This is a genomic window from Streptomyces sp. NPDC058880, assembly GCF_042742535.1.
Lineage (GTDB): Bacteria > Actinomycetota > Actinomycetes > Streptomycetales > Streptomycetaceae > Streptomyces.
On the sequence record NZ_JBHYMC010000014.1, the window covers coordinates 87,675 to 138,007 of the forward strand.

A 50,333-nucleotide genomic window follows, 5' to 3' on the forward strand; every position below is an offset into this window, starting at 1 on the left:
CGGCGCGATCGGTCCGATCGCACTCGACGCGGGGATCAGGCGGTGCCGGGCGCGGCCCATCAGTTCCTCGCGCTCGTCCTCGGTGAGGCCGCCCCACACCCCGTAGGGCTCACGGACGGCGAGTGCGTGCGCGGCGCATTCCGAACGAACCGGGCATCGCATGCAGACCTCTTTAGCCGAGGCCTCGCGCGCGCTCCTGGCCGCGCCCCGCTCGCCCTCCGGGTGGAAGAAGAGGGAGCTGTCGACCCCGCGGCAGGCGGCTAGCAGCTGCCAGTCCCAGAGGTCGGCGTTCGGTCCGGGGAGGCGGGAGAAATCTGCCATTGGTAGTCCTCTTGGTGCCGGTACTGAGGCGGATACGGTCCATGTCTCCAAGGGTCTCCACACCTACTGTCGGAGTAGATGTAAATATGACTCATTGGGAATCTAGCCTCAGACACGTGCCAAACGGAAGGAAAGCCGCCAAATAGGGCATAGCTCCAGATGGAGGACAGGCGGCTTGCGCCTCCACCACGGTGTTCGCTTCCTCACGTAGAGTGCCGAAGGTGTCCGTCCGACCCGTAACTCTTTCGAGTGACCATCGTTGAGAGTGCGAAGGCGGTTGAACCCACAAGTTCTCGGACAGGTGTCCGGGAGCATCGACCGCACAGGTGACGATACGTACCAGCCTGGAGGCTCAAGGTGACGCGCATCAGCAGCTGCGGAGGGCGGTCATGACATCCGTCCTCGTCTGCGACGACTCCCCGCTTGCCCGAGAGGCGCTCCGTCGCGCGGTTGCCACCGTGCCCGGCGTCGAGCGTGTGACGACGGCTGCCAACGGCGAGGAAGTCCTCCGCCGCTGGGGCGCCGACCGCTCCGACCTGATCCTGATGGATGTGCGGATGCCCGGGCTCGGCGGTGTGGAGACGGTCCGCCGCCTCCTCTCGGCCGACCCCGGCGCCCGCATCATCATGCTGACGGTCGCCGAGGACCTGGACGGCGTGGCCCTCGCGGTCGCCGCCGGCGCCCGCGGCTACCTGCACAAGGACGCCTCGCGCGCCGAACTGCGGGCCACGGTCACCCAAGCCCTCGCCGACCCGACCTGGCGGCTGGCCCCGCGCCGGCTGCGCTCCGCCGAGATGGGCGCCGCGCCCACCCTCACCGCGCGCGAGATCCAGGTGCTGGAGGGCATGAGCCACGGCCGGTCCAACGCGGAGATCGGCCGCGAGCTCTTCCTCTCCGAGGACACGGTCAAGACGCACGCCCGCCGGCTGTTCAAGAAGCTCGGCGCCTCGGACCGCGCGCACGCCGTGGCGCTCGGCTTCCGCTGGGGTCTCGTCCGCTGACCCCGCAGCGGCCGGGCCCGGCCCGGTCCGCCGCAGACCGCGGATCGTCGAGAGCGGTCCCGTCCGCCACCGGTGGACGGGGCGGCGCGCCGCTCTTGCCGTCCCGGCGCCCCTGGCGCCTCTTCTCGTCGCGGTAGCCCTGTCCCGCCGTACCCGGTGCGCACCCGGGGGTTGGCGGGGCACAATCCGGGGGACGTCTCGCTTCGTGCGCGATGCCGCATCCTTGAGGGTGTGGAGTCTCTCGGGGACTATTCGGCCGAGCGGGAGGGGAGGGCGCAGATGAAGAGTTCCGGCGCACCCGCTCATAACGCTTCGACGCACAACAAGGGCCGCGGTGCCGCGGATGCTCCGGCGCCAAGGCACCATGGACGGATGCGCGACGACGAGGCCCCGGGGTCCCCTGCGGCCACAGGCCCCACCGGTGCCGCCGCCGGCGGCGGCACCGGGGGCGTCAGTGCGCTCGTGCGCCGAGCGGTGGAGGGCGACGAGCAGGCCACTCACGACCTGCTCGCCTTCGTGCACCCCCTCGCCATCCGCTACTGCCGCACCCGGCTGTCCCGGCTCCCGGGTGACGCCCGGCACTTCGTCGAGGACCTGGCGCAGGAGGTCTGCGTCGCCGTCCTGATGGCGCTGCCGCGCTACCGGGACACCGGCCGCCCCTTCGAGGCCTTCGTCTTCGCCATCGCCGCGCACAAGGTCGCCGACCTGCAGCGGGCTGCCATGCGGCACCCGGGCAGCACGGCCGTGCCGTCGGACGAGATGCCCGAGCGGCCGGACGACTCGCTGGGCCCGGAGGAGCGCGCGCTGCTCAGCAGCGACGCCGCCTGGGCCAAGAAGCTGCTGGCGAACCTTCCGGAGAACCAGCGCGAACTCCTCGTACTACGGGTGGCCGTCGGGCTGACCGCGGAGGAGACCGGCCAGATGCTCGGGATGTCCCCCGGAGCCGTGCGCGTGGCCCAGCACCGGGCCCTCAGCCGGCTCCGCGCGCTCGCCGAGCAGTAGGTGCGCCCGTAGGAAAATACGAAACTTCTGGTTGACCTTGGTCGTGGAATGAGACGCGTCGGGATCCCGTTAGCATGGACATCCGCGCTGAGCAAGACCATTGGGAAGGTGTCATGACTGACAGCGGTTCGACTGGAGTGCCCGACAAATTCGCCACGCTCGGACTGACCTACGACGACGTGCTGCTGCTGCCGGGCGCATCGGACATGGCGCCGAACGACATCGACACCTCCTCCCTCATCTCCCGCAACGTGCGCGTGAACATCCCGCTGCTGTCCGCGGCCATGGACAAGGTCACCGAGGCCCGCATGGCCATCGCGATGGCCCGCCAGGGCGGCGTCGGCGTGCTGCACCGCAACCTCTCCATCGCGGACCAGGCCAACCAGGTCGACCTCGTCAAGCGCTCCGAGTCGGGCATGGTCAGCGACCCGATCACCGTGCACCCGGACGCGACCCTGCGCGAGGCCGACGAGCTCTGCGCGAAGTTCCGCATCTCCGGCGTCCCGGTCACCGACCCCGCGGGCAAGCTCCTCGGCATCGTCACCAACCGCGACATGGCCTTCGAGTCGGACCGCAGCCGCCAGGTGCGCGAGGTCATGACCCCGATGCCGCTGGTCACCGGCAAGGTCGGCATCTCGGGCGTGGACGCCATGGAGCTGCTGCGCCGCCACAAGATCGAGAAGCTTCCGCTGGTCGACGACGCTGGCGTCCTCAAGGGCCTCATCACGGTCAAGGACTTCGTCAAGGCCGAGAAGTACCCGAACGCCGCCAAGGACAAGGAAGGCCGCCTCCTGGTCGGCGCCGCGGTGGGCGTCGCCGGCGACGCGTACGAGCGCGCCCAGGCCCTGATCGAGGCGGGCGCCGACTTCATCGTCGTCGACACCGCCCACGGCCACTCCCGACTGGTCGGCGACATGGTCGCCAAGATCAAGTCGAACTCCGCGGTCGACGTCATCGGCGGCAACGTCGCGACCCGCGACGGAGCCCAGGCCCTGATCGACGCCGGCTGCGACGGCATCAAGGTGGGCGTCGGCCCCGGCTCCATCTGCACCACCCGCGTCGTCGCCGGCATCGGCGTCCCGCAGGTCACCGCGATCTACGAGGCCTCCCTCGCCGCCAAGGCGGCCGGCGTCCCGGTCATCGGCGACGGCGGTCTGCAGTACTCGGGTGACATCGCCAAGGCCCTGGTCGCCGGCGCCGACACGGTGATGCTCGGCTCCCTGCTCGCCGGTTGCGAGGAGTCCCCCGGCGAGCTGCTCTTCATCAACGGCAAGCAGTTCAAGTCCTACCGCGGCATGGGCTCGCTCGGCGCGATGCAGTCCCGCGGCGACCAGCGCTCCTTCTCCAAGGACCGCTACTTCCAGGAGGGCGTGGGCGGCGACGACAAGCTCATCCCCGAGGGCATCGAGGGCCAGGTGCCCTACCGCGGCCCGCTCTCCGCGGTTGTCCACCAGCTCGTCGGCGGCCTGCGCCAGTCGATGTTCTACGTGGGCGGGCGCACCGTGCCGGAGCTCCAGGACAACGGCCGCTTCGTGCGCATCACCTCGGCGGGCCTCAAGGAGAGCCACCCGCACGACATCCAGATGACCGTCGAGGCACCGAACTACAGCCGCAAGGGCTGAGCAGGCGCTACGCAGGGGCGGACCCGGTTCAACGGGTCCGCCCCTGCGTGTTGCGTCCGTACAGCGGTCACCGGAACGCGGCCCGCCGGGGTTCGGGGATACTGGACGGGCAGACCCAGAGGAAAGGCCACCACACGTGACTGAGATCGAGATCGGGCGCGGCAAGCGCGGCCGCAGGGCGTACGCGTTCGACGACATCGCCATCGTCCCGAGCCGGCGTACCCGGGACCCGAAGGAGGTCTCGATCGCCTGGCAGATCGACGCGTACCGCTTCGAGCTCCCCTTCCTGGCCGCCCCCATGGACTCGGTCGTCTCCCCGCAGACCGCCATCCGCATCGGCGAGCTCGGCGGTCTCGGCGTGCTGAACCTCGAAGGCCTGTGGACCCGCTACGAGGACCCGCAGCCGCTCCTCGACGAGATCGCGGAGCTGGACGAGGAGTCGGCCACCCGCCGCCTCCAGGAGATCTACTCCGCGCCGATCCAGGCCGACCTGATCCGCCGGCGGATCAAGGAGGTGCGCGACTCGGGCGTCGTCACCGCCGCCGCGCTCTCCCCGCAGCGCACCGCCGAGTTCTCCAAGGCCGTCGTCGACGCGGGCGTGGACATCTTCGTCATCCGCGGCACCACCGTCTCCGCCGAGCACGTCTCCGGCGCGGCCGAGCCGCTGAACCTCAAGCAGTTCATCTACGAGCTGGACGTCCCGGTCATCGTCGGTGGCTGCGCCACCTACACGGCGGCCCTGCACCTGATGCGCACCGGCGCCGCGGGCGTGCTGGTCGGCTTCGGCGGCGGCGCCGCGCACACCACGCGCAACGTGCTCGGCATCCAGGTCCCGATGGCGACCGCCGTCGCGGACGTGGCCGCTGCCCGCCGCGACTACATGGACGAGTCCGGCGGCCGCTACGTGCACGTCATCGCCGACGGCGGTGTGGGCTGGTCGGGCGACATCCCGAAGGCCGTGGCCTGCGGTGCCGACGCCGTCATGATGGGCTCCCCGCTGGCCCGCGCCACCGACGCGCCCGGCAAGGGCAACCACTGGGGCATGGAGGCCGTCCACGAGGACGTGCCGCGCGGCAAGAAGGTCGACCTCGGCACCGTCGGCACCACCGAGGAGATCCTCACCGGTCCCTCGCACAGCCCGGACGGCTCGATGAACATCTTCGGCGCACTGCGCCGCTCGATGGCCACCACCGGCTACAGCGAGCTCAAGGAGTTCCAGCGGGTCGAGGTCACCGTCGCGGACTCCCAGCACCGCCGCTGACCCCGGCCGCATCTGCCGGAGGGCCCGATTCCCGCTCAGGGGGTCGGGCCCTCCGGCATGCGAGCCGGATCAGCCTTCGCCGCGCCGCTGCGAGTCGGCGGGGCCGCCCGCAGCGGGACGGGCGTCTGCCCCGGCTGTGGGATCCGGGCGGGATCACGCGGTGGCATGCGGACCACGCAGGAGGGCGGAACGCCCGCGTCGAGCGGGCGGAGCGCGCCTGGTCCGTCGGGCCTGCTCAGTGCTCCGTCGGCCGCCGGTGCGTCAGCCGGCGGCCTTGCGGGCGGTCTGGAAGGCCGCGTAGGCGCCGATCGCGTAGAAGAGGATCGAGATCGGGTCCATGTTGTCCACGTAGAACTGGTTCAGTTTCACCAGCTCGGTGGTGAGCAGTTCGGAGACCGGGATCCCCTGGTGCTCGGAGATGGCGAGGGCCATGTCCAGGAGGTAGCCGACGTACACCCCGGCCAGCGTGAGCACGGCGCTCAGGGCCGGGAGGAGGGGGTTGCGGCCGCCGATGCGGACGGCGACGAGGGCGACCGCGAGGCCGACGCCGGCGGCCAGGTAGCCGATCTGGAAGGAGATCGCATTCATGATGCCGCCGTAGGCGGCGCCCGCGGCCACGGCGGTGCCGGTCGCGGCGAGGACCGCCAGGCCGAGGTTGCCGCTGCGGGTCGGGGCAGGGGCGGCAACCGGGGAGTAGGCGAACGCACGTGTGGCCATAAGGCGTAAGTACGAGATAAGTGACGCCGCAGGCTAGCAGGCCCGTCGGACATCGGCAGGGGGTATTTTCCGCTGTTCAGAGGCGGTGGGCCGCGCCCACCGGGCTGGCGCCGCGGGTGTCCAGGAGCAGCTGCGCCTTCACGGCAAGGGCCTGCATGTCGTAGGTCCGGTGGTGCTGGAGGAGGATCGTCAGGTCGGCGTTGGCCGCGGCCTCGTACAGGGACTCGGCGCGGGGGACCGGCCGGTCCCTGACCCGCCAGCCCGTGATGTAGGGGTCGTGGTAGCTGATCAGGGCGCCGAGGTCGATGAGGCGGCTGGCGATCTCGCCGGCCGGGGAGCCCTCCTGGTCGGCGAGATCGGGCTTGTACGTGACCCCGAGCAGCAGGACGCGGGCCCCGCGAGCCGATTTGCCGTGCTCGTTCAGCAGGGTGGCGGAGCGCTGGATGACGTACTGCGGCATCCGGTCGTTGATCTCCTGCGCCAGGCCGACCATCCGCAGTGGGTGCCCGGGGGTGCGGCTGGTGTGGGGCAGGTAGTTCGGGTCGAGCGGGACGCCGTGGCCGCCGACGCCGGGTCCGGGGCGGAAGGCCTGGTAGCCGTACGGCTTGGTCTCGGCGCAGCGGATGACGTCCCACAGGTCGACGCCGAGGTCGTGGCAGAGCACGGCCATCTCGTTCATCAGGGCGATGTTGACGTGGCGGTAGTTGGTTTCGAGGAGTTGCACGGTCTCGGCCTCGCGCAGGCCCCGGGCGCGGACCACCTTCTCGGTGAGGCGGGCGTAGAAGGCGTGCGCCGACTCCGTGCAGGCGGGGGTGAGGCCGCCGATCACCTTGGGGGTGTTGGAGATGCCGTGGGTCCGGTTGCCGGGGTCGAGGCGGCTGGGGGAGTAGGCCAGGTGGAAGTCCCGGCCGGCGCGGAGCCCGGACCCCTCCTCCAGGATCGGCCGCAGGTAGTCCTCGGTGACGCCGGGGTGCGCGGCGGATTCGAGGATCACCGTGGTGTGCGGGCGCAGCCGCGCGGCGAGGGCGCGGCCCGCGTCGCCCACGGCGGAGAGGTCCAGCGCGCGGTCGGCGCCGAGCCGGGTGGGGGCGCAGATGACGGCCGTGCGGACCCGGCCGAGCTCGGCGGGGTTGGTGGTGACCCGGAAGCCGGCCGCCGACATGCGGCGGATCTCGGCAGCGGAGAGAGTGGAGTCGGTGACCGGGCCGCTCTCGTAGCCGACCGTCTCGATTCCGGCGGCGACGGCCGCCTGGGCGAGCGGAAGGCCGAGGTGGCCGAGTCCGATGACGGCGAGGTCTGCGGGCATGGGGATGCCGTCCCTTCCCTGGCGTGAGGGGGTGCCGCGCAAGTCCTCCCGAGGTCAGGCGAGCTGGCGCAATGTCAGACTAGGCTTATATATGACAGATATGTCGCATTACAGGGTGAACGTCGCCGTTGTGTTGTCCACAGGCGGTGGCTGATGCGGGTGCGGGACGTCAGAATCGTCAAACGGGGCATGTGAGCGGGATCTCACCCGCACCAACGGGAGGCAGCCGTGAGGACAGCGACACTGGGGCCGGCGCAGCGAGCCGCCGCCTTCACCCGGATGGCCGAACGGGAACTGGATGTGCTCGTCGTGGGCGCGGGCGTGGTCGGCGCCGGTACCGCACTCGACGCCGTGACCAGGGGCCTGTCCACCGGCCTGGTGGAGGCGCGGGACTGGGCCTCCGGGACCTCCAGCCGGTCGAGCAAGCTGATCCACGGCGGCCTGCGCTATCTGGAGATGCTCGACTTCGCCCTCGTACGGGAGGCGCTCAAGGAGCGCGGCCTGCTGCTGGAGCGCCTCGCGCCGCACCTGGTCAAGCCCGTGCCCTTCCTGTACCCCTTGCAGCACAAGGGCTGGGAGCGGCTCTACGCCGGCGCGGGCGTGGCGCTGTACGACGCGATGTCGGTTTCCAGCGGGCACGGCCGGGGGCTGCCGGTGCACCGCCACCTCTCGCGCGCCCGGGCGCTGCGGGTGGCGCCGGCGCTGCGTAAGGACGCCCTGGTGGGAGCCCTCCAGTACTACGACGCCCAGATGGACGACGCCCGGTACGTCACCACGCTCGTGCGGACGGCCGCGGCGTACGGTGCGCACTGCGCCAACCGGGCGAGGGTCGTCGGGTTCCTGCGCGAGGGCGAACGGGTGGTCGGCGCGCGGGTGCGGGACGTGGAGGGCGGCGTCGAGTACGAGATCCGCGCGAAGCAGGTGGTGAATGCCACCGGGGTGTGGACGGACGACACCCAGGCGCTGATCGGCGAGCGCGGGCAGTTCCACGTGCGGGCCTCCAAGGGCATCCACCTGGTCGTGCCCAAGGACCGCATCCACTCGACCACCGGGTTGATCCTGCGGACCGAGAAGTCGGTGCTGTTCGTCATCCCGTGGGGGCGGCACTGGATCGTGGGGACCACGGACACCGACTGGGACCTGGACAAGGCGCACCCTGCGGCATCGAGTGCGGACATCGACTACGTGTTGGAACACGTGAACTCGGTGCTGGCCGTGCCGCTGACGCGCGACGACGTCCAGGGCGTCTACGCCGGTCTGCGGCCGCTGCTGGCCGGCGAGTCCGACGCGACGAGCAAGCTCTCCCGCGAGCACACGGTCGCGCATCCGGTGCCGGGGCTGGTGGTGGTCGCCGGCGGCAAGTACACGACGTACCGGGTCATGGCGAAGGACGCGGTCGACGAGGCCGTGCACGGACTGGACCAGCGGGTGGCACCGTGCGTGACGGAGGACGTGCCGCTGGTGGGGGCCGAGGGGTACCGGGCCCTGTGGAACGGACGGGCCAGGATCGCCGCCCGGACGGGCCTTCACGTGGTGCGGGTGGAACACCTGTTGAACCGGTACGGGACGCTGACGGAGGAACTGCTGGACCTCGTCGCCTCCGATCCGGAACTGGGGCGGGCGGTGACCGGCGCGGACGACTACCTGCGGGCGGAGATCGTCTACGCCGCCTCGCACGAGGGCGCGCGGCACCTGGACGACGTGCTGACGCGGCGGACGCGGATCTCGATCGAGACCTTCGACCGGGGGACCCGGTCGGCCCGGGAGTGCGCGGAGTTGATGGCACCGGTGCTGGGGTGGGACGAGCAGCAGACCGCGAAGGAAGTGGAGCACTACGAGAAGAGGGTCCAGGCCGAGCGGGAATCGCAGCGTCAGCCGGACGACCAGACGGCGGACGCGGCACGGCTGGGAGCGCCCGACATCGTTCCGTTGTAACTCCGGGATGCGGAAGGCGGAACCGCAGACCCGGGGGGTCCGTCCGTTGCGGAGTGAGGAACAATGATGGCTCTGCCGGGGCGGGTTACCGTGGGCCCCGGCCGCCGGGTCGCTCAGCCGCTGGGGCGGGCGGAGCAGCGGCACGATCGCAGAGGGGACGCATGTCGAAGCCGGAGCACACCGAGTCACCTGCCGGGGCGTCTGCGGCGAAGCTTGACGATGGCGCTTCGGCGGGGTCCGCCCCCGCCTCCGCGCCCGCGGCGAAGCCCGAGGATGTTTCCGTGCCCGCGGCAAGGGCTGCTGCCGAGGCGGAGCCTGACGGGCCGAAGCCTGCCTCTGCGTCTGCGGTGGAGTCTGACGGGGTGAAGCCTTCGGCTGCGAAGCCGGGGCCGGGCAAGGCCGTGCCTGTGGCGGAGTCCGAGGGCGCCGAAGCCGGTCCTGCGGGGAAGCCCGGCGGGACGAAGGCGCGGCCGGGCAGGGCGACGGCTGTCGCGAAGCCCGAGGACGCGAAGCCTCAGGACGTGAAGCCTCAGGACGTGAAGCCCGAGGGCGCGAAGCCTCAGGACGTGAAGTCCGAGGCTGTGAAGCCCGAGGGCGCGAAGCTTCAGGACGTGAAGCCCGAGGACGCGAAGCCTGCGTCCGTTTCTGCGGTGGAGCCTGACGGGGTGAAGCCTTCGGCTGCGAAGCCCGGGTCGGGCAAGGCCGTGCCTGTGGCGGAGCCCGAGGACGCAAAGCCTGCGGCTGCCGGATCGGGGCCGGACAGAGGCGTGGCTGCGGCCGAGCCCGTCGCCGCCAGGCCTGCGGCCAAGGCGGTCGGGGCGACCGGGAGTAATCCCGTCGTCGAGAAGGCCGACGCCATGGCCGCCGCCGTCAAGGCCGCCGCCGCCAAGGCGGCCGGGGACGGGCAGGACGAAGGGCGGCTGCTGGCCGGCCGCTACCGACTGGGCGCCGTCCTCGGCAAGGGCGGCATGGGCACCGTCTGGCGGGCGCAGGACGAGACCCTGGGCCGCACCGTCGCCGTCAAGGAGCTCCGCTTCAGCAGCGGGGTCGACGAGGACGAGAAGCGCCGTCTCATCACCCGCACCCTCCGCGAGGCCAAGGCCATCGCCCGGATCCGCAGCGGCGGCGCCGTCACCGTCTACGACGTCGTCGACGAGGACGCCCGGCCGTGGATCGTCATGGAGCTCATCGAGGGGCCCTCGCTCGCCGAGTTCATCCGGGAGAACGGTCCCCTCACCCCGCACCGCGCCGCCGAGGTCGGCCTCGCGGTGCTCGACGTCCTGCGCGCCGCCCACGGCCAGGGCATCCTGCACCGGGACGTCAAGCCGTCCAACGTGCTCATCGCCGGCAGCGGCCGCGTCGTCCTCACCGACTTCGGCATCGCGCAGGTCGAGGGAGACCCCTCCGTCACCTCCACCGGCATGCTCGTCGGCGCCCCCTCCTACATCTCGCCCGAGCGCGCCCGCGGCCAGAAGCCCGGCCCGCCCGCCGACATGTGGTCGCTCGGCGGCCTGCTGTACGCCTCGGTCGAAGGCGTGCCCCCGTACGACAAGGGCTCCGCGCTCGCCACGCTCACCGCGGTGATGACCGAGCCGGTCGACCCGCCGAAGAACGCCGGCCCGCTCACCGAGGTCATCTACGGGCTGCTCGCCAAGGACCCGGCCCGCCGCCTCGACGAGGGCCGCGCCCGGGAGATGCTCACCGCCGTCCTCGCCGCGCCCGAGCCGGTAGCGGCCCCCGTGGTGCCCGAGGTCGCCGAGAAGACCCGGCAGATATCGCTGGCGGACGCCAAGCAGGCCGCGGAGAAGGCCACCGCGGAGAAGGCCGCCGAGAAGGCGGCGAAGAAGGAACGGGAGCGTCGCGAGCGGGAGCAGCGCGAGCGTGCCCGCGCCGCACTGAAGGCCGCCCGCAAGGCGGCGACTGCCGCCCCGGCCGCCTCTGCGGTCGCGGTCTCGGCCGCCGAGGCGCCCAAGGGTCGGCCCGCCCCCGTCGTCGCACCCCTCACGGACGTCATGCAGCGCCGCACCATCGCGCTGGCCGTGGTCGCCGTGGTCGCGGTGCTGGCGGTGGTCGGCTCGCTGATCGTCTGGGCGGTCAGCGGCGACGACAAGGACAAGAAGGACCAGGGCAAGAACGGCGGGGCGACCCCGGCCGCGTCCGCCCCGCAGACCTCGGGCGAAGCCGGGCAGGGCTCCCCGCAGCCCTCGGGGAACACCGGTGAGACCGGCGCGGGCGGCACCGAGGGCACCGGCACCGACGCGGGCGCCGACGGTCAGGGCCAGGGACAGGGCCAGGGCCAGCAGCCCCCGGCCGCGGACCAGGGCCAAGGCCAGGGGCAGGGCACCACGACCGGGGGCGTGGTCGGCGCCCTCCCCGCCGGATATGCGATGGTGACGGAGCCCGGCTTCCACTTCTCGATGGCGATGCCCGAAGGGTTCAGGCGGACGGGCACGGCCGGCGAGAACTCCGGCGCGATATTCAGCCGCGACGGTGGCTTCCCGAGGATCCAGGTCGACTACAACAACAAGCCGACCGACGACGCGGCCCTCGCCTGGTCCAGGCTGGCCCCGGCGGTGGGCAGCAGCAGCAAGGGGTACCGGCAGATCCGCATAGACAAGGCGGAGTACCGGGGCTACCCGACCGTCGCCGACTGGGAGTTCGAGCGCGAGCAGGCCGGCATGAGGGTCCGTGTGCTCAACCGCGGGTTCAAGATCGATGCCACGCACGGCTACGCGATCATGATCAGCTGTCCCGCGGACCAGTGGGACGGTCCCGAGTGCACCCAGATGCGTGACGTGGCCTTCCAGACGTTCCAGCCTCTCGGCTGAGCCCGGGACGCAGGCGCCCCTGCCGACGTATCGTGTCAGCGGGGGCCTGGGAGCCTGCCGCACTCGGGGGAGGCGATGTGGAGGAGTACGCGGGCCGGATCCTGGCCGGCCGCTACCGCCTGCCGCTGCCGCCGTCCGACGCGTACGAGCTCGTCGAGACCCGGGCCTTCGACACGCGCGGCGGACAAGAAGTCCTCGTACGGCAGGTGCCGTTGCCGGAGGTCGTGGACGCCGAGCTGGTGGACGGGCCGCCGGCCGTCCCTGCGGCCCGCCGCGCTCCCGCCGACCTTCCGGCCGTGCGGCGCGCCATCGAGGCGGCGCAGGCCGCGGCCGCGATTCCCGACCACCCCCGGCTGGACCAGGTCTTCGACGTGTTCGCCGAGGGCGAGTCGTTGTGGATAGTGAGCGAACTGGTCCCGGCCAAGCCGCTGGCCGCGCTGCTCGCCGACGAACCCCTGAGCCCCTACCGCGCTGCCGAGGTGGCGTCGGACGTGCTCACCGCGCTGCGCGTGCTGCACGCTCACGGTTGGACACACCGCAACATCACCGTCCGGACGGTGATGGTGTGCGAGGACGGCCGGGTCGTCCTGACGGGTCTCGCGGCGGGCGCCGCGGAGGAGGCCCTGTGCGGGTACGACCCCGTCCCCCGGGCCACCGGCTCCGGCCCCGAGGAGACGTGGGGCGCGGGTCCCGCCCCCGCCCCGCAGACCGCCCCCGCCCCGCAGGTCGATACCGGACCGGCCCCCACGCAGGCGGCGCCACCGCGCGCGGCCCCGGCCCAGGAGCCGCCCCCGCCCCGGCCCGCAGCGGACGGCGCCCCCGGGTACGCGCCGCTCGTGGCCCCGGGCTACGACACCGGGCCGCGGTACACCGACCACATCACCCCCGGGCGGCCGCGGGACGGCGCCGACGTCCAGGCCGCCGCGCGCGCCGGGGTCATCGCCGCGTACCGGGCGGGCGCGCGGGCCGCGGCAGCCCGGGTCACCGAGCAGCGCAAGGCCGAGGCCGGTACTGGGGCCGCGATCGAGCCCGCGGCCGGAGCCGCGGCCGAACGTCGGCCCGGCGGGTCGGCCCTCCCACAGGGCTACTCCTACCCGTACGGCGGAGGACCGCAGTCCGGGGAAGGGGACCGGTCCGGGGACGGGGCCCGGGAAGAGGCCGCCGGCCCCTGGCACGGCGCGACCCCGCGCCGCCCGGCCCTGCCGCAGCCCGCACCCCACCCCGAGCCCGAGCCGGGGACCGAGCCCGGGGCCGGGAGCGAGCCGATGCCCCGGAGCGAGCCGGCGCCCGAGGTACGGCCGCGGCCCGTCCCGCCCCCGCCCCCGTCCGCGTGGAGCCGGGCCGCCCCGCCGGCCGCGTCCGCCCTGCCCGCGCAACTCGCCCTGCCCCAGGGCTACCGCCAGGCCGAGGCCCCGGACCGCCCGGCCACGGAGCACCCGGCACCCGGCGGCCCGTCACCGGGGCCCGGACCGGAGCCGGTCCCGCGGCCCCCGGCGCAGACGGCCCCGTGGAGCGGCCTCGACGCCGAGCGGGCGCGGCACACGCGCATGGCCGTGGTCGGCGCGATCACCGAGCGGTGGGCGCCCGAACAGGCCGGCCCCGTGCACGGGCACTGGCAGCTGGCGGCACCCGTCGGGCCTGCCACCGACCTGTGGGCGCTCGGCGCGTTGCTCTACCGCGCCGTGCAGGGCCATGCCCCGTACCCGGAGGACAGCGTCGCCGAGCTCGTCGAGATGGTCTGCGCCGAGCCGCCCGCGTTCGCCGAGGAGTGCGGCGCGCTCCGCCCGGTCGTGGAGTCCCTGCTGCGCCAGGATCCCACCGAGCGGCCCGACTTCGAGGAGCTGCGCGGCTGGCTGCGCTCGCTCGTGCGGTCCGCTCCGGAGCCGGACGCCGGTCTCGGGATGCTCCCGATGCCGGAGCCCGATCCCGCGCGGCTGCCCGTCGTACGGCGCCGCGGTGAGGTCCACGGACGGCACCGCAATCCCACGGCCGCCCGGAAGCCGGTGGCACTCGGCCGGACCCTGCTCGTCGGCGTCCTGGTCCTCCTCGCCGGTGCCGTCGCGTACGCGATGCTGTTCCTGCCCCGGGCCGGGGTGACGCGGGACCAGGACGGCCCCGGGGAGACCACGGCGCACACCTCGCCGCGGCCGGGCCCCTCCCCGGTGCCCACCGGAACGCCCAAGTCCGTCCCGCCCCCCGCGACGACCGGGCCCGCCGCGTCGCAGGCCGCCCCCGCGCCGGCCCCGCCCGGCTACACCACGCAGCAGGACCCGGAGCACTTCGAGATCACCGTCCCCGAGGGCTGGGAGCGCCGGGGGATCAACGAGGCGGGCCAGGTGCGCTACACCGACGGGTCGTTCGTCCTGACCGTGGTCCCGGGCCGGGACAAGGTCGAGGGCAATCCGGACCCGGCGGCCTATCAGAAGGACAAGGAGCCGGAGCTGACGCCGTACCGGTCCTCCACCTGGTCGACCGTCGGGGACGTCAAGACCACCCGGGTCGGGCAGCAACTACGGGCCACGGGCCGCTACACGTGGATCGACGGGACCGGTCGCAACGTGTTCGCCCGCAATTTCGTCGTCGCGCTGGGCGGCAGTTACCACGTCGTCCTGGTGACCGGTCCGGAGGACGAACAGACCAAGGTCACCGAGGTCTTCGAGAAGGCCACGGCGAGTTACAAGGCGGGCGGATGATCGGATATTGACGGCTGATCAGTACGGCGATTGCGTCACAGTGCCGTCTTTCGGCGCCCGGGCGGTTCCGACAGCCCCCGTGGGCTCCGTAATCTGGCCTGAAGTGCAGAGAGCGGCGGGAATTCGTGGAACAGCAGACAGGTGGGGGCGCCGTGCTGGCGGGCCGGTACAGGCTCGTCGAGCCGATCGGCCGGGGCGGTATGGGGAAGGTGTGGCGGGCACATGACGAACTGCTCCACAGGACCGTCGCGGTCAAGGAACTGACGGCGGGTCTGTACGTCGCCCAGGCGGACCGGGACGTCATGCACGCCCGGACGCAGAAGGAGGCCCGGGCGGCGGCCCGGATCCAGCACCCGGCGGTGGTCACCGTCCACGACGTGCTGGAGCACGACGACCGGCCGTGGATCGTCATGGAGTACATCGACGGCCCCTCACTCGCCGACGCGGCCAAGGCGGCGGGGCGGATCGAGCCGCGCGAGGCGGCCCGGATCGGGCTGCACGTGCTGGGTGCGCTGCGCGCCGCGCACGCGGTGGGCGTGCTGCACCGGGACGTGAAGCCGGGCAACGTGCTCCTCGCCAAGGACGGCCGGGTGCTGCTCACGGACTTCGGGATCGCCGCGATCGAGGGCGACTCGTCCATCACCCGGACGGGCGAGATCGTGGGCTCGATCGACTACCTGGCGCCCGAGCGGGTCACCGGCGGGATCCCCGACCCCTCCTCGGACCTGTGGTCGCTGGGCGCCACCCTCTACACGGCGGTGGAGGCCCGTTCCCCCTTCCGCCGTACGTCGCCCATCTCCAGCCTGCAGGCCGTGGTGAACGACGAGCCGCCGGCGCTGCGCCAGGCCGGGGTGCTCGGGCCGGTGATCACGTCCCTGCTGCGCAAGGACCCGACGGAGCGGCCCTCGGCGGAAGAGGCCGAGCGGATGCTGCTGGAGGCGATGGAGGGCCGCGAGCCGAGGGCGGCGCACGCCTACGTGCCCACGCGCGCGGTCACCTCCGAGGAGCTCTCCCCGGCGCAGGACCGGTCCGAGGAGCAGGCCCCGCGCGAGGAGGTCGCGCAGACGGCTCCGCTGCCGGAGCCCGCGGTCCCGGGGACGGCGGCCGCGCCCGCGGCCGTGCCCGTCGACCGGGACGGCGGCTGGGTCAAGCGTGCCGCGGTGGTGGCCCTGGTGGCCGCGCTGCTCGGCGGCGGCGGTGTCTTCGGGGTCCTCAAGTACACCGGGGGCGCCGGCGGGGAGAGCGATCCGGACCGCGTCGTGAGTTCGACGGGCGGGCCGTCGGGCGACGACGGCAAGCCGCAGGGGTCGACCGCGCCGGCCGGCTACACGAAGGTCGTCGACCCCCTCGCCGGCTTCACCCTGTTCGTCCCGGAAGGCTGGAAGCGCCAGGCCAACGGCGACCAGATCGACTACACCCCGGACGACGGCAAGCACTTCATCCGGATCGCCGCCGATCCCACCCCGGACTACAAGGACCCGTACGCGCACCTGCTGGACCTGGAGCAGCAGGTGGGGAAGCGGACGGACTACAAGAAGCACCAGCTGAACCAGAACACCTTCCGGGGCAGCACCCGGGCCGCGCTCTGGGACTTCAGTTGGACGGAGAAGGTGAGCCACCCCGGTCCGCGCAGGGCCAGGGAGCAGATGTACATCGCCCCGGACGAGACCGAGTACGCGATCTACATGGCGAGTCCGGTCGCCGACTGGGACGTGACCCGCCAGCAGTTCGACATCGTGCTCAGCGGCTGGGAGCCGCCTGCCAAGAAGTCCTGATCCCGGCATTCTGCCAGCGATCACTGGCGGAAAAGGCAAAATCCGGTTACCGGCGGGTACCCAAAGGCTGCCCGGCGCAATACGCTCACCGGCATGACGGACTCGCAGGCCTCCCAGGCCCCTCTCCGCACGGCACCGCAGCCCACCAACCCGGTCGCCCCGGCCCCGGCCGGCGCCCGCACCGCGGCCGACGTGGTGACCCCCGGCCTGGTCGCACGGCTGACCCGCGGAGTGATCGGCTCCGGCCGCACCGCCAACCACACCCCCTTCACCGGGGGCCGGCTGACCGAGCTCCCCGAAGCCACCCCCGACGACGTGGCCGAGGCCTTCGGCCGGGCCCGCGCCGCCCAGCCCGCCTGGGCGGCCGTCCCCGTACGCCGGCGGGCCGCGGTCCTGCTGCGCTTCCACGACCTGGTCCTCGCCCGGCAGGCCGAGGTCCTCGACCTGATCCAGCTGGAGACCGGCAAGGCGCGCCTGCACGCCCACGAGGAAGTCCAGGCCGTCGCCGTGTCGGCCCGCCACTACGGCCGCAAGGCGCCCTCGTACCTGCGCCCCAAGAGCCACACGGGCGCGATGCCCACCCTCACCAAGGTCACCGAGCTGCGCCAGCCGCGCGGGGTCGTCGGCCAGATCGCCCCCTGGAACTACCCCCTGGAACTATCGGTCGGAGACGCCCTGCCGGCCTTCGCCGCGGGCAACGCACTCGTCATGAAGCCCGACACCGAGACCGCGCTGACCGCCCTGTGGGCCCGCGACCTGCTCATCGAGGCCGGGCTGCCCGCCGAGGTCTTCCAGATCGTCCTCGGTGAGGGCCCCGTCGTCGGCCCCGAGGTGGTCCGCCACGCCGACTACGTCTCCTTCACCGGCTCCACCCGTACCGGCCGCGAGGTCGCCCGGGGCGCAGCCGACCGACTCATCGGGGCCTCCCTCGAACTCGGCGGCAAGAACGCCATGCTCGTCCTGCACGACGCCGACGTCGAGAAGGCGGCCGCGGGCGCCGTCCGCGCCTGCTTCTCCTCCGCCGGCCAGCTGTGCATATCCATCGAGCGGCTCTACGTCCATGCCTCGATCGCCGACGACTTCGTCGAGCGGTTCGCCGCCCGCACCCGGGCCATGCGGCTCGGAGCCTCCCTCGCCTACGGCGCCGACATGGGATCCCTGGTCGGCGAGCGCCAGCTGGAGACCGTGCAGCGGCACGTGGACGAGGCCGTCGCCCAGGGCGCCACCCTCGTCGCCGGCGGCACCGCACGCCCCGACATCGGCCCGCTCTTCTACGAGCCCACCATCCTCGACGGCGTCGAAGCCGCCATGGCGGTCTGCGGAGAGGAGACCTTCGGCCCGGTCGTCTCGATCTACCGCTTCACCGACGAGGAGCAGGCCATCGCGGAGGCCAACGCCACCGCCTACGGCCTCAATTCCAGCGTCTGGACCCGGGACGCCCGCCGCGGCCACCAGGTCGCCGCCCGCCTGCGCACCGGCACCGTCAACATCAACGAGGGCTACGCCCCCGCCTACGGCAGCGCCCAGGCGCCCATGGGCGGCATGAAGGACTCCGGCCTCGGCCGCCGCCACGGCTCCGAGGGCATCCTCAAGTACACCGAGGCCCAGACAGTCGCCCAGCAGCGGCTGGTCCCGATGGCGCCCTCGCTGGGCATGGACGACGAGACGTACGCGGCGTTCATGACCCGCAGCCTCAAGGTCATGAAGGCTCTCCGACTGCGCTAAGGGGTATCCGTGTCGCACGACGACGCATCCGACGACGCCTACGACTACGACGTCATCGTCATCGGATCGGGCTTCGGAGGGTCGGTCTCGGCCCTGCGCCTCACCGAGAAGGGGTACCGGGTCGGCGTCCTGGAGGCAGGGCGCCGCTTCACCCGCGAGAGCCTGCCGAAGAACAGTTGGGACCTGCGCAACTACCTGTGGGCCCCGGCCCTCGGGCTGTACGGGATCCAGCGGATCCACCTGCTCGGCCACGTCATGGTGCTCGCGGGCGCCGGCGTCGGCGGCGGCTCGCTCAACTACGCCAACACCCTGTACGTGCCGCCCCGGGCTTTCTTCGAGGACCGGCAGTGGGCGTCCATCACCGACTGGCAGGAGGAACTCGCCCCGTACTACGACCAGGCCAAGCGGATGCTCGGGGTGCGCCTCAACCCGACCATGACCCCCTCCGACGTCCACCTCAAGGCGGCCGCCGAGAAGATGGGCGCGGCGGACACCTTCCACATGGCCCCGGTCGGGGTCTTCTTCGGCGATGGCGAGGACGCCGCCGCCGGTCCCCGCGTCCGGCCCGGTGAGGAGACCGCCGACCCGTACTTCGGCGGTGCCGGCCCCGCCCGCAGGGCCTGTACCGAATGCGGCGAGTGCATGACCGGCTGCCGACACGGTGCGAAGAACACCCTGAACGAGAACTACCTGCACCTCGCCGAGCGCGCCGGCGCCGTCATCCATCCCATGACGACCGTCACCGCCCTGTCCGAGCACCCGGACGGCGGCCACCGCGTCCGCACCGTGCCCACCGACGGCCGCCGCCGCGGGAGGGCGAAGGTGCTGCGCTGCCGGTACGTGGTCGTCGCCGCGGGCACCTACGGCACGCAGACCCTGCTGCACACCATGAAGGACCGCGGCGAGCTGCCGCGCCTGTCGGAGCGGCTCGGGGAGCTGACCCGGACCAACTCCGAGGGCCTGGTCGGCGCGCAGACCGACGACCGCCGCTACCGCAGGCGGCACGGCGCGGCCGCAGGCGGGGAGCAGCGGGCCGACTTCACCAGGGGCGTGGCGATCACCTCCTCCGTGCACCCCAACGCCGACACCCACATCGAGCCGGTCCGCTACGGCAAGGGTTCCAACGCGATGGGGTTCATGACCGTCCTCCAGGTGCCCTACGGCGCCCACCGGGTCCGCGGCTGGCTGGCCAGGACCGCGAAGCACCCCCTCCAACTGGCCCGTTCACTGTCCAACCGGCGCTGGTCGGAGCGGACCATCATCGGCCTGGTCATGCAGTCCCTCGACAACTCGCTGACCACCTACCGCAGGCCGGGCGGGATCGGGAAGGGCCTGCTGACCGCCCGCCAGGGGCACGGCGCCCCGAACCCGGTGCAGATCGAGGAGGCCACGCGGGCGGCGACCCTGCTGGCCGAGGAGATCAACGGCTTTCCCGGCAGCAACATCGGCGAGCTGATGGGGACCCCGCTGACCGCACACTTCCTCGGCGGCTGCCCGATCGGAGCGTCGGCGGGCGAGGGCGTGGTGGACCCGTACCACCGGCTGTACGGGCACCCGGGCATCTCGGTGGTGGACGGCTCGGCCGTCTCCGCGAACCTGGGGGTCAACCCGTCGCTGACGATCACCGCGCAGGCGGAGCGGGCGATGGCGTACTGGCCCAACAAGGGCGACCGGGACCCGCGACCCGAACAGGGCGCGGCCTACACCCGCCTGGAAGCGGTGGAACCGGTCCGCCCGGCCGTCCCCAAGGACGCGTTCGGCGCGCTGCGGCTGCCGTTGCTGGCTGTCCCCGAAATTCCCCCACGGGATCCGGAACCGACCGGATGACGGCGGTGGGTACCGCGCTCCCCCTCCGAGCGCGGTACCCACCGCGGTACATACGTGACAGATGTTCAGCCTTGATGGTTGTACCGGAATCCGCCGGGCCGGGGTGTGGTGTCGATCACATGACCAAGGAGGCAACTGCGCATCGTCCTCGACCGTCAACGGCAGCATGAGAAAGCGCATCTCCTTGCTGGCTGCCTGCGGCGTCGCCGCCCTGGGAATCGCCGCCACTCCCGCACACGCCGCGGACCCCGCCCTCGTCCTGGCCGGACCGGCCGAGATCGGCCTGCGCCCGCACCCCGGGCAGAGCGGCGAACCGCAGAAGACCTCGGTCGCGTTCCGGCTCGTCAACGACACCGCCTCGGCGTTCGACCGCCGGAGCACCTTCACCATCGACCTGAGCGGGCTCAAGGGGGTCGCGGACGTCGCGCTCGCGAAGCACCAGGGATCGGACTGCACGCTCACCGAGGCGGCCGTCACCTGCACGCGCCCCGCGCTGTGGAAGGGCGAGACCCGCGTCGTCGATCTGGACCTCAGTGCCGCCAGCGGCAGCAAGGCCGGCGCCACCGCGGACCTCACCGTGACCGGCGAGGCCGAGGGAGCCACCTTCCGGTCCGCCACCACCACGGTCCGGGTCGGCGGCCCCGACCTCGTGCTGGAGCGGGCCCGGCTGAAGGAGGAGCAGAAGCCGGGCGACACCCAGAACCTGTCGGTCGTCTTCGCCAACGAGGGCACGGAGTCCGTGAAGGGCGTCGTCCTGGAGGTGCGCACCACCCACGGCATCGACCTGCTGGAGCAGTACGACAACTGCTCCTACTCCGAGGACACCGGTGAGGGGCAGCCCCTGAACACGGGCTGGAGCACGGCGCAATGCCTGCTGGAGGGCGAGTACACGCCGGGCGCCGTCTACGGGGTCGACGGCCCGCTGACCCTGAAGGCCGCCCCGCACGCCTTCGCCGACACCCTCACCTACGCCGTGTACGCCGACGGGCACCAGCCGAAGGCGGCCGGGACGGCCAAGAAGCCGGCCGGCGGCAAGAAACTGGCCGTGCGCGAGCGCGCCGCCGGGGCCTCCGCACGGTCGGGGGACCTCGATCCCTGGAACAACATGCAGGAGTTCGACTTCAGGACCCGCAACAGCGCCGACCTCGTGGCCTGGCCCGTCTCCCTCGCCGGCGGGGTGGGCGAGACGGTCAGGGCCGACTTCGGCTTCCGCAACAACGGTCCCGCCTGGGTGGCGGAGTTGCGCTCCGGTGAGAGCGTCGCCCGCACGGACATCGTGATCCCGGCCGGTACGAAGGTCACCAGGGTCCCGGCCGGCTGCCACGGCGTCAACGCCGACGGCACGGCCCGAGAGCAGGCGCTGGGCGCACCGCGCTACTTCTGCTCCACCGGGCATGTCGTGGGGGAGCGGGAGAGGTTCGCCTACCCCTTCGAGCTGAAGATCGAGCAGGTCGTGGCGAACGCGGCGGGCTCCGTCTCGGTCGGACGGTGGACCCCCGAGGGCACCGCGGGCCAGCCGTGGGACCCGAACCACGCCAACGACAAGGCGCCCGTCGTGATCGCCGCGAAGGACGGCGGCGCCTCGCCGACGCCGACCACCTCGGCCACGTCGTCGCCGACCGCGACGGCCACCGCCTCGGCCACGCCCTCCGCCACCTCCGGTACCACGACCCACGGCGGTCTCGCCGCCACCGGAAGCTCCGCCGGGCCGCTCGCGCTCGGCGGCGCGGTGCTCGTGGCCGCGGGCGGCGGCCTGGTCCTGGCCTTCCGCCGCAAGACCGGCACACACGCCTAGGAACGGTCCGGCGCCCGGCCGCCGACGCAGAACGGCCGGCCCGGGGCGTCCCCCTGGCCGGCCGTCCTCTACGGGGTGACCGGGCTGCTGTCCCCTGCCGTCCGGTCACACGAAGGAGCGAGGTCCCACGACGCGCGCACCACGAGGCGCACGTCTCATCGCTCCTTCGGAGCCACGCGTGGTGTTGCGGTTCCGCGGCTGGCTGACGCGGACAACCTCACCAACGAAGCGTCCCTGGGGCGGTCACGCTCCGGACGGGTGACGAACAGCCGTCACACCCGTCCCCGGCACAGCTCCAGCAGCGTCATCGCGAGGGCGGTACCGGGCTTGCCGAGAGCATCGCTCCAATGGGACAGCACCTCCATCTCGCGGGACAGGTGCACCCGGCGCCCGCCGGAGGCGATCCGGGCGTCCTGGATGACCGTCGAGACGGCCATCCGCTCCTGGATCAGCCCGATGATCCGGTCGTCGATGGCGTCGATGCGGGTGCGGGACTCGGCGATCAGCTGCTCGGGGGCGGTGGCGATCGTGGTCATGGTCGTCTCTCCTGTCGGGGTGGGGCCCGCAGGTCCGGAGAACGCAGAGCGCCCCGGTCCTGTCGGACCGGGGCGCTCTGGGAAGTCAGCGGCTCAGGCGAGCATCACGATGACCCATGGCGACCGGACCGGCCGGTGCCATAGGTAAAGAGGAAGCTCAGCTGCTTGCGCACGGAAGGGATTATGTCCCCCCGCACGCCTTCCGGCCAACCCGGTTCGGATGGTGAGACGCCTCGGTGCCGGGTGTGGCGCGCCCGGTTCTCGGCCGCCTCGCCGACGACCGGCAGGCGGTGGAGCGATCCCCGCCCGCGGAGCTCCGGCCGGATGACGCCGGCGCCGTCGCGCCCCACCGCCGTGGCCCAGGACTCGGACGGTGAGACGAAAAGGGGTACGGGTGCCCCGTTAGAATCGACAAAACAGCCACCTCTTCCGCCGGAAGGCCGCCCCGTGCCAGAAGCACCCTCCGCCGCCCACGACAGCGCCCCGGACACGGTTCTCGTCGTCGACTTCGGCGCCCAGTACGCCCAGCTCATCGCCCGCCGCGTCCGCGAGGCACGGGTCTACAGCGAGATCGTGCCGAGCTCGATGCCCGTCGACGAGATGCTGGCCAAGAACCCGAAGGCGATCATCCTCTCCGGCGGTCCGTCCTCCGTGTACGAGGAAGGCGCCCCGCAGCTGGACCGCGCCCTCTTCGAGGCCGGGGTCCCCGTCTTCGGCATGTGCTACGGCTTCCAGCTGATGGCGACCGCCCTCGGCGGCACCGTCGACAACACCGGCGCCCGCGAGTACGGCCGCACCCCGCTGCACGTCTCCAAGCCCGGCTCCACCCTCTTCGAGGGCACCCCGGAGAACCAGTCCGTGTGGATGTCGCACGGTGACGCCTGCTCCGCCGCCCCCGAGGGCTTCACCGTCACCGCGTCGACGAACGTCGTACCGGTGGCCGCCTTCGAGAACGACGAGAAGAAGCTGTACGGCGTGCAGTACCACCCCGAGGTGATGCACTCCACGCACGGTCAGCAGATCCTGGAGCACTTCCTCTACCGCGGCGCCGGCCTGGCCCCCACCTGGACCACCGGCAACATCGTCGAGGAGCAGGTCGCGGCCATCCGCGCGCAGGTCGGCGACAAGCGCGCCATCTGCGGTCTGTCCGGCGGCGTGGACTCCGCGGTCGCCGCGGCCCTCGTGCAGAAGGCCATCGGCTCCCAGCTGACCTGCGTCTACGTCGACCACGGTCTGATGCGCAAGGGCGAGACCGAGCAGGTCGAGAAGGACTTCGTCGCCGCCACCGGCGTGCAGCTGAAGGTCGTCGACGCCCAGGAGCGCTTCCTGAACGCGCTCGCCGGCGTCTCCGACCCGGAGACCAAGCGGAAGATCATCGGCCGCGAGTTCATCCGCGTCTTCGAGCAGGCCCAGCTGGAGATCCTCCAGGAAGACGGCCCCGCGGTCGCGTTCCTCGTGCAGGGCACCCTGTACCCGGACGTCGTCGAGTCCGGCGGCGGCACGGGCACCGCGAACATCAAGTCGCACCACAACGTCGGCGGCCTCCCCGACGACATCGAGTTCGAGCTCGTCGAGCCGCTGCGCCAGCTCTTCAAGGACGAGGTCCGCATGGTCGGCCAAGAGCTCGGCCTGCCCGAGGAGATCGTCCAGCGCCAGCCCTTCCCCGGCCCCGGCCTCGGCATCCGCATCGTCGGCGAGGTCACCAAGGAGCGCCTGGACCTGCTGCGCGAGGCCGACGCCATCGCCCGCCACGAGCTCACCGCGGCCGGCTTGGACCGTGAGATCTGGCAGTGCCCGGTCGTCCTGCTCGCGGACGTCCGCAGTGTCGGCGTCCAGGGCGACGGCCGCACCTACGGCCACCCGATCGTGCTGCGCCCCGTCTCCTCCGAGGACGCCATGACGGCGGACTGGACGCGCATGCCGTACGAGGTGCTCGCCCGCATCTCCACCCGCATCACCAACGAGGTGCCGGAGGTGAATCGGGTGGTCCTGGACTGCACGAGCAAGCCCCCGGGCACCATCGAGTGGGAGTAAGGGGCCCCGCCCCGCACGACGTCGCCGTCGCCCGGCCGGACCGGGCGGCGGCGACGTCGCCGTTTCACCACCGCGCGGCTCTGTTCTCCTCGCGCCGGGGCCAGTACCTTGCGCCGACGACGACGGCGGAGCCGGACCGGAGGAGGGCGGGCGATGTCCGAGGAGACGGGGACGCCGGGCACGCGGCCCGGACCGGTGCCGGTGGACCGGCTGCGGTTCGAGATGCCGCCCGCGCACCAGGACCCGGCCGAGGAACGTGCGTACCGCAAGCAGCGCCTCGCCGGAACGCTGCGGCTGTTCGCCCGCCTCGGGTACGAGGACGGGGTCGCCGGGCACGTCACCGCACGGGACCCGGAGTTCGACGACTGCTACTGGGTGAACCCCTTCGGCCGCGCCTTCGCCGCCCTCGGCCCCGAGGACCTGCTGCTCGTCGACGGGGACGGGCACGTGGTCCAGGGGGAGCGGCGGGTCAACGAGCTGGCGTTCGCCGTGCACGCCGCCGTGCACCGGGCGCGCCCCGGGGCGGTGGCCGTGGTCCGCACCCAGGCCCCGTACGGCCGGGCGCTGGCCGCGCTCGGCGAACTGCTCGCCCCGATCACCCACGAGGCCTGTGCCTTCTACGAGGACCACGCCCTCCTCGACGAGTACGCCGGAGCGCAGGACGGCGCGCGGATCGCCCGCGCGCTCGGCCCGTACAAGGCGCTGGTCCTGCGCAACCACGGGCTGCTGACGGTCGGCGGCTCGGTGGACGCGGCGGCCTGGTGGTTCGTCGCGGCGGAACGGGCGGCCGAGGTCCAGCTGATCGCGCGGGCGGCGGGGAAACCGGTGCTCATCGACCACCACAGCGCCGTGGCCACCCGCGAGCGGTTCGGCGGGGACCTCGCCGCGTGGGTGAGCTACCAGCCGTTGTGGCAGACCGTCGCGGACCTGGCGTCAACATCATGAACCGTTAATCACCTGCTCTGACATCGTGCGCAATCCGGAGCACTGCCGCAGTGGTGCACAATTCGCTGGCATTGCCCCGTAGTTCAGAGAGGCGGCACGCACGTGGCTGTCCAAGAGATGTCCCGCGGCACCCATACCAGCGCCTGCGCCTGCGAAGAGTGCGCGCGGGAAGGGCACCGCCGCGCGGTCGCCGCGTTCCTGGAGAAGCGCGACGAGTTCGCCGCCGGGCAGGGGGTGCCGGCCGCCGTCGCCCACTCCCTCGGCGCCTCCCGCCAGTGGGTCTCCGACGAGCTGACCCTGTCCGCCCGCAACGTCGCCGACCGCGGCCGGGAAGCCGGCAGCTCCTGGCTGTACGTGTTCTCGCGGCGGGCCGTCCTCGCCGTCTGGATCGCCGCGGGCGTCCTGCTGATCGTCCAGGTCGCCGCCGCGCTCGGCACCGGCTGGTCCACCGCGCGCACCGCCGGACTGCTCGCCGCCCTGCTGCTGGCCGGGCTGCTGACGGTAGCCGCCCGCGCCCAATCACTGCGCGGCGGGCTGCTGGCCCCGCTGGTGGGCGAGGACAACCGGCTGTCCACCTCGAAGGCGGTGCCCAGCGCCTGGGTGGTGCTGACGGCGTTCGCCACGCTGCTGCCCGCGCTGCGGCTGGCCGCGTCGGGCCCCGGCCCGGAACGGCAGGGGCTGTACGCGGGACTCGCCCTGGACCGGGCGCTGCCGCTGCTGTCGGTGGTCGTGCTGACCTCCGCGGTGGCGGTGCTGGTGCGCCGGGTGGTGTGCGTACGGATCATGAGCCAGCGGCTGCAGAAGCTGCCGGCCGACCGGCCGCGCGGAGCGGACCTGCTGACGGACGACGCGGGCCGCGGGAGCTTCCCGGACGCGCAGTACGTGCTCGTCTCGACGGTCGTGCTGGCCTACGCGGCGGCCTCGCTCGCCCGCTTCCCGGACCGGCTGCCGCAGCTGCCCTGGGCGCTGGCCCTGCTGGTCGCGCTGTCGGCCGCGGTGTACCTGGCGGCGAAGTACGCGGAGGGCAGCCGCCCGCTCGTGCTGTCGGTGGTGCGCAGACGGGAACCCGGGGACCTGGACGCCGCCGTCCGCCCCGGGGACGACATCGAAATCCGGGGCGTGGGCTTCGTCCCGCCCGGGGCGCACACCCCCGAGATGCTCGCCCGGCTGGTGGTCCGCGTCGGGGCCGTCCACGTGCACGTACCGCTGGTCCCGGTGCCCGGCGGGTTCACCAACCCTTCCGACGCGGTGCTCACGGTGCCGGTCCCGGCGGAAGTGGAACCGGGGCGCACCGATATCCAGGTGGTCACGGCCGCCGGAGTGGAATCCAATCGCTGCACCATCGACGTGGCCGAGTGATCGGGGTACACATGACCCGTGACGAGAACCGAAGCACCTCCCCGGACCGACGTACCGCGCGGCCTGCGTGACCAGGCTGCCCGGTACCACCTGCTGCCGCTGCGGCTCTTCCTCGGCGTGACCTTCGTGTACGCGGGGCTGGACAAGCTCTTCGATCCCGCGTTCCTCTCCGCCTCCGGCGACGGCTCCGTCGTTGACCTGATGCGCGGCGTGCGCGAGACCTCCGCGATCCCCGCACTCGTGGACCTGTCCCTGCAGTCCCCGGTGGGCTTCGCCGTGTTCCTCGCCGTCGCCGAGATCCTGGTGGGCCTCGGTACCCTGGCCGGCCTGCTGTCGCGGACCGCGGCGATCGGCGGGGCGCTGATCTCGCTCAGCCTGTGGCTCACGGTGTCGTGGGCGGTGTCGCCGTACTACTACGGCAACGACCTGATCTACCTGCTGGCCTGGACCCCCCTGATCCTCGCCGGCGCGCCCTACCTGTCGCTGGACTCGGAGATCCGGTCGCGCCGGTCACGGCGCACGGCGTAGGTGACCAGCCCCACCAGCGAGGCCAGGGACAGGCCTCCCATGGTCATGGGGATGACCGCGAACCACGGCAGGTCGGCCTCCCCGGCGCTGTCGAGCAGGTAGAGCACTCCCGCCAGCAGCAGGACCAGACCCGCGATCAGCCGTCCCGGCTGGAACTCATGACGCCGCACGGGCCACCTCCACCTGTCCGATGCCTGCACTGAGGTCCAGCTCGACCGTTCCGCCGGCCTCGGTGCCGGGAGGCGGGGCGAGGGTCGCCGTCCGGTTCTGCTGCCCGGGCCCGGCCCGCTCGATCCGGCCCGCGGAGTCGCCCGGCAGCTGGATGTCGCCGAGCCGCCGGACGGTGACGTCCGCCCGCGCCGTCACCTCCCGCGGCAGGAGCACCTTGAGGCGGCCCGCGTCGATGGACGCGCTGACGGCCACGCTGGTGCCCTTCGGCACGTCCAGCCGGCTCAGGTCCAAGGTGGCCGTCCCGGTGCCCGCCTCGTACGAGGGCCGCACGTCGGCCACCGCTGCCGGCCGCCACACGACCTCCCGCCAGTCGGTGCCGATCTCGCGCGGCAGGGCCGCGGCGCCCGCCAGGAGAACGGAGGTGCACACCGCCAGCACGACGGTGCCGAAGCCGGTGCGCCCGAGCAGGGAGCTGACCGCGAGGCCCAGGCCGAAGACGACCAGGGCGGCGGCGAGCCCGGTCTGCAGGGCCGCGCCCAGCGAACTGCCCTCCCACTCCGCCGCGGTACCGGCGGCCCCCGCCAGCAGGGCGAGCACGAACACCCGGCCGCCGATGCCGCCGCGCCGCGGGACCCGGGCGGGCGCGGGCGGCCGGGCGGAGGCAGCCGCGGCGGAGGCGGCCGCGGAGCCCGCGGGCTCCGCGGCGGCGTCGGGCGGCCCCCACAGGTACCCCGTCGAGCCGACGGGGCCGGTGGTGCCATCCTTGACCAGCGGGTCCCGCCACCAGGACGGGGCGCCGGGAGCGGGCGGGGCCTTCGTCTCCGGAGGGGCGGCCGGGGCGTGGGCGACGCGGGGCGCGGCCCCACCGGGGGCGGGCGCCTCCGTCTCGGGGGCGGCGGCCTGCCGGCGCCGCTGCGACCAGTACGAGGCGCCGCCGAGCGCGAGGACGACCAGGACCGAGAAGACCGCCAGGGCGCCGTTGTCCAGCATCGACAGGAACAGCGCGCAGCCCACCAGCGCGGCGAACACCGCCACCAGGGTCGCCCCTTCGACCCGCCCCGTCAGCAGCTTCTTCGCCTCGCTGTCCTCCTCCCCCTCCTGCGGCAGCAGCAGCCAGGCGAAGCCGTAGAAGATGAGGCCGACACCGCCGGTGACCGCGAGGACACCGAGGACGATCCGGAAGATCACCGGGTCCAGGTCGAAGTACCGGCCGAGGCCGCCGCACACCCCCGCGAGGACCTTGTCGCGCTTGCTGCGGCGCAGGGGCGGCCGGGTCTCGGCAGCCGCCCGGGGTGCCCCGGCGCCGTCCGGCGGAGCGTCGTGTACGTCGGTCATGCGTCCATGGTGACGGTCGGCGAGGGCACCCGGAATCCGGCCCTACCCTGGCGCGACCCTGAAATCCGCCCGGTAGAAGTGGGGGGATGCCCTGATGCCGGGCCGCAGCCCGCCGTGTGACCCTTGGTGACATGCCCGTAGCCGCCGCCACCCGCCCCCCGCACGCCCCGGACGCCGACGACCCGCCGCAGCGCAAGCTGTACCGCAGCGCCGACGGCCGGATGCTCGGCGGTGTCGCGCGCGGTCTGGCCGGGCACCTCGGGCTGCCCGTGGGCTGGGTCCGGCTGGCGTTCCTGCTCCTGTTCATGTGGGGGGACGGCCTGGGCGTGCTGCTCTACGCCGCGTTCTGGGTGTTCGTACCGCTCGGCGTCGGCGGGCGCGCCGGGCACCGCTCCTTCTTCGAGAACCTCCCCGACGGCGCCCGCCGGCTGCGCAAGCCCGACCGGGGGCAGGTCACCGCGCTGATCGCCCTGTTCGTCGGCGCGGGCATCTTCATCTCCAAGGTCCAACTGGGCGGCGAGTCCGGGCGCTACGTGTGGCCGACGCTGCTGGTCGGGGCCGGGGTGGTCCTCGTATGGCGGCAGGCGGACAACGCCCGCCGCGCCCACTGGACCACGGCCGCGGGACGGCACGGGCGCCTCTTCCAGGCCGCCCGCGCGCTCGCCGGCGTCGCCCTCGTCGGCGTGGGCCTCACCGTCTTCATCGTGGTACGGGGATCCGCCGCACAGCTCGGCAACGTCCTGACCGCCACCCTCGCCGTCCTCGTCGGCGTCGCCCTGCTCGCCGGACCCTGGCTGATCCGGATGACCCAGGACCTCTCCGAGGAGCGGCTCATGCGCATCCGCGCCCAGGAACGCGCCGAGGTCGCCGCCCACGTCCACGACTCCGTGCTGCACACCCTCACCCTGATCCAGCGCAACGCGGAGGACGTCGGCGAGGTCCGACGGCTCGCGCGGGCCCAGGAGCGCGAGCTGCGCAACTGGCTCTACAAGCCCGAGGGCACCGGCAAGGACGAGGCCGAGGAGCCGGTCACCCTGGCCGAGGCCGTGAAGAAGACCGCGGCCGAGGTGGAGGACCACCACGGGGTGCCCATCGAGGTCGTCGTCGTCGGCGACTGCCCGCTCGACGAGAAGCTGGGGGCCCAGATCCAGGCCGCGCGCGAGGCGATGGTCAACGCCGCCAAGTACGGTGGCGAGGGCGGCCCGGTGCAGGTGTACGCGGAGGTGGAGGGGCAGACGGTGTTCGTGTCCGTACGGGACCGGGGGCCCGGCTTCGACATCGACGCGGTACCCGAAGACCGCATGGGCGTACGAGAATCGATCATCGGCCGGATGCAGCGCAACGGCGGGACCGCGCGACTGCGGTCCGCGCCCGACGGCGGCACGGAAGTCGAGCTGGAGATGGAAAGGGCGGCGAACACGGCATGACCGAGGCCGGAGAGAACGCAGGCACGGGGGAGACCAGGCGCGTCCGGGTGGTGCTCGTCGACGACCACAGGATGTTCCGCACGGGAGTGCAGGCCGAGATCGGCGAGACCGACCGGACCGGCGTCGAGGTCGTCGGCGAGGCCGCCGACGTCGACCAGGCCGTCACCGTCATCACCGCCACCCGGCCCGAGGTGGTCCTCCTCGACGTGCACCTGCCCGGCGGCGGCGGTGTCGAGGTGCTGCGCCGCTGCGCCCCGCTGATGGCGGCCGCCGAGAATCCGGTGCGGTTCCTGGCGCTGTCGGTGTCCGACGCGGCCGAGGACGTCATCGGCGTGATCCGCGGGGGTGCACGCGGCTACGTCACCAAGACCATCACCGGCACCGACCTGGTGGACTCGGTCTTCCGGGTGCAGGAGGGGGACGCGGTGTTCTCGCCGCGGCTGGCGGGCTTCGTGCTCGACGCGTTCGCCTCGACGGACGCGCCGCCGGTGGACGAGGACCTGGACCGGCTCACGCAGCGCGAGCGCGAGGTGCTGCGGCTGATCGCGCGCGGATACGCGTACAAGGAGATCGCCAAGCAGCTCTTCATCTCGGTGAAGACGGTCGAGTCGCACGTCTCGGCGGTGCTGCGCAAGCTCCAGCTCTCCAACCGGCACGAGCTGACCCGCTGGGCGACGGCCCGCCGGCTCGTGTGACGCCGGACCGCCCGGGACCTGCCGTGTGATCCACACCGCAGGTCACCCGGGCAACCGGGCTCCCGCCGGCCGCACTCTAGGCTGGCGTGATGAGCTTGACCGGTACACCCTTCTTCGTGTCGGTGATCGCGCTGACCGTGATCGCCGTCATCCTCCCCCTGGCCCTGTGGAGCAAGGTGCGCGGCCCTGCCGTCCTGCGCGCCGTGCCCCGTGTCCTGATGGTGGTGTTCGCCCAGGTCACAGCCGTCGCCGTGGTGTTCGTCGCCGTCAACCGGGCCGAGCACTTCTACAACTCGTGGGACGACCTGCTCGGTACCGGCAACTACGTCACCGCCGCGCCCGACCTCGGCCCCGACGGTCTGGGCGGCAAGCAGGCCGAGGAGGCGCCGGAGGTCAAGCAGGCGTTCCGGCCGGTCGAGGGTCTCGGCGGCCGGGTCCAGAAGACCGAGCTCGACGGGCAGATATCCGGCGTCAGGGGCGACGTGCTGGTGTGGCTGCCGCCGCAGTACGACGACCCGGCCTTCAAGGACAGGAAGTTCCCGGTCGTCGAACTCATCCCGGGCATCCCGGGCACGGGCAAGTCCTGGTTCCAGGGGCTCAAGGTGCACGAGGTGCTGGAGCCGCTGATGAAGAGCGGCAAGGTGCAGCCGTTCATCCTCGTCTCCCCGCGCGCCATGCTGGTGGGCAACGGCGACACCGGCTGCGCCAACCTCCCCGGCAAGGTCAACGCGGACAGCTGGTTCAGCGTCGACGTCCGCAAGATGGTCGTCGACACCTTCCGCGCCTCGGACGAGGCCCGCACCTGGGGCGTCGCCGGCTATTCGGCCGGCGCCTACTGCGCCGCCAAGCTGGCGATCTCCCACCCCGACCGCTACAGCGCGGCCGTCTCCCTCTCCGGCTACAACGATCCCGGCCAGGAACCCTCCTCGCTGGTCGCCCAGGATCCTCAGCTGCGTGTCTCGCACAACCTGAAGAACGTCCTCAAGGCCCAGCCGGTGCCGCCGGCGGTCTCGCTGTGGATGTCGGGCGCCGAGCACGACGGCTACCTGTCCGGCATGGACCTCAAGGCGCTCGCGCAGAAGCCGACCGCCGTGCACGCCGAGAAGGTCACCGGAGGCCACAACCTCGACTCGTGGTCCAAGCAGTTGCCGCAGACCTTCGGCTGGCTGAGCGGCGTGGTCAAGGCCCCGTAGCTCCCGCGGGCTGTGCGCCGGGGCCGGGGCTCAGGCCGGGCGGGAGGCTCCGGCCCAGGGCATCGAGTCGATCGGGGCCAGCCGGACCGTCGATCCCGGGCGCGGGGCGTGGATCATCTGGCCGTTGCCGACGTAGAGGCCGACGTGCGTGATCCCGGAGTAGAAGAACACCAGGTCGCCGGGGGCCAGCTGGTCGCGGGAGACGCGTCGGCCGGCGTTGATCTGGGTGTAGGTCGTGCGCGGCAGGGAGACTCCGGCCGAGCGCCAGGCCGCCTGGGTCAGCCCCGAGCAGTCGAAGGAGCCGGGCCCCGTCGCGCCCCACACGTACGGCTTGCCGATCGCGGAGCGCGCGAAGGACACGGCGCGGGCCGCGCGGGAGCCGTCGGCGGGCGGCGGGGGAGCCGCGGTGGCCGGGCCGGAGGGCGCGGCGGCGGTGCCGGGCGCCTGGGCCTCGTAGGCGGCGCGCTCCTCGGCGGTGAGCTTGGCCAGCAGACGCCTGGCGGCGGCGAGCTTCTGTTCGGCCTCGGCCTTGTGGGCGGCGAGTTCGTCCTGCCGGGAGCGGAGGTCGGAGAGTCGGCCGGAGGCCTGCTCCCGCAGCTGGGAGACCTCGTCGAGCTTGCGGCGCACGGCGGCGATCCCGGCGGCGTTGCGGTCCCCGGCGCGAGAGATGAAGGAGGCCTGGGCGAGGTACTCCTGCGGGTCGTCCGCCAGGGCGAGCCGGACGGCGGTGCCCAGGGAACCGCTGCGGTACTGGGAGGCGGCGAGCGTCCCGAGCGCGCCGCGGGCGGTGTTGAGCTGATCCGCCTTGCGTGCGGCCTCGTCCCGCAGGTCGGTCAGCGCCTTCTCGGCCTCGTCGGCCTGCTCCTTCGCCCCGTTGTACCGCTCGTTCGCCGCCTCGGCCTCCTCGTAGAGCCGGTCCACCTCCGTTTTGATCTGGGCGGGGGTGGGCCGGGGGTCGGCCTGCGAGGTGCCTTCGAAGACGGTGGCGGTGGCAGCGCCCGCGAGGGCGAGGGTGGCGGCGGTCGTCCGTGCCGAGCCGCCGGAGAGGGGGCGCTGCCGGGGCTTTCGATGACTGGCCACGCGGGCCTCACGTCCTTCCTCTGCCGGTGCTTGGAGGAGGACGCTAGACCCGGGGGTAACGGGCGGATGACGGGATGATCGCAAGTGCCCGCGATGAGATCGGAGCTGGCCGCACCGGACCGGAGCGGATCGATCCGGTGCGGGTCAGTGCCAGAGAAGGGCGATGAAGATGTTGATCACGGTCAGCCCGCCGACGGCGCCGAACAGCGCCTTGTCCACGTGCTCCTCGTCGCGCTTGACGTAGACGAGGGCGAGGATCACGAAGAGGAGGGCGAGCTTCACGCCGACCTTGACGTTGTTGACGGGCGAGCCGTCCATCTCGTTGAAACCGACGAGGAGCACGCCGGTGACGAGCATGGTGAGCGCGCCGTGCAGCATGGCGGGCGTGAAGCGGGCGGTGCCCGCGCTCATCGCCTTCATCTGGGTCAGGAAGCCGCCGAGGAGCGCGGCGATCCCGATGATGTGCAGGCCGACGAAGACACTGATGAGTACGTCCATGGCAGTCGAGCGTACGGGGGCGTACCGGCGGCGCGGGAAGCGGGTCGGTGTCCGTACGAGAACTGCGTACAGTGGAGGGCGTGCCCGCCGCCGACCCGATCCACCCCGCCGTCGACCGCCTGGAGCTCGTCGGCGTCCTGGCGGCGCTCGGGCATCCCGTCCGGCTGGAGATCGTCCGCAAGCTCGCCTCCGGCGAGGAGGCCTTCTGCGGCGAGGTGGTGCCCGACCTGCCCAGGTCGAGCGTCACGCACCACCTCAAGACGCTGCGCGAGAGCGGAGTCATCTGCCAGCGCCCCCAGGGCCGCAGGCTCTATCTCGCCCTGCGCCGTGACGACCTCGACCTGCGCTTCCCCGGGCTGCTGGAACTCGTCCTGGCCTGTCGGTCCCGCCCCCTAGACTCGGATTGCGATGAGCAGCCTCTTTGACGACAGCTTCCTGGCGGACCTCACCCCCTCCGACGAGGTCCCGCCGCCGCCCGAGGAGCACCCCGCCCCGGAGGCGGGTGCGGACGACCTCTTCGGGGGTCACTTCGACGTGCCCATGACCGGCGATGCGTACTACCGGGACGGTGCGCCCAAGCCCGTCATCGACCCGGCGACGCTCCTCGACGGCCTGAACGAACAGCAGGCCGCCGCCGTGGTGCACGCGGGTTCCCCGCTGCTCATCGTGGCCGGCGCGGGCTCCGGCAAGACCAGGGTGCTCACGCACCGCATCGGCCACCTGCTGGCCGCCCGGAACGTCCACCCCGGCCAGATCCTGGCGATCACCTTCACCAACAAGGCCGCCGGTGAGATGAAGGAGCGCGTCGAAGGCCTGGTCGGCCCGCGTGCCAACGCCATGTGGGTCTCCACCTTCCACAGCGCCTGCGTGCGCATACTGCGCCGCGAGTCCAAGCGGCTCGGCTTCACGTCCTCCTTCTCGATCTACGACGCGGCCGACTCGAAGCGCCTGATGGCGCTCGTCTGCCGCGACCTGGACCTGGACCCGAAGAAGTTCCCGCCGAAGTCCTTCAGCGCCAAGATCTCGAACCTGAAGAACGAACTGGTCGACGAGGAGGCCTTCGCCGACCAGGCGGCAGGGGGCACCTCCCGGACGGAGTCCGGGGGAGGCTTCGAGAAGACGCTCGCCCAGGCGTACGCGATGTACCAGGCGCGGCTGCGCGAGGCCAACGCCCTCGACTTCGACGACATCATCATGACCACGGTGCACCTGCTCCAGGCCTTCCCGGACGTCGCCGAGCACTACCGGCGCCGCTTCCGGCACGTTCTGGTCGACGAGTACCAGGACACCAACCACGCGCAGTACACGCTGGTGCGCGAGCTGGTCGGCACCGGCTACCCCGACCTGCCCCCGGCGGAGCTGTGCGTGGTGGGTGACGCCGACCAGTCGATCTACGCCTTCCGCGGCGCGACGATCCGCAACATCCTCCAGTTCGAGGAGGACTACAAGGACGCGACGACGATCCTGCTGGAGCAGAACTACCGCTCCACGCAGACCATCCTCTCCGCCGCCAACGCCGTCATCGAGCGCAACGAGAACCGCCGCGCCAAGAACCTGTGGACCGAGGCCGGCACCGGCGCGGTCATCACCGGCTACGTCGCGGACACCGAGCACGACGAAGCGCAGTTCGTCGCCGACGAGATCGACCGGCTCACCGACGCCGGGGACGCCAAGGCCGGGGACGTCGCGATCTTCTACCGGACCAACGCCCAGTCGCGCGTGTTCGAGGAGATCTTCATCCGGGTCGGCCTGCCGTACAAGGTCGTCGGCGGCGTCCGCTTCTACGAGCGCAAGGAGGTCCGGGACGTCCTCGCGTACCTGCGCGTCCTCGCGAATCCGGAGGACAACGTCCCGCTGCGCCGCATCCTGAACGTGCCCAAGCGCGGCATCGGAGAGCGCGCCGAGGCGATGATCGACGCTCTCGCGCTGCGCGAGAGGATCACCTTCCCGCAGGCGCTGCGGCGGGTCGACGAGGCCTTCGGCATGGCGGCCCGCTCGACCAACGCGGTGAAGCGGTTCAATGCGCTGATGGAGGAGCTCCGTACCGTCGTCGACTCGGGCGCCGGCCCGGCGGTAGTGCTGGAGGCGGTTCTGGAGCGCACCGGGTACCTCGCCGAACTCCAGGCCTCGACCGACCCGCAGGACGAGACGCGGATCGAGAACCTCCAGGAACTGGCCGCCGTGGCGCTGGAGTTCGAGCAGGCGCGCGAGGCCGCTGCCGCCGAGGCCCCGGAAGGGACGGCGCCGGCCGGTCCCGGCACGCTCGCCGAGTTCCTGGAGCAGGTCGCCCTCGTCGCCGACTCCGACCAGATCCCCGACGAGGACGAGGACGGCTCCGGCGTCATCACCCTCATGACCCTGCACACCGCCAAGGGCCTGGAGTTCCCGGTGGTCTTCCTGACCGGCATGGAGGACGGGGTCTTCCCGCACATGCGCGCGCTGGGTCAGACCAAGGAGCTGGAGGAGGAGCGCCGTCTCGCCTACGTCGGCATCACGCGGGCGCGCGAGCGGCTGTACCTGACCCGGTCCGGCATGCGCAGCGCGTGGGGCACCCCCTCGTACAACCCGCCGTCCCGGTTCCTGGAGGAGATCCCCGACCAGTACCTGCAGTGGAAGCGCACGGGAGCGGCCCAGAAGCCGGCCGGCCCGATGCGCAGCGCGGGCTACGGCTCCGGCGCGGGCGGCGGACGGCCGTCGTTCGGCACCTCGCCCGAGGCCTTCCTGTCCTCCTCGCGCACGAAGTCGGGCCCGTCCGGGTTCGCGACGCGCCGTGCAGCGGACAAGCCCGTCATCGCCCTGGCGGTCGGGGACCGGGTCACGCACGACCAGTTCGGGCTCGGCACCGTGACGGAGGTCAAGGGCGCGGGCGCGGACGCCCAGGCCACCATCGACTTCGGCGACGACAAGCCCAAGCGGCTGTTGCTGCGTTACGCGCCGGTGCAGAAGCTCTGACCTCCGGCCCGGTGCCCCGCATGCGCAAGTGCCCGGCAGCGAGAACGCTGCCGGGCACTTGCGGAGCCGGTCGTGCCGGAGCGCCTACCTCGGGTCCAGGCCCTTGCTGCGCAGCCAGGCCAGCGGGTCGATCGCGGAGCCGCCGCCGGGCCGGACCTCGAAGTGCAGGTGCGGGCCGGTGGAGTTGCCGGAGTTGCCGGAATAGGCGATGACGTCGCCCGCCTTGACCTTGCCGCCGCGGATCTTGGTGGAGCTGAGGTGGCAGTACCAGGTCTCGGTGCCGTCGGGCGCGGTGACGATGGCCATGTTCCCGTAGGCGCTGTTGTACTGCGTGCGCACGGTGCCGTCGGTGGCCGCCATGACCGGAGTCCCGTAGGACACCGGGAAGTCGATTCCGGTGTGCACCGACATCCACATGCCGCCGGCTTGGCCGAAGCTGGCGCTGAGGCCGTGCTGCCCGACGGGGATTGCGAACTTGGGGCGGGCGGCCTCCTTGGCCGCCGCCTCCTCGGCCTTCCTCTTCTTCTCCTCTTCCTGGCGCTCGCGCAGGTCGATGCGCTCCTGGGTGCGGCTCGCACGGTCCGCGAAGTCACCCGCGTCGGCGCTGAGCGCGACCAGTTGGGTGTCGAGCTTGGTGTTGGCCGCCACCGGCTTGACCGAGGCCGGGTCGGGGGCGGCCATCGTGGTGGTGTCCTCGCCGGGCTTGTCCGTACCGGTGAGTCCGCCGACGGAGGCGGCCGCGACGCCCGCGACGCCCATCACGCAGGCGGACGGAACGGCGACGGTCAGCAGGGCGGAACGCTTCGCCGGGGTGCGCCGGCGGCTGCTGCCCGCCTTGCTGCCGCCGGTCTTGGCGGCGCCCTTGGCGGCGCCGCGGCGCGCGGCGCGCGGTGCGGACGTCACCGGCATGGCCTGGGTGGGCATGTCGTGCACGCCGTGCAGTTCGTGGACCTCGGGCAGCTCGTACGCCTCGGCGGCCTCGGGTGCCCCGTCGGAGAGCACTTCGAAGACGGCGGTCTCGCTGTACCCCTCGGCCACGGTCTCCGCACCGGGGGTGTCGGGGGCGTCGGCCCCGGCCTCCTGGACGTGGCCGACGGTGCCGAGCGTGACCGTGCCGTACGCGTACTCCTGCTCCACGGGCTGGTAGGCGTACGCGTATGTGGCCTCGGGCTGCGCCGGAGTCGGAGCCGGGGCGACGGTGTTCCAGGCGGTCGCGTCGTAGGCGCCGGTCTCGGTACCGGTGGTGCCGAAGCCCGGCATCGCCCAGTGGCCGGTCTGCTCGCCCGAGGCGTCGTAGCCGAAGGAGGCAGACGGGTAGGCGGCGTATCCGGACTGGTCCCCGGCCGTCTCGGCGGTGGACCAGGCACTCGCGTCCCAGCTCCCGGTGGTGTCCCCGGCGGCGGACTGCGGCGGGATCGTGGACAGGTAGGGGTCCTGCGAGGTCCACGCGGTGGTGTCGTACGCGCCGGTCTCGTAGGAGCCGTAGGCGGCGTAGTTGACTCCTTGGCCCTGCGTTTCGTAGGAAGCGTAGGGCGAGTCACCAGCGAAAGCGGTGGTGGAAAGGCCGTCATACCCGGCATCCGGGTACTGGCCCGACGGGGGGCGGTCGTTCACCAACTTCTCTTTCGCCTCGGCAGTGGGGGCCTGGGTGGCCGGGAACGCGAGGTTCACCGGAGGAGAGCAGTGGCGTGACTGTACCCGGCGGTTACTGGCAACGACAATCTTCGCTCGGTCTCCAGATCAGCGGAACCGGGCATTCGGCCGTCTTTCGGTCGCCGGAAGACGCAGCCTTGGCCTTGAGTTCGAAATGTGTTCGAGTGGCGGTCGGTGGGTGCCGGCCGGTCAGGCGACGAAAGCGGCGTCCGGGCCGGTCACGACCGCCGGGGCGGGGCCGTCGAGGGCGCGGCCAACCGCCGCGATGACGGCCGGGTGCGCCGGAAGGGCGAGGTGGCCGATACCCATGACCTGCACGTTCTCCACATGCAGGTCGGGATGCTCGATCCGGGCGCTCCCGACCGGGGTCATCAGCGTGTCGAACTCGCTCCAGAACGCCACGCAGCGGGTCGCGCAGCCGGGCGAGGGTGCCGCGAGCTCGGCCAGCACCTCGGAGCCGGGGCGCATCTGCCGGACCAGAGGATGCGCGTCCATGAAGGGGGCCACCCGGGTGCCGGAATGCGGGGTGCCGAGCGTGATCAGGGTGCGTACGCGCGTGTCGCCGCCGAGGCGCTGGACGTAGTAGCGCCCGACCAGCCCGCCCAGGCTGTGCCCGACGATGTCCACCCGCTCCTGTCCCGTGCGCTCGCGCAGTTCCTCGACACGCCGGGCGAGGTGGCGGGAGGTGACGCGCAGGTCGAGGGTGAGGGGCGAGTAGTTGTACGCCTCCACGTGCCGTAGGCCGCCGACCCCGAGGGCGCGGCGCAGCAGGACGAAGACGGACCGGTTGTCGGTGAACCCGTGGAGGAGCAGGACCGGCGGGCGCGTCGTGGCCGGGACGCGGACGACCTTTTCCTGGCACACCCCGGTGGGGTACAGCAGGAGATGCCCGCCGAGCACAACGGCCTCAAGGGCCCCCGCCCGCAGGGCGGCGCCGGAGAAGGGGACGGGCACGGGTAAGGACAGACCCATCGACGGCCTCCTGTGATCCTCCTGGGACTCGTCGTCCCGGGACGACGGCCGCCGCGCCACCGTGCCGTGCGGCTGCCGGCACGGTGGCGCAATGCCGTCCCACGTGTGATTTCCCCCTCGTGCTTGACCGCGAAACGGCAGCGTGCGCGATGCTGTACTTAACGTTCGTTCACTCGGGAGGCAGTGCGATGGGTGTGACCGGTCCGATCCGTGTGGTGGTGGCCAAGCCGGGTCTCGACGGCCACGACCGCGGGGCCAAGGTGATCGCGCGTGCGCTGCGGGACGCGGGCATGGAGGTCATCTACACGGGCCTCCACCAGACCCCGGAGCAGATCGTGGACACCGCGATCCAGGAGGACGCCGACGCGATCGGGCTCTCGATCCTCTCGGGTGCCCACAACACGCTCTTCGCGCGCGTGCTGGAACTCCTCAAGGAGCGCGACGCGGAGGACATCCAGGTCTTCGGTGGCGGCATCATCCCGGAGGACGACATCGCCCCGCTGAAGGAGAAGGGCGTGGCCGAGATCTTCACCCCGGGCGCGACGACGACCTCCATCGTGGAGTGGGTCCACGCCCACGTCCGTCGGTAGCCCGGCCGCTTCGGCCCCGCCGGTGGTCGGGGCGCGGGGTTCGGGGGCGGGGCCCGGTCCCCGGCCCGGCAGCCCGCCGGAGGTCAGGCCGGCGCGAGTTCCGACAGCATCGTCGCGCGCAGTCGAAGTGTGGCCACCAGGCGCTGGAAGGCCTCGGCCCAGTACGCGGCCGCACCCGGGGTCGCGTCCGGCGGCTCCTCCGCGGCGGCGGTCAGGGCTTCCAGGCGGCCGGCCTCGCCGGGGTCGAGGCAGCGCTCCGCCAGGCCCATCACCCCGCTGAAGCTCCACGGGTAGCTGCCGGCTTCCCGGGCGGTGTCCAGCGCGTCGACGACGGCCCGGCCCAGCGCTCCCGCCCACGGCACCACGCACACGCCGAGCAGCTGGAAGGCCTCCGACAGGCCGTGCGCCCGGACGAACTCCGCGACCCACTCGGCCCGTTCTCCGTCGGGCAGGGTCTCCAGCAGCTTGGCCCGCTCCGCGAGCGAGGCCGTGCCCGGACCTGCCGCGGGCGGCGCCGACGCCGGACCCAACAGGGCGCGCGACCATTCCGGGTCGCGCTGGCGCACCGCGGCCCGGCACCACGCCGCGTGCAGTTCCTCCGCCCAGCCCTCGGCCGCTGCCACCGGCAGCGCCACTGTCTCCGCCGGGCCCAGGCCCCCGAACCGCTCCCGCCAGCAGGACAGCGGTGCGGCCTCGACCAGCTGGCCGAGCCACCAGGCCCGCTCCCCGCGGCCGGCGGGCGGCCGCTTGACCACCCCGTCGCGGAGCATCCCCCCGTCGCACTCCGTCGGCGGCGTCACCCCCTCGGGTCCCACGCAGGCCAGCGCGCGCACGGCCATCCGGCCCGCCAGCGCCGACTGCGGCAGCGCCGACAGCAGTTCGGCCGCCGTCGCGCGGACATTGCGGCTGCGGTCGTCCAGCGCCGCCTCCAGGAAGGACTCGTCCTGCAGGGACAGCCCCACCCTCAGCGAGTCGAGGAACATCAGCCGGTCCTCGGCCCGTTCGCTCGCCCAGGTCGTCGCCAGCAGCCGCGGTGCGGCGGCCGGGTCATGCGCGCGTACGGCACCGAGCAGTGCCACGCGCTCGGCGAACAGCCCCTCCTCCCACAGCCGTTCCACCGCGGACGGGTCGGTCACGTCCGGCAGTTCCCCGCCGCCCGCCCCGCCCCGCAGGGCGAACCGCCAGTCCGGATTCATCCGTGCCAGCCACAGTCCCCGCGGCCCGGCCAGAGCCAGTGCCTGTGGGCGCAGGTCCGTGCGCGCCCGGGCCGCGTCCAGCAGAGCCGGCACGAGCGCGGCGGGCGCGCGGTAGCCGTGCCGGCCGGCCGCGGCCAGCCACTGCGGGAGCAGCTCCGTCAGATCCGGGGCCGCCCCGCGCCGCCCACCACCCCCGCCGGTACGGTCCGCCAGCAGGTGCGCGAGCCGGCGGCCCGCCGCCTCCGGCGGCGCCGGCCGGAGGTCGTGGGGCGCGGGCTCCGGCCGCGGCCGCGCCACCGCCGGCCGCAGACCGGCGCGGCGGCGGACGGCGTGCACGGCCGCCGCGTCCAGCAGCGCCTCCGGCGAGCCGACCGGGCCCCCGCCCCGGCGCCGGTCGGTGCCCAGCAGCGCGGCACCGACCAGCTCCTGCCACTCCCCGTACCTCTCGTCACCCTCGCCCATCGGTGCCCCTCCCTCGCCGCTCGTCCTCGGTCGTCTTTTCAATGCCCCGGTCCCGCCCCCTCCGCGGGACCGAGGCGGTCGATGTGCCGTGCGAATCCGCTCAGCTGGCGTGGTTGTCGTTCATGAAAGCCCCCCGGCTTCTCGTCGTTGCGTGCACGGCGCCCCCCGGCGCCGCTCTTCTTCCTGCCACCGCCGCGCGACGGCACAGGACCCCCCAGGCCCCCTTGCTCCGTGGCGGTCCCTCCCGCCCCGCTCAGGACAGGGCGACCGGCTCCGGCGAGTCCGGCTGCCAGGCCGTCAGAGGGGTGAATCCGCGGTGTCCGCACTCGCCGAAGACCGTCACCGGGCCCCCGCCCGACAACGCGGCCAGCTGCCACAGGCCCCCTCGGGAGCGGCTGCCCGCCCCGGTGAGGGGCACCGGCAGGGCGGAGGTGCCCTCCGCGTCCGCCAGCTGCCAGCCGAGCTCTCCCGGTATCGGAACCACCGGCCCGAGCACCACAGGCCAGGACTCCAACCACGGGTCGTCCCGTAGCGCCGCCCCGTAGGCCTCCAGAGCCGCCCCCGTGCTCACTCCGGCCGGAACCTCCGGGCACGGTGCGGCCGTCGCGCGGCTTTCTCCGAGGTCCGCCCGCAGCCCCGCCGACCCGGGCCGGAAGCGCATCTCCGCCTCCAGCACCAGCCCCACCGGCAGCGCCAGCGCAGGCAGCCGCCCGGGCGGCCCGAAGTCCAGCACCAGCGCGGGCCGTCCGCCCGCCAGCCCGCGCAGCCACGTCCGGCGGGTGGTGAGCCGTCCGTCCGGCGACACCGAGTCGTACTGCGCGAGCACCAGCCAACGGTCCCGTACGGCCTCCCCCTCCCCGGAGGCCGGCAGTCCCACCCGGCTGCGCACGGTCGCCGCCAACTGGTCCGGAAGCCCCGTCACCCCCATCCAGGCCCGGTCCAGCAGGTGCAGCAGCGCCGCCTCCTCCAGCATCCGGGCGGGCCAGCCCGGGCCGCAACCGGGTATCGTCGCCAACTCCCTCACGCGCCCCGCCAGTCCGGGTGCCTGTGCGTCCACCATCCGGGCCGCGGTCTCCTCCCACGCCCCGTAACCGGCCTGCTCCTGGCCCGCGAGGCCGCCGCGCAGCAGATCGGCCAGCCGCTGTTCCAGCTCGGTCACGCCCGCGCCGACGCGCGCCGCCCGCCGGCCGGCCCTGCGCCGGGCCCCCTCCTCGTCGACCGGTCGGGCCGCCCCGGCCGCCGGGCGCGCGGCCCGGGCCGCCCGGTCCGCCAGCCACTGTGCGGCCCAGTCCGGAGCTTCCCCGGGCTCGCCGACCCCCTCGGCGGACCAGAGCAGGAGCAGTCCCAGCGCGTGCTTGCACGGGAACTTCCGGCTCGGGCAGGAGCACATGTAGGCCGGTCCGGTCAGGTCGACGACCGTCCGGTACGGATTGCTGCCGCTGCCCTTGCACAGCCCCCACACAGAACCGGAAGCGGAACCTCCGATCTGTGACCACGGCCCTGCCCCACCGAGTCTGCCGCCCGCTTTGCGTGAGGCATCGTCAGGGGCCAGGGCCAGTACCTGTTCCGCCGTCCAGCGGACCCCCTGCTCAGTCATGGAAACCACCGTAGAGACCCCCTCTGACAATCGCCCTGACCTGCAACAACGCGCTGAGTTGGGGGCGTTGTCAGTGGCGTGGTGCACCGTGGGAACAGCAGTCGGGAGCGACTGCCGAGCAATGGAGGGGGACCATGAGCAAGCCCGAGAACGGCATCGGCACCGAGGCGCTGCGACCGCACGCCGAAGACGCCTTCGCGCACGAACTGAAAGCCCTGGCGGACGCCGACGACAGGCCCCGCCCGACCCGCTGGAAGCTCTCCCCCCGGGCCGTCGCCACCTACCTGCTCGGCGGCACGCTCGACGACGGCACGGTGATCACACCCAAGTACGTGGGACCGCGCCGCATCGTCGAGGTCGCCGTCACCACCCTCGCCACCGACCGCGCCCTGCTGCTGCTCGGCGTTCCCGGCACCGCCAAGACCTGGGTGTCCGAACACCTCGCGGCCGCCGTCAGCGGGGACTCCACCCTCCTCGTCCAGGGCACCGCCGGCACCCCCGAGGAGGCCATCCGGTACGGCTGGAACTACGCCCGGCTCCTCGCCCACGGCCCCAGCCGCGAGGCGCTCGTCCCCAGCCCCGTCATGCGGGCCATGGCCCAGGGCATGACCGCCCGCGTCGAGGAGCTCACCCGCATCCCCGCCGACGTCCAGGACACCCTCATCACCGTCCTGTCCGAGAAGACGCTGCCGATACCGGAGCTCGGCGAAGAGGTCCAGGCCGTGCGCGGCTTCAACCTCATCGCCACCGCCAACGACCGCGACCGCGGGGTCAATGAGCTCTCCAGCGCCCTGCGCCGCCGCTTCAACACCGTCGTCCTGCCACTGCCCGCCACCGCCGACGCCGAGGTCGACATCGTGGCCCGGCGCGTCGACCAGATGGGCCGCTCCCTCGACCTGCCGGCCGGGCCCGAGGGACTGGAGGAGATCCGCCGCGTCGTCACCGTCTTCCGGGAGCTGCGCGACGGGGTCACCGACGACGGCCGGACGAAGGTCAAGTCGCCCAGCGGCACCCTCTCCACGGCAGAGGCCATCTCCGTCGTCACCAACGGCCTCGCCCTGGCCGCCCACTTCGGGGACGGCGTACTGCGCCCCTCCGACGTGGCCGCGGGGATCCTCGGCGCCGTCGTGCGGGATCCGGCGGCCGACAAGGTGGTCTGGCAGGAGTACCTGGAGGCCGTGGTCCGCGAGCGTGACGGCTGGAAGGACTTCTACCGGGCCTGCCGGGAGGTGACCGCGTGAGCACCGCCCGCCAGGGCCCACTGCTCCTCGGCGTGCGCCACCACGGGCCGGGATCGGCCCGAGCCGTCCGCTCCGCCCTGGAGGCGGCCCGCCCGGCGGCCGTGCTGATCGAGGGGCCGCCCGAAGGGGACGCGCTGCTCGCACTGGCCGCCGACCCCGGCATGCGGCCTCCCGTGGCGCTGCTCGCGCACGCGGCGGACGACCCGGGCCGAGCCGCGTTCTGGCCGCTCGCCGACTTCTCCCCGGAGTGGGTGGCGATCCGCTGGGCGCAGGAGTCCGGCGTACCGGTCCGGTTCATGGACCTGCCCGCCGCGCATGCGCTGGCCGCCGCCGAGCCGGACGCGGACCACGCCGAGCCCGACGCGGTCCGGCTCGACCCCCTCGCGGTGCTCGCCGAGACCGCCGGGTACGACGACGCCGAGCGCTGGTGGGAGGACGTCGTCGAGCACCGGGGGAGCGCCGGTGCGGGGGAGGAGGCGCTCGGCGCGTTCGAGGCGCTGGGGGAGGCCATGGGGGCCCTGCGCGAGGCGTACGGCGACGGCGGCCACCGCCGCGACCTGGTGCGCGAGGCGTACATGAGGCAGCGGATGCGCGCCGCCCGCCGCGAGTTCGGTGACGGGTACGCCGTGGTGTGCGGAGCCTGGCACGTCCCGGCGCTGCGGGCGAAGACCACCGTGGCCGCCGACAAGGCGCTGCTGAGCGGACTGCCGAAGGTCAAGGTGGAGACCACCTGGGTGCCGTGGACCCACCGCCGGCTCGCCCGGGCCGGCGGGTACGGAGCGGGGATCACCTCGCCCGGCTGGTACGCCCACCTGTTCTCCGTCCGTGACCGGCCCGTCGAGCGATGGCTGACCAAGGTTGCCGGCCTGCTGCGCGAGGAGGACCGGCAGGTCTCCTCGGCGCACGTCATCGAGGCGGTCCGGCTGGCCGGGGCCCTGGCCGCGATGCGGGGCAGGCCCCTGCCCGGCCTGACGGAGACCCTGGAAGCCGTCCGGGCGGTGATGTGCGACGGCTCCGATGTACCGCTCGCCCTCATCGGGGACCGCCTCGTGGTCGGCGACGTGCTCGGCGAGGTGCCGGACGCGGCGCCCGTCGTACCGCTCCAGCGCGACCTGACGCGCCGGCAGCGGTCGCTGCGGCTCAAGGCGGAGGCGCGGGACCGCGAGCTGGAGCTCGACCTGCGCAAGGACACCGATGCCGCGAAGTCCCGGCTGCTGCACCGGCTGCGGCTGCTCGGCATCGACTGGGGCACCCCGACGGCCTCCCGCAGCAGCACCGGCACCTTCCGGGAGACCTGGCGGCTGCGCTGGGAGCCGGAGCTGTCCGTGCGGGTCGCCGAAGCCGGGATCTGGGGCACCACCGTCCGCGCGGCGGCCACGGCCAAGGCGGAGGCGGACGCCGCGGGCGCCGGGGAGCTGGCCGAGATCACGGCGCTGGCCGAGCGGTGCCTGCTGGCCGGACTGGCCGGGGCCCTCCCGGCCGTACTGCGGGCCCTCGCCGACCGCGCCGCGCTGGACACGGACGTCGCCCGGCTCGCGAAGGCCTTGCCGGCACTGGCCCGTTCGCTGCGCTACGGCGACGTGCGGGGCACCGACGCGACGGCGCTCGGGGCGGTCGCGGCCGGCCTCGCCGAGCGGATATGCGTCGCGCTCCCCCCGGCCTGTGCGGCCGGCCTGGACGCTGACGCGGCGGCGGAGCTGCGCGACCACGTCGACGGGGTGCACGCGGCGGTCGGCCTGCTGGCGGACACCGGCGACGGGCTGCGGGAGCGCTGGTCCGCCGTGCTGCGGACGCTGGCCGAGCGGGACACCGTGCCGGGCGTCATCCGGGGCCGAGCGGCCCGGCTGCTCCTCGACGACGGGCGGCTGGAAGCCGGGGAGACGGCCCGGCTGATGGGGCTCGCCCTGTCCCCGGCCGCTTCGCCCGCCGACGCGGCGGGCTGGATCGAGGGCTTCGCGGGCGGGAGTTCGGGCGGCGGCACGCTGCTGGTCCACGACGACCGCCTGCTCGGCCTGATCGACAGCTGGCTGGTGGGCGTGCCGGAGCGCGCCTTCACCGATGTGCTCCCGTTGCTGAGGCGGACGTTCGGGGCGTACGAGCCGGGGGTGCGAAGGACCCTGGGCGAGCTGGTACGGCGCGGCCCGGCCTCCTCCGCGCGAGCGGCGCGGTCGACGGGCGACGCCCCCGAAGGCTTCGCCCCCGACCTGGACCGGGAGCGGGCGGACGCGGTGACGGAGCTGGTCCGGATGCTGCTCGCGTCTCCCGACGGGGTCGCGGCCGGCTGAGGGCGCGGCCGTTGCGGGGCGCTGCCCCGGACCTCCGCGCCGGACGCGGACGGGGCCGGACGCGGGCGGGCCGGGACCAGGCAGGCCGGGACCAGGCGGGCGGAATCGAAGAGTCACGAGTACGACGAGTGCAGGGGGACGGACGGATGAGCGGCAGGGAGACGGGCGTGGCGGCGGGGCAGGACACGGCGGACCCGGCCGGAGCCGAGCGGCTGCGGCGGTGGCGGATGGTGCTCGGCGGGGCAGACGCCGACGGGACGGGCCACACACCGACCGGGCGGGACGCGGCGATGGACGCCGCGCTCGGCGCGCTGTACGGGGGAGGCGGCGAAGGAGGGGGCCGCCGCGCATCGGGGGCGGCCAGGTCGGCCGGGCTCGGCGGGTCCGCGCCGAACGTGGCCCGCTGGCTCGGGGACATCCGTACGTACTTCCCCAGCTCCGTGGTCCAGGTGATGCAGCGCGACGCGATCGAGCGGCTCGGCCTGTCCGCTCTGCTGCTGGAGCCGGAGATGCTGGAGGCCGTCGAACCGGACGTCCACCTGGTCGGCACCCTGCTCTCCTTGAACAAGGCGATGCCCGACACGACGAAGGAGACGGCGCGGGCCGTGGTCCGCACGGTGGTCGAGCAGCTGGAGAAGCGGCTGGCGACCCGCACCCAGGCCACCCTCACCGGCGCGCTCGACCGGTCCGCCCGGGTCAGCCGTCCCCGCCACCACGACATCGACTGGGACCGTACGATCCGCGCCAACCTGAAGAACTACCTGCCCGAATACGCCACCGTCGTCCCCGAGCGGCTGATCGGTTACGGCCGTGCGGCCCGATCGGTGAAGAAGGAGGTCATCCTCTGCATCGACCAGTCGGGTTCGATGGCGGCCTCCGTCGTCTACGCCTCCGTCTTCGGCGCGGTCCTCGCCTCCATGCGTTCGATCGCCACCCGTCTGGTCGTCTTCGACACCGCGGTCGCCGACCTGACCGACCAGCTCGACGACCCGGTCGATGTCCTCTTCGGCACCCAGCTGGGAGGCGGCACCGACATCAACCGGGCCCTCGCCTACTGCCAGTCGAAGATCACCCGCCCTGCCGACACGGTCGTGGTCCTGATCAGTGATCTCTACGAGGGCGGCATACGCAACGAGATGCTGCGCCGGGTCGCCGCGATGAAGGCGGCGGGCGTCGAATTCGTGACCCTGCTCGCGCTGTCCGATGAGGGAGCCCCGGCCTACGACCGCGAACACGCCGCGGCCCTCGCCGCACTCGGGGCTCCGGCCTTCGCCTGCACGCCCGACCTGTTCCCGGAGGTGATGGCCGCCGCGCTGGAGAAGCGGCCCCTGCCGACCCCCTGAGACCCCTCCGACACGCCCGCCCCGGGCACCGGTGTGAATCGGCGGATCACACGAATTTCCAGTTCAACCGTAAGGCGTTCTGTGACAGGTATCACCGCTCAGGTGTGATCTGCGATTTAGGGTCGCACGCCCCACGGGGATAACCTGCCGGACGGACATGCCGCGTCCACGGTCACCGTGTGCGCCTTCCTTGTGACAGCGCCGTCACGTTGCCCTCCGCGGCACGCCCACGCAGATAGCAGACAACCGCGAATCACTGCGAATCTTTAAAAAGACAAGGGACGGACGCGCGTGGACCTGTTCGAGTACCAGGCGAGGGACCTCTTCGCCAAGCACGGTGTACCGGTGCTGGCCGGTGAAGTCATCGACACGCCTGAGGCGGCTCGCGAGGCCACCGAGCGGCTGGGCGGCAAGTCGGTCGTCAAGGCGCAGGTGAAGGTCGGCGGCCGCGGCAAGGCCGGCGGCGTGAAGCTGGCCGCCACCCCGGACGAGGCCGTCGCCCGCGCGACGGACATCCTGGGCATGGACATCAAGGGCCACACGGTCCACAAGGTGATGATCGCGGAGACCGCTCCCGAGATCGTCGAGGAGTACTACGTCTCGTACCTCCTCGACCGCACCAACCGCACCTTCCTGGCCATGGCCTCGGTCGCGGGCGGCATGGACATCGAGCAGGTCGCCGAGGAGACCCCGGAGAAGCTCGCCAAGGTCCCGGTGAACGCCAACGAGGGCGTGACCATCGAGAAGGCCCGCGAGATCGTCGCGCTGGCGCAGTTCCCGGCCGAGGTTGCCGAGAAGGTCGCCGAGGTCCTCGTGACCCTGTGGGACACCTTCATCGCCGAGGACGCCCTCCTCGTCGAGGTCAACCCGCTCGCCAAGGTCGCCTCCGGCGAGGTCATCGCCCTCGACGGCAAGGTCTCCCTCGACGAGAACGCCGAGTTCCGTCAGCCGGGTCACGAGGAGTTCGTCGACCACGCCGCCGCGAACCCGCTCGAGGCCGCCGCCAAGGCGAAGAACCTCAACTACGTCAAGCTCGACGGTGAGGTCGGCATCATCGGCAACGGCGCGGGTCTCGTCATGAGCACCCTGGACGTCGTCGCCTACGCCGGCGAGAACCACGGTGGCGTCAAGCCCGCCAACTTCCTGGACATCGGCGGTGGCGCCTCCGCCGCCGTCATGGCCAACGGTCTCGAGATCATCCTCGGGGACCCGGACGTCAAGTCCGTCTTCGTCAACGTCTTCGGTGGCATCACCGCGTGCGACGAGGTCGCCAACGGCATCGTCCAGGCGCTCGCCCTGCTGGAGCAGAAGGGCGAGGCGGTCACCAAGCCGCTCGTCGTCCGTCTCGACGGCAACAACGCCGAGCTGGGTCGCAAGATCCTCTCGGACGCCAACCACCCGCTGGTGCAGCGCGTGGACACCATGGACGGCGCGGCCGACAAGGCCGCCGAGCTCGCGGCTGCGAAGTAAGGGCAGAGGTCACAGACTCACATGGCTATCTTCCTCAACAAGGACAGCAAGGTCATCGTCCAGGGCATGACCGGTGCCACGGGCATGAAGCACACCAAGCTGATGCTGGCTGACGGCACCAACATCGTCGGCGGCGTGAACCCGCGCAAGGCCGGCACGACCGTCGACTTCGACGGCACCGAGGTCCCGGTCTTCGGCTCCGTCGCCGAGGCGATGGAGAAGACGGGCGCCAACGTCTCCGTCCTCTTCGTCCCGCCGGCCTTCGCCAAGGCCGCCGTCGTCGAGGCCATCGACGCCGAGATCCCGCTGGCCGTCGTCATCACCGAGGGCATCGCGGTGCACGACTCCGCCGCCTTCTGGGCGTATGCGACCGCCAAGGGCAACAAGACCCGCATCATCGGCCCGAACTGCCCGGGTCTGATCACCCCCGGCCAGTCCAACGCCGGCATCATCCCGGGCGACATCACCAAGCCCGGCAAGATCGGTCTCGTGTCGAAGTCTGGCACGCTGACCTACCAGATGATGTACGAGCTGCGCGACATCGGCTTCACCTCGGCCGTCGGCATCGGTGGCGACCCGGTCATCGGCACCACGCACATCGACGCTCTGGAGGCCTTCGAGGCCGACCCGGAGACCGAGCTGATCGTCATGATCGGTGAGATCGGCGGCGACGCCGAGGAGCGTGCGGCGGACTTCATCGCGAAGAACGTCACCAAGCCGGTCGTCGGCTACGTCGCGGGCTTCACCGCCCCCGAGGGCAAGACCATGGGCCACGCCGGCGCCATCGTCTCCGGCTCCTCCGGCACGGCGCAGGCCAAGAAGGAGGCCCTTGAGGCCGCCGGTGTCAAGGTCGGCAAGACGCCGACCGAGACCGCCGAGCTCGCTCGCGCGATCCTGAACGCCGCTCAGTAAGCAGCGGCCGTAAGGCTGAACGGGCGTGGCCCGCACCCCTCGGGGTGCGGG

At 72.8% G+C, this 50,333-nt stretch carries 38 protein-coding genes (1 of these 38 only partly in view); 26 read left to right on the forward strand and 12 right to left on the reverse strand.

The features are described from left to right. Positions 1-321 carry the 5' portion of a WhiB family transcriptional regulator gene (locus ACFW2G_RS11405; protein WP_030027725.1) on the reverse strand. The gene continues 6 nt to the left of window position 1, outside the view, so only the first 321 of its 327 coding nucleotides appear in the window; the start codon lies at positions 319-321; its stop codon lies off the left edge, out of view. A gap of 389 nt (positions 322-710) precedes the next feature. Between ACFW2G_RS11405 and ACFW2G_RS11410 the strand changes: the two genes are divergently transcribed. The 4 genes from ACFW2G_RS11410 (at position 711) to ACFW2G_RS11425 (ending at position 5,207) form a co-directional block, all read left to right on the forward strand. Continuing rightward, positions 711-1,322, forward strand: a complete 612-nt coding sequence (locus ACFW2G_RS11410) for a response regulator transcription factor (RefSeq protein WP_003948568.1) — start codon at positions 711-713, stop codon at positions 1,320-1,322. A gap of 372 nt (positions 1,323-1,694) precedes the next feature. Beyond that, positions 1,695-2,324: a sigma-70 family RNA polymerase sigma factor gene (locus tag ACFW2G_RS11415; protein WP_037918991.1), complete on the forward strand. Its 630-nt coding sequence runs from the start codon at positions 1,695-1,697 to the stop codon at positions 2,322-2,324. A gap of 113 nt (positions 2,325-2,437) precedes the next feature. Continuing rightward, positions 2,438-3,946 carry an IMP dehydrogenase gene (guaB, locus tag ACFW2G_RS11420; RefSeq protein WP_037918992.1) on the forward strand — a complete coding sequence of 503 codons (1,509 nt, stop codon included), beginning with the start codon at positions 2,438-2,440 and terminating at the stop codon, positions 3,944-3,946. A gap of 136 nt (positions 3,947-4,082) precedes the next feature. Further along, positions 4,083-5,207 (forward strand): GuaB3 family IMP dehydrogenase-related protein, encoded by a 1,125-nt coding sequence (locus ACFW2G_RS11425; RefSeq protein WP_037918994.1) that lies wholly within the window; start codon positions 4,083-4,085, stop codon positions 5,205-5,207. 261 nt (positions 5,208-5,468) lie between these two features. Here the strand turns inward: ACFW2G_RS11425 and ACFW2G_RS11430 are convergent, their stop codons facing one another. Continuing rightward, on the reverse strand, positions 5,469-5,924 hold the full coding sequence (locus ACFW2G_RS11430; RefSeq protein WP_384581309.1) for a hypothetical protein: 456 nt from the start codon (positions 5,922-5,924) through the stop codon (positions 5,469-5,471). 76 nt (positions 5,925-6,000) lie between these two features. Further along, entirely contained in the window at positions 6,001-7,230 is a 1,230-nt protein-coding gene (locus tag ACFW2G_RS11435) for a nucleotide sugar dehydrogenase (RefSeq protein ID WP_037918998.1), read from the reverse strand. 228 nt (positions 7,231-7,458) lie between these two features. On the opposite strand from ACFW2G_RS11435, the gene ACFW2G_RS11440 reads away from it, so the two are divergent. The 7 genes from ACFW2G_RS11440 to ACFW2G_RS11470 all read left to right on the forward strand — a co-directional run bounded on the left by ACFW2G_RS11440 (position 7,459) and on the right by ACFW2G_RS11470 (position 21,808). Continuing rightward, positions 7,459-9,165: a glycerol-3-phosphate dehydrogenase/oxidase gene (locus tag ACFW2G_RS11440; protein WP_037918999.1), complete on the forward strand. Its 1,707-nt coding sequence runs from the start codon at positions 7,459-7,461 to the stop codon at positions 9,163-9,165. A 161-nt stretch (positions 9,166-9,326) separates the two neighbouring features. Further along, positions 9,327-11,993, forward strand: a complete 2,667-nt coding sequence (locus ACFW2G_RS11445; protein WP_384581307.1) for a protein kinase — start codon at positions 9,327-9,329, stop codon at positions 11,991-11,993. Between the two features lie 77 nt (positions 11,994-12,070). Beyond that, positions 12,071-14,686, forward strand: coding sequence for a protein kinase (locus ACFW2G_RS11450; protein WP_384581305.1), 2,616 nt, complete (start codon positions 12,071-12,073; stop codon positions 14,684-14,686). A gap of 125 nt (positions 14,687-14,811) precedes the next feature. Then, the gene (locus ACFW2G_RS11455) at positions 14,812-16,461 is read left to right on the forward strand and encodes a serine/threonine-protein kinase (RefSeq protein ID WP_384581303.1); all 1,650 of its coding nucleotides are present in this window, start codon (positions 14,812-14,814) and stop codon (positions 16,459-16,461) included. Positions 16,462-16,554: 93 nt separating this feature from the next. Next, positions 16,555-18,186 (forward strand): succinic semialdehyde dehydrogenase, encoded by a 1,632-nt coding sequence (locus tag ACFW2G_RS11460; protein ID WP_384581301.1) that lies wholly within the window; start codon positions 16,555-16,557, stop codon positions 18,184-18,186. Between the two features lie 9 nt (positions 18,187-18,195). Continuing rightward, complete coding sequence (locus ACFW2G_RS11465; protein WP_384581299.1) at positions 18,196-20,013, forward strand: GMC oxidoreductase; 1,818 nt, start codon at positions 18,196-18,198, stop codon at positions 20,011-20,013. Positions 20,014-20,179: 166 nt separating this feature from the next. Beyond that, on the forward strand, positions 20,180-21,808 hold the full coding sequence (locus ACFW2G_RS11470) for a peptidase (protein ID WP_384581297.1): 1,629 nt from the start codon (positions 20,180-20,182) through the stop codon (positions 21,806-21,808). Between the two features lie 272 nt (positions 21,809-22,080). Here the strand turns inward: ACFW2G_RS11470 and ACFW2G_RS11475 are convergent, their stop codons facing one another. After that, entirely contained in the window at positions 22,081-22,344 is a 264-nt protein-coding gene (locus ACFW2G_RS11475; RefSeq protein WP_037919013.1) for a chorismate mutase, read from the reverse strand. Between the two features lie 447 nt (positions 22,345-22,791). Between ACFW2G_RS11475 and guaA the strand changes: the two genes are divergently transcribed. The 4 genes from guaA to ACFW2G_RS11495 all read left to right on the forward strand — a co-directional run bounded on the left by guaA (position 22,792) and on the right by ACFW2G_RS11495 (position 27,210). Then, on the forward strand, positions 22,792-24,378 hold the full coding sequence (gene guaA / locus ACFW2G_RS11480; protein WP_384447107.1) for a glutamine-hydrolyzing GMP synthase: 1,587 nt from the start codon (positions 22,792-22,794) through the stop codon (positions 24,376-24,378). Between the two features lie 153 nt (positions 24,379-24,531). Beyond that, positions 24,532-25,323: a class II aldolase/adducin family protein gene (locus ACFW2G_RS11485; RefSeq protein ID WP_037919015.1), complete on the forward strand. Its 792-nt coding sequence runs from the start codon at positions 24,532-24,534 to the stop codon at positions 25,321-25,323. 102 nt (positions 25,324-25,425) lie between these two features. Continuing rightward, the gene (locus tag ACFW2G_RS11490) at positions 25,426-26,682 is read left to right on the forward strand and encodes a hypothetical protein (protein WP_052030277.1); all 1,257 of its coding nucleotides are present in this window, start codon (positions 25,426-25,428) and stop codon (positions 26,680-26,682) included. A gap of 18 nt (positions 26,683-26,700) precedes the next feature. Continuing rightward, the gene (locus ACFW2G_RS11495; RefSeq protein ID WP_384581295.1) at positions 26,701-27,210 is read left to right on the forward strand and encodes a DoxX family protein; all 510 of its coding nucleotides are present in this window, start codon (positions 26,701-26,703) and stop codon (positions 27,208-27,210) included. On the opposite strand, the gene ACFW2G_RS11500 is transcribed toward ACFW2G_RS11495, so the two are convergent. Both ACFW2G_RS11500 and ACFW2G_RS11505 read right to left on the reverse strand, forming a co-directional pair. After that, positions 27,156-27,380 (reverse strand): hypothetical protein, encoded by a 225-nt coding sequence (locus ACFW2G_RS11500; protein WP_037919018.1) that lies wholly within the window; start codon positions 27,378-27,380, stop codon positions 27,156-27,158. The two genes, ACFW2G_RS11495 and ACFW2G_RS11500, sit on opposite strands and share 55 nt — an antisense overlap. Then, positions 27,367-28,716: a PspC domain-containing protein gene (locus ACFW2G_RS11505; protein WP_037919021.1), complete on the reverse strand. Its 1,350-nt coding sequence runs from the start codon at positions 28,714-28,716 to the stop codon at positions 27,367-27,369. The genes ACFW2G_RS11500 and ACFW2G_RS11505 overlap by 14 nt, the downstream gene beginning before the upstream one ends. A gap of 131 nt (positions 28,717-28,847) precedes the next feature. Between ACFW2G_RS11505 and ACFW2G_RS11510 the strand changes: the two genes are divergently transcribed. The 3 genes from ACFW2G_RS11510 to ACFW2G_RS11520 all read left to right on the forward strand — a co-directional run bounded on the left by ACFW2G_RS11510 (position 28,848) and on the right by ACFW2G_RS11520 (position 32,031). Further along, on the forward strand, positions 28,848-30,143 hold the full coding sequence (locus tag ACFW2G_RS11510; protein ID WP_037919023.1) for an ATP-binding protein: 1,296 nt from the start codon (positions 28,848-28,850) through the stop codon (positions 30,141-30,143). Then, the gene (locus ACFW2G_RS11515) at positions 30,140-30,838 is read left to right on the forward strand and encodes a response regulator transcription factor (RefSeq protein WP_037919026.1); all 699 of its coding nucleotides are present in this window, start codon (positions 30,140-30,142) and stop codon (positions 30,836-30,838) included. Before ACFW2G_RS11510 ends, ACFW2G_RS11515 begins: the two co-directional genes overlap by 4 nt. A gap of 89 nt (positions 30,839-30,927) precedes the next feature. Then, entirely contained in the window at positions 30,928-32,031 is a 1,104-nt protein-coding gene (locus ACFW2G_RS11520; RefSeq protein ID WP_384581293.1) for an alpha/beta hydrolase, read from the forward strand. A gap of 30 nt (positions 32,032-32,061) precedes the next feature. Here the strand turns inward: ACFW2G_RS11520 and ACFW2G_RS11525 are convergent, their stop codons facing one another. Further along, positions 32,062-33,111, reverse strand: coding sequence for an NlpC/P60 family protein (locus tag ACFW2G_RS11525; protein ID WP_384447112.1), 1,050 nt, complete (start codon positions 33,109-33,111; stop codon positions 32,062-32,064). A 144-nt stretch (positions 33,112-33,255) separates the two neighbouring features. Then, positions 33,256-33,609 (reverse strand): hypothetical protein, encoded by a 354-nt coding sequence (locus tag ACFW2G_RS11530; protein ID WP_384447114.1) that lies wholly within the window; start codon positions 33,607-33,609, stop codon positions 33,256-33,258. A gap of 80 nt (positions 33,610-33,689) precedes the next feature. On the opposite strand from ACFW2G_RS11530, the gene ACFW2G_RS11535 reads away from it, so the two are divergent. Both ACFW2G_RS11535 and pcrA read left to right on the forward strand, forming a co-directional pair. Further along, complete coding sequence (locus ACFW2G_RS11535) at positions 33,690-34,034, forward strand: ArsR/SmtB family transcription factor (RefSeq protein ID WP_384447116.1); 345 nt, start codon at positions 33,690-33,692, stop codon at positions 34,032-34,034. After that, positions 34,018-36,561 carry a DNA helicase PcrA gene (gene pcrA, locus ACFW2G_RS11540; protein WP_384581291.1) on the forward strand — a complete coding sequence of 848 codons (2,544 nt, stop codon included), beginning with the start codon at positions 34,018-34,020 and terminating at the stop codon, positions 36,559-36,561. The genes ACFW2G_RS11535 and pcrA overlap by 17 nt, the downstream gene beginning before the upstream one ends. 84 nt (positions 36,562-36,645) lie before the next feature. Here pcrA and ACFW2G_RS11545 read toward each other — a convergent pair whose 3' ends face one another. Both ACFW2G_RS11545 and ACFW2G_RS11550 read right to left on the reverse strand, forming a co-directional pair. Next, positions 36,646-38,175, reverse strand: a complete 1,530-nt coding sequence (locus ACFW2G_RS11545; protein ID WP_384581289.1) for a M23 family metallopeptidase — start codon at positions 38,173-38,175, stop codon at positions 36,646-36,648. 228 nt (positions 38,176-38,403) lie between these two features. Beyond that, the gene (locus ACFW2G_RS11550) at positions 38,404-39,186 is read right to left on the reverse strand and encodes an esterase/lipase family protein (protein WP_384447122.1); all 783 of its coding nucleotides are present in this window, start codon (positions 39,184-39,186) and stop codon (positions 38,404-38,406) included. A gap of 188 nt (positions 39,187-39,374) precedes the next feature. Between ACFW2G_RS11550 and ACFW2G_RS11555 the strand changes: the two genes are divergently transcribed. Beyond that, complete coding sequence (locus ACFW2G_RS11555) at positions 39,375-39,776, forward strand: cobalamin B12-binding domain-containing protein (protein WP_037919068.1); 402 nt, start codon at positions 39,375-39,377, stop codon at positions 39,774-39,776. Positions 39,777-39,859: 83 nt separating this feature from the next. On the opposite strand, the gene ACFW2G_RS11560 is transcribed toward ACFW2G_RS11555, so the two are convergent. Together ACFW2G_RS11560 and ACFW2G_RS11565 are read right to left on the reverse strand one after the other, a co-directional pair. Further along, entirely contained in the window at positions 39,860-41,434 is a 1,575-nt protein-coding gene (locus tag ACFW2G_RS11560; RefSeq protein ID WP_384581286.1) for a DUF5691 domain-containing protein, read from the reverse strand. 253 nt (positions 41,435-41,687) lie between these two features. Next, on the reverse strand, positions 41,688-43,031 hold the full coding sequence (locus ACFW2G_RS11565; RefSeq protein ID WP_037919073.1) for an SWIM zinc finger family protein: 1,344 nt from the start codon (positions 43,029-43,031) through the stop codon (positions 41,688-41,690). A gap of 134 nt (positions 43,032-43,165) precedes the next feature. Between ACFW2G_RS11565 and ACFW2G_RS11570 the strand changes: the two genes are divergently transcribed. The 5 genes from ACFW2G_RS11570 (at position 43,166) to sucD (ending at position 50,282) form a co-directional block, all read left to right on the forward strand. Continuing rightward, positions 43,166-44,272: an AAA family ATPase gene (locus tag ACFW2G_RS11570; RefSeq protein ID WP_384447127.1), complete on the forward strand. Its 1,107-nt coding sequence runs from the start codon at positions 43,166-43,168 to the stop codon at positions 44,270-44,272. After that, entirely contained in the window at positions 44,269-46,557 is a 2,289-nt protein-coding gene (locus tag ACFW2G_RS11575; RefSeq protein ID WP_384581284.1) for a DUF5682 family protein, read from the forward strand. Before ACFW2G_RS11570 ends, ACFW2G_RS11575 begins: the two co-directional genes overlap by 4 nt. A 146-nt stretch (positions 46,558-46,703) precedes the next feature. Beyond that, positions 46,704-47,900, forward strand: coding sequence for a VWA domain-containing protein (locus ACFW2G_RS11580; protein ID WP_384581282.1), 1,197 nt, complete (start codon positions 46,704-46,706; stop codon positions 47,898-47,900). 291 nt (positions 47,901-48,191) lie between these two features. Continuing rightward, positions 48,192-49,370: an ADP-forming succinate--CoA ligase subunit beta gene (gene sucC / locus ACFW2G_RS11585; RefSeq protein WP_037919079.1), complete on the forward strand. Its 1,179-nt coding sequence runs from the start codon at positions 48,192-48,194 to the stop codon at positions 49,368-49,370. Positions 49,371-49,391: 21 nt separating this feature from the next. Then, complete coding sequence (gene sucD, locus ACFW2G_RS11590; protein WP_030764277.1) at positions 49,392-50,282, forward strand: succinate--CoA ligase subunit alpha; 891 nt, start codon at positions 49,392-49,394, stop codon at positions 50,280-50,282. Positions 50,283-50,333 lie beyond the last annotated feature (51 nt).

What these genes read in the sequence shown, in the direction of transcription:
- guaB (WP_037918992.1), top strand. Translation starts at nt 2,438, where the DNA reads ATGACTGACAGCGGTTCGACTGGAGTGCCCGACAAATTCGCCACGCTC.
- ACFW2G_RS11475 (WP_037919013.1), bottom strand. Translation starts at nt 22,344, where the DNA reads ATGACCACGATCGCCACCGCCCCCGAGCAGCTGATCGCCGAGTCCCGC.
- ACFW2G_RS11510 (WP_037919023.1), top strand. Translation starts at nt 28,848, where the DNA reads ATGCCCGTAGCCGCCGCCACCCGCCCCCCGCACGCCCCGGACGCCGAC.
- ACFW2G_RS11485 (WP_037919015.1), top strand. Translation starts at nt 24,532, where the DNA reads ATGTCCGAGGAGACGGGGACGCCGGGCACGCGGCCCGGACCGGTGCCG.
- sucD (WP_030764277.1), top strand. Translation starts at nt 49,392, where the DNA reads ATGGCTATCTTCCTCAACAAGGACAGCAAGGTCATCGTCCAGGGCATG.
- ACFW2G_RS11430 (WP_384581309.1), bottom strand. Translation starts at nt 5,924, where the DNA reads ATGGCCACACGTGCGTTCGCCTACTCCCCGGTTGCCGCCCCTGCCCCG.
- ACFW2G_RS11550 (WP_384447122.1), bottom strand. Translation starts at nt 39,186, where the DNA reads ATGGGTCTGTCCTTACCCGTGCCCGTCCCCTTCTCCGGCGCCGCCCTG.
- ACFW2G_RS11565 (WP_037919073.1), bottom strand. Translation starts at nt 43,031, where the DNA reads ATGACTGAGCAGGGGGTCCGCTGGACGGCGGAACAGGTACTGGCCCTG.
- ACFW2G_RS11530 (WP_384447114.1), bottom strand. Translation starts at nt 33,609, where the DNA reads ATGGACGTACTCATCAGTGTCTTCGTCGGCCTGCACATCATCGGGATC.
- ACFW2G_RS11505 (WP_037919021.1), bottom strand. Translation starts at nt 28,716, where the DNA reads ATGACCGACGTACACGACGCTCCGCCGGACGGCGCCGGGGCACCCCGG.
- ACFW2G_RS11520 (WP_384581293.1), top strand. Translation starts at nt 30,928, where the DNA reads ATGAGCTTGACCGGTACACCCTTCTTCGTGTCGGTGATCGCGCTGACC.
- ACFW2G_RS11415 (WP_037918991.1), top strand. Translation starts at nt 1,695, where the DNA reads ATGCGCGACGACGAGGCCCCGGGGTCCCCTGCGGCCACAGGCCCCACC.
- ACFW2G_RS11555 (WP_037919068.1), top strand. Translation starts at nt 39,375, where the DNA reads ATGGGTGTGACCGGTCCGATCCGTGTGGTGGTGGCCAAGCCGGGTCTC.
- ACFW2G_RS11470 (WP_384581297.1), top strand. Translation starts at nt 20,180, where the DNA reads ATGAGAAAGCGCATCTCCTTGCTGGCTGCCTGCGGCGTCGCCGCCCTG.
- ACFW2G_RS11515 (WP_037919026.1), top strand. Translation starts at nt 30,140, where the DNA reads ATGACCGAGGCCGGAGAGAACGCAGGCACGGGGGAGACCAGGCGCGTC.
- ACFW2G_RS11460 (WP_384581301.1), top strand. Translation starts at nt 16,555, where the DNA reads ATGACGGACTCGCAGGCCTCCCAGGCCCCTCTCCGCACGGCACCGCAG.
- ACFW2G_RS11410 (WP_003948568.1), top strand. Translation starts at nt 711, where the DNA reads ATGACATCCGTCCTCGTCTGCGACGACTCCCCGCTTGCCCGAGAGGCG.
- pcrA (WP_384581291.1), top strand. Translation starts at nt 34,018, where the DNA reads ATGAGCAGCCTCTTTGACGACAGCTTCCTGGCGGACCTCACCCCCTCC.
- ACFW2G_RS11435 (WP_037918998.1), bottom strand. Translation starts at nt 7,230, where the DNA reads ATGCCCGCAGACCTCGCCGTCATCGGACTCGGCCACCTCGGCCTTCCG.
- ACFW2G_RS11580 (WP_384581282.1), top strand. Translation starts at nt 46,704, where the DNA reads ATGAGCGGCAGGGAGACGGGCGTGGCGGCGGGGCAGGACACGGCGGAC.
- ACFW2G_RS11570 (WP_384447127.1), top strand. Translation starts at nt 43,166, where the DNA reads ATGAGCAAGCCCGAGAACGGCATCGGCACCGAGGCGCTGCGACCGCAC.
- ACFW2G_RS11560 (WP_384581286.1), bottom strand. Translation starts at nt 41,434, where the DNA reads ATGGGCGAGGGTGACGAGAGGTACGGGGAGTGGCAGGAGCTGGTCGGT.
- ACFW2G_RS11445 (WP_384581307.1), top strand. Translation starts at nt 9,327, where the DNA reads ATGTCGAAGCCGGAGCACACCGAGTCACCTGCCGGGGCGTCTGCGGCG.